We start from the raw sequence: 57,671 nt of genomic DNA, 5'->3' as shown, positions 1-57,671 counted from the left end.
TCGTCACTGACTTTCACAAAATCACTTACAGCGATCGCTTTTTTCGCAACACTTACAAACTCTGAGACTCTTCCCCTCCATAAATCTTCACGGTAGTTAGGGTCAAACGAAATAAACTGTCCATTGTCTTTCGCAATCGACATCAGCCGTAAATAGGCTGAGCAAAACGGATCCGATAACAGTGCCGTCGCAGAGCCGAAATGAAGGATTTTCGCTCCGTTTAGTTTTTCCTGGTCAATATCCTCCAGCGTAAACAAAGCGTCCGCGCCTCTATTAAAAACAAAGTCACGCTCTCCATTTTGTTTTAATGAAACAAAAGCAAGCGTTGTAGGCGCTTTCTCATCCATCACCAGCATAGAGGTATCGACATGTACAGCGTCCAATGTTTGCTTCAGAAAATACCCAAACGGATCCTTTCCTACTTTTCCGCTGAAAGCGGCGTCTCCGCCCAGCTTGGCAATCGCTGCTGACACATTCGCCGGTGCACCCCCGGCACTTTTCAGGAATTGGCGCCCTTCCATTAAATCAACGTCAACATCGGTACAAAAGAAATCAATCAACAATTCCCCAATACAAACTACAGAATGACTACGCATATTATCACACTCATTTATAAAGTCTAGATTACAGTCTCAGTATATTACTTTCTGCCATAAATACAACATTGAATATTAAAAATTTTACATATATTTATCTCGCAGACCTTTGCTCCAGCTCAGAGATGATGTGTTTATATCTTTTTTCCGTTAAAGGATAGAAGGCGATAAGAATAATAGAAAGCAAAATGAAAAATCCCGGAATCAAAGCATTCATATTTTTAATCGCATTCAATGACGCAACTGTCTGGTCTGTATTCGCCACATACCCGGCGATTCCTAAATAGATGGCCGAAAATGACCCGGCCAACGCCACACCCAGCTTATTGATAAAGCTCATGCTCGAAATCACCACACCATCCGCGCGAATTCCGGTTTTCCATTCCGCATAATCGACACAATCCGCAACCATTCCCCAAGCAAGCGTATTTAAAGGCGTTGTGAAAAATCCCGAAGCGAAAAGCCAAATGAAAATGAGTGGAATTGAAGAATACGGCGTAAAATGCAGGCCGGCATAAGAAATAAGCGATAGAGCTGCCGTGATGATCATGACTTGTTTTCTGCCCCACTTCTCAGAAAAGAAAGGAATAAACAAATTACTGATCAGCGCTGCCCCGAAAAATAAAACGGTGCCCATAAACACGAACTCTTTATGGTTGACGTTATACGTAAAATAATACACCATCGTGCTGAGCTTAATATTAAACCCGATCGCAAAAGCCAAAAATGATGAAATTAACATAAGCAAGGGTTTATTTCGGAATAAAACGGATAACGTCTTTTTGATCCCTTGTTTTTTTCTCTTTTTAGGCTGAATTCGCTCCCGTACAGTAAAGAAACTAAATAGATTCAAAACGATGCTGACAGCCGCATAGATGAGCGCCGTCATCTGAAATCCAAACGCCTGATCCTCTCCTCCGATAGCAGTTGCAAGCGGTGTCGCACAGGAAATGGATAAAAGAATGCCGATATACACCAAAATCATCCGGGTTGTGGTCAGAACCGTTCGTTCCTCCACCGAATTCGTCATCCGCCCCGTTAAGCTGTTCACCGGGATCGTTTGCATACTAAAGGACATCCCAAGCAGAATATAAGTGACATACGCATATACCATATTTCCGGTCTCACCGAAATGAGGCGTCGTGAAACATAAGAATGTGAATAGCGCAAAAGGAAATGCCACCCACAGCAAATAGGGCCTTGCTTTTCCCCACCTTGTATTCGTTTTATCTAAAATCAATCCCATGATCGGGTCAAAAATAGCATCCAGCACACGCACAACAAGAAACAAAGTTGCGATCACCGCAGGCTGAATGCCGCCGACGTCTGTATAATAGAATAATAAGTATGCGTTTACAAACTGAAAGATAATATTATACGACATATCGCCGAATCCATAGCCGATTCGTTCAAACCAGGACAGTCCGGTACTGGATTTTGACTGATGCTTCACTTTCATTGCCGTTACTTTTTCTGTTTCAATCATCATTTCCCACCCCAAGAATCCGTTTTCATTTCCAGTAAACAAGAGGGAGAATACGAAGATCCTCCCTGTTCACTCAGCGATTTGGATACACCATCACTTTTAAACATTCATTCTTAAATTGAAGCGCCCGCTCCATCGCATCTTGCGTCTGCTCCAGCGAATATTGGTCCGTTACTAGATGCTTCGTGTCCACAATGCCTGAAGCAAGAAATTCGATTCCCTTTGGATACGTATTGGCATAACGGAAGATCCCGTAAATATCAATCTCATTATCCGCAATAAACGGTACGTTGAGCGGAATCTCGTTCTGTGAAGGCAAACCGACAATCGCCAATTTTCCGCCCCGGCGCACAGAAGCCAGTGCGGATTGCAATGCCGCTGGATTCCCTGCTGTTTCCCAAGCAACATCAACGCCTCTATCATTCGTGATCGTTTTAATCTCTTCAAGTGCATCCTGTTCACGTATATTAATAATGTGAGTCGCTCCCATTTTTTTCGCAGCTTCTAACCGCAGCGGCTCTAAGTCGGTGACAATGATTGTGCCTGCCCCAAATGCTTTAGCTGCGGCAACAGCCATTAACCCAACAGGGCCCATCCCCATAATCGCAATCGTTGATCCGGGCTGTAGCTTCGTTCTGGCCGCCGCATGGATGCCGACAGAAAACGGCTCGATCAAAGCAGCATCTTCATAAGAAAGTGAGTCTGGGATTAAAAAAACAAAGTCCTGACGCATTTTAATATATTGGACAAACGCGCCGTCTACCGGCGGTGTAGCCAAAAACTGTACATCCGGGCAAAGATTATAGCGCCCTTCTTTGCACGCTTCACAGCGTCCGCACGTAACACCAGGTTCAACAGCGACGCGGTCACCGACTTTGAATTGATCGACAGCTGATCCGACAGCGGCAATTTCACCCGCGCATTCATGGCCAAGAATAAATGGTTTTTCCACAACGTAGTTGCCGATTCGGCCATTCGTATAGTAATGCAGATCAGATCCGCAAATTCCGACAGCCATCACCTTAATCAACACTTCATCATGATTGATATCAGGCACAGGCAATGTTTCAATTTTGATCTCTCTTGTGTTGTGCATAACAGCCGCTTTCATGTTTTGAGGTACTGTGTGAGTCATTTGGCAAGTTCCTTTCTTTAGAAAATAAAATGTAAGTGCATACATTTTTGTTTTCTCTGTTACTGCCCCCATTTTATCTGCTTTTCAACACGTTCAACAGCCTTTCCTGCTGTATAAAAGGACAGCGGCACTGTACTTTTATTTTTTCATATACAAAAAACGCTGGATTGATAAAATAGTACTAATAGGAGGTGCAGGCTTATGGCTGAACTTGAAAACCGAAAAAAATTTGCACAACTGCTGGCACCTGGCGTCAAAACGCTAAAACTTCATCCTGATTATAAAGTCAGAAGGAAAAAGAACGAAAAAACAGGACAGTCTTACATAGATAAAATCGCACTCCAGCTGGGAGTCTCCCCAAACACGATCAAAAGCTGGATCGGACAGATGGGGGCAAACTACATTCCCGGAAGAATCGACGACGGAAAACTGTTCGGAATGATCTGGATCATTCTCGAAAAGACCGACTTGGATATCGAGTGGTTGACCGACTTGCTGGAAGCCACCACTATCCCAGTCATCAAACCCGCATTGCCTGTATGGGCAGCATCCTGTTTGAAAAAAGCGAAAATACTGCGAAAAGACGGATTATTCGGGGCTCCGAGTGAAGGCGAAATTGAAAATGTAGTAAAACGGCTGTTTCATGACAGACCCGGCCATGAAACGAATGCGCTTACAGAACAGCCTATCACTCATAATTTACCCTCACGCTGGTCCGGACGCTTTATCGGACGCAGCTTTGATATGGAAGCGATACGGCAATGGATGCTTTCTCCGTCACCAGTCTGTTTAATCACCGGCTGGGCTGGTATGGGTAAAACCACAATCGCTCTTGAAGCCGCCTATTCCTGTGTCGACGATACTTCAGATTGGCCCGCATTCAACAGCATCATCTGGGTCAGCGCTGACTGGAAAGGATTGAGCTTTAGCGATTTTTTAAATACGATCGCCTATCAGCTCGGGCGCACAGAACAAATCGATAAATCAATCAATGAAAAACGGTTCGTCGTCCGCAATGCGTTAGCTAATTACACTAGAGAAAAACCGATCCTGCTGATCGTTGACAGCATTGATACTGCAGAACGTGACATTCATGAATTTATCACCAGCCTTCCGCAAGGCGTGAAAGTTCTCCTCACAGCGCGGGAAAACGTAAAGCAAACCTATCGGGAAAGCTTCGGAGAAATGACAGCTATTCAGCTGAGCGGCCTTGACCAAACAGATGCCTTGGATTTTTTTCAGCAAGAAGTGCACCGATGCTTACAAACATGCAACATTCAAAATAAACGGGAAAAGCTGGAGCAGCTGTTACATCTATCATCTGACCTGAAAAACGAATTCATTTCAGCGACTGCCGGAAACCCGAAAGCCATGGCACTCAGCATTGCCTATATGTCAGACGATGACATCCCCGCTCAGCAGCTGATTCATGAGCTTGGAAAAGCAGGCTACTCACTGCTGGAATTGTTTGAATTCCTCTTTGGCCGCACCTGGGATAGATGCAATGAAGATACGCGAAAGCTATGGCAGACGCTTTGCTTTTTCAGCAAGCCGCCTGATGAAAAAAGCCTGGCGGCAGCAGCCGGATTAGACGCCCGCCGTTTTCATTACGCTATGGAACAAATGCGGTCATATGCGCTGATTCAGCCGGAACGAAGCGAAGGAAGGACACAATACTTAGCGCACCAAACCGTTGTCGCTTACGGAGAACGGCACTTGTCCGAACAACACGAATATGAAAAAGAAGCCCGCAATCGCTGGGCTTACTATTATATTGATTATGCTGAAACCCATTTAAAGCGGGAACAGCCAAACTCTATCTATTGGAGCTACCTGCTGGGACGGAATTTAGATCAAATGAAACAAGATTGGCCAAACATCTTAAAGGTCATCCAATGGGCAAGCGACACCGATCAAAAAGAAATCCTAATCGAACTCATCACCCGAATTAGCCATTTTCTAAGCAGAATCAACCTTCCCCTGCGTATCGAATACGGATGCAAAGCCGCCGACGCCGCCCATCAATTAGGCAAACACACACGAGAAGCGTACTTCCGAATCGACACAGCAGGCTGGGCTCTGATGGAAGTCAATGATTTAGACAGGGCCTTACAGCAAATTGAAGCCGGGCTGAGGATTCTGGAACAATCAGACGCTCACGATGCCTATGATCTAAAGATTTGGGGACACGCACTCAAAGCAAGGCTTTTTTTAAAAGACGGGCAACAGGAAAATGCAGAGACCATTTTAAACGAAATCGAAAATCAACCGATTTCCCCTACCATTCAACACAGAGTTCTATTGGTTCGCGGTGACTTAAGCTTTGCGAAAGGTTATCATGTAGAAGCCATTCAATTATACGAAGCGGCAAATGAAATCAGCTCCACGTACGGCGGCGAAAAAACGATAGAAGCCTATTTCAATCTGGGTGTCGCTTACGTGAAATGTGGTCAATTTGAGAAAGCGGAAGAAGCTTTTGAGCAAATGCTCTATGACAAACATAACGCCAATCAGGTTGAACTGATCTACTATCACTACGGAATGGCGCAGCTGTTGTACCGTAAAGGAGAGAAAACGAAAGCGATGGAAGCTAATCAGAAGGCGCTTCGTTTGATTGATTCGTGGGAGCCTGCGATTGGGATTCGGGGAGAGGTGGAACTTTTGGCAAGGGTGACTAAAGAAAACGAGTAGTACGTAGTTCTGTCAGCACTCTCACTCAATAAATAGGAAAGGCCAACTGAAGTTGCAGTTGGCCTTTCGTTTCTTATTAAGGTCTACAAATGTACTGAACCAGGTTTTCCCGTATTTATCCTTTCTCTTATAAAGGAAAGCGTATCATTTGCCAGCTTTTTGCGACAAAGAACAATACCGGAATGACCACAATTGTAGACATATCTTGTGGGTTTCCCCCAGCTTTCCCATAAATAATCTGCATCTTTTAAGTCAATATACTGATCATGTTTAGCAGAAATCAGCAGAATGTTATCTTTATTAACTTTCGGCAAGGCTTGACTAGGATCTGTGATATTCCAATATTTTGTTAAATCTTCATAGGTCACACCATTTTGTTCTAATTCTTCTCTTATGAATCTACCTGGAATCGTGTTCCATATCGAATAAGAAAGGCGGTTGGCATAAAAGATGGAAACCACTACATCAATTTGAGATTCTAGTGTAGCAATTAGATTAGTAACCCATCCCCCTAAGCTTACTCCCACTATGATAACAGGGCCTTTTTTATTTGTTTTTATCCAATGAATTAATGCTCGTAAATCTACAATTGCCTGTCTTGTCGACTCAATTGTACGATCAATATTTGCACTAATCATCAATTCACCACTATACTGTGAATTTTCCGGTTCTCTTTCAAAATGGTACGGAAGAGAATAATAATACATATTCCACCCTAAATCCTTCATTATACGGTTATGAAAGATTTTTTTAATCCTATCGTACGAATCCATACGCCAGCCGTGTACAAAGATGACATTGGGTTGATCTATATCATTTTCATTTAAAAAGACCTCCCCTTTTAAAGTATCATTAACAGGATTCCCAGTTTGAATTAAGGATTCATAACGAAATGTTCCAACCCTATAATTTTTTTTAGATTCATTCAAGTCAATTGAAACATCAGCTATATTTGCACTGTAAAATTCCTCTCTATCATCGATATCGGCTACAATAGCAGCAGAAAAATGTTTATCTTTGCTTCTTTTTCTGTGTAAATCATATAAAGCCAAGCGATCTATCATTTCTGAAAAATGCACTATTAAGTCCTCCTTGGTAATCATAAAAAACTAATATTAGATTTAATAATTGGAATGTCGGTCTCCATAGAGTCGGGATGAATATTATCAAGATGTTGGTGGAAGAACCTAACTACACCGACAGTGAATTTTTGAGAATCAGATTATTCTGCCGTTCTATATCTTTAACATACATCGTCTTAGTAGCTAAAAAGCAGCACAAATAGACATTTTAATAGGATTTCTCTTTAGAAATGTTTTCCTTAGGGAAACGTCTAAGAGTGTTGGTGACACTATTTATTTAGATAACTGGGGCTTTTTTGTCTTATGAGAGGATACCATCTCCTGTCTGCAATAGGGAGAGAAGTAACAGAGGTTTGGACGAATAATTTTTAAATCCTTTTTATAATCATAACAGAAATGCAGTTTACTGAAGTTACAGTAAGCCGTTTGTCAAAGAAGACGTAAACAGGAATCTGAGCCGGTGGAATTTTTTATTTTGGTCAATTGAATAATTCATATCGGGATTATCAAAACTATTGAAAATCGATATAGAACAGTGCTGAAAAAATCAAACTACGAAAGACAGAAAAAAAGAAGCTTCTCACAAGTTCAGTGAACTCATGAGAAGCCTCGAAAATTTATAAATGGATCAATAGGGCATCAAAAATGACGTCCGTTGCCGACAACCCCTTGTAAATCAAGGGTTTTTTGTCGGTATTACATCATACCACCCATACCGCCCATGCCGCCCATATCAGGCATTCCGCCGCCAGTGTTTTCTTCTGGCTTGTCAGCGACAACGGCTTCAGTTGTTAAGAACATTGCAGCTACAGACGCAGCGTTTTGAAGAGCTGAGCGTGTAACTTTCGTTGGGTCAACGATACCTTTTTCGATCATGTTTACCCATTCGCCAGTTGCAGCGTTGAAGCCTACGCCGATTTCTTCGTTTTTGAGGCGCTCAACGATGACAGATCCTTCAAGACCAGCGTTATGTGCGATTTGACGGATTGGCTCTTCAAGCGCGCGAAGCACGATGTTGATACCTGTTTGAGCATCGCCTTCAGCTTCAACTGCAGCGACTTTGTTATATACGTTTACAAGCGCTGTACCACCACCGGATACGATGCCTTCTTCAACAGCTGCGCGAGTTGAGTTCAAGGCGTCTTCGATGCGAAGTTTACGCTCTTTCAGCTCAGTTTCAGTCGCAGCTCCGACTTTGATGACAGCTACGCCGCCAGCAAGTTTCGCAAGACGCTCTTGTAATTTTTCTCTGTCGAATTCAGAAGTTGTTTCTTCTACTTGAGCGCGGATTTGAGTCACGCGGGCAGAAATTTTGTCTGTTTCGCCAGCGCCTTCAACGATTGTTGTGTTTTCTTTAGTAACGACAACTTTAGAAGCGCGTCCCAATTGAGCGATTTGAGTAGATTTCAGGTCAAGGCCAAGATCTTCTGTGATGACTTCTCCGCCAGTAAGGACAGCGATGTCTTCAAGCATTGCTTTACGGCGGTCACCGAAACCAGGAGCTTTAACAGCAACTGCGTTGAATGTGCCGCGAAGTTTGTTCACAACAAGTGTTGCAAGTGCTTCGCCTTCAACATCCTCAGCGATCAGAAGCAATGGTTTGCCTTGCTGAACAACCTGCTCAAGCACAGGAAGGATTTCTTGAATGTTTGTGATTTTTTTGTCTGTGATTAAGATGTAAGGATTGTCAAGAACCGCTTCCATCTTATCAGAGTCAGTTACCATGTAAGGAGACGCATATCCGCGGTCGAATTGCATACCTTCAACAACTTCAAGCTCAGTTGTGAAGCCTTTAGACTCTTCGATTGTGATAACGCCGTCGTTTCCTACGCGCTCCATTGCTTCAGCGATAAGGCTTCCGACTTCCTCATCAGCAGCAGAGATCGCAGCAACCTGAGCGATAGACTCTTTGCCTTCGATTGGCTTAGAAATTTCTTTTAAGTTTTCGATCGCAACCGCTACAGCTTGTTCCATCCCTTTACGCACGCCTACAGGGTTAGCGCCTGCTGTTACGTTTTTAAGGCCTTCACGGATCATTGCTTGCGCAAGAACTGTTGCAGTTGTTGTACCGTCACCGGCAACGTCGTTTGTTTTGCTGGCTACTTCAGCAACAAGCTTAGCACCCATGTTTTCAAACGCGTCTTCTAGCTCGATTTCTTTAGCGATTGTTACACCGTCATTTGTGATTAACGGAGAACCGAATTTTTTCTCTAGAACCACGTTGCGTCCTTTTGGTCCTAAAGTTACTTTAACAGCATCAGCAAGTGCATCGACACCGCGAAGCATTGCGCGGCGAGCTTCTTCACTAAACTTAATTTCTTTTGCCATGTTTACAAGACCTCCTCAAATGTTTTAAATATTGTTTATTTAAGAATTAGCCGATAACAGCTAAAATGTCGCTTTCACGTAAGATTAAGTATTCAGTACCTTCGTATTTCACTTCAGTACCTGCGTATTTTGAGAAGATAATGCGGTCGCCCTCTTTTACTTCTAAAGCAACGCGCTCTCCGCTTTCTAACACGCGACCTGAACCAGCTGCCACGATTTTGCCTTCTTGCGGTTTTTCTTTTGCAGAATCCGGCAACACAATTCCGCTGGCAGTTTTTTCTTCAGATTCTACGAGTTCAATGACAACGCGATCACCTAATGGCTTTAACAATGTAATAACCTCCTCAATAGTATGAATATGTAATTTTAGCACTCAGCACTAAAGAGTGCTAACACAATTCTTATAATAAAGAATCTCCCTTCCAATTTCAAGTGATAAGATAAAAAATTTTTCACGCTTACATCATTCTTTTCCGCTCCCTTTTCCGTTAGCTTTTTCACCCCCGTACCGATTATGTTACAATAGCTGTAGATGAACGAAACCCACTTAACAAAGGAGTACATACCATTTGAGAAAACAGTATTGGTTTATTATTTTGACATATATCATCATGCAGTTTTCCGCATTAATCGCGATTCCCTTGTTATTTAAATTCGGTTATGCCGGAGGACAGCCTACAGATGAAAATATGCTGCATGCACAAGGATTATGGTCCGTTATCAGCTTTATCGCCTGTCTCGTTGTTGTTCTGCTCATTCTGAGAACCGTTCCGAAAGAAACGCTGCGAAACGGACAGAAGGACTCAATCGGACTTTCTATCCTTTGGGCGATAGCCGGTTTTTTCATTGCCCTTTTCTCTCAAGGAATAGCAGGCTCTATTGAATATTATGTATTTGGGATCGGAAGAGAATCAGAAAATACACAAGCGATTCTGGATGTCATTCAGGCAGTCCCGCTCATGATTATCGTTTCTTCCGTCATCGGGCCTATATTAGAAGAAATCATCTTCAGAAAAATCATTTTCGGCGCGCTGTACGAAAAAACGAATTTCTTTTTCGCAGGACTGATCAGCTCGGTTATCTTCGGTATTGTTCACGCTGATTTGAAGCATCTTCTTTTATATACAGCAATGGGCTTCACCTTTGCCTTTTTATATGCGAGAACAAAACGGATATGGGTGCCGATTTTCGCCCATTTAATGATGAATACATTCGTCGTCATCATGCAGCTTGAGCCTGTTCGGAATTACCTTGAACAGCAGAGCACACAAATGCAATTGATTATTGGAGGATTATTTTTATGAGAAACCCGGTAGTTTGGGGAATGATCTACTTTGCCGTAGGGTGCATCTTTACTTATCTTGCCGCAAGCTCGCCAGGCAGCATGTGGTCATTTTACTCCATCCTGCTGATGGTGTTCGCCGCTTACAACATCAGCATTTCTTTTAAGATGTTCGCCTTTTCATTTAAAATCAAAAAGAACCAGAAATAAAGAAAATCCATTTCTGAATGAGAAATGGATTCAAATTAAATCCTAAAACGGCTTTCGTTTTAGGATTTTGTCATTTTCAGCGTGATTGAAAACCCTTGAAGTCTAGGAAAGGCGAGCATTGGAGCGGAGCGAATGATTTCATTCGTGAGCACCAACGCACAGGCTTGACAACGAATGCGGGGGTTTGTCAACACGCTGAATCCATTTCTCTCATGAGAAATGGATTTTTTATTATTGCCCCGAAGACACGTCCTGATCGGCAGCACTGCTTTTCTGCGCTTTCCGATAAGCGGCCTTCGATATCAGAATACTGATTTCATATAAAATCAAAAGCGGGACTGTGACCATCATATGGGACAGAAGCTCAGGCGGTGTAATCAGGGCTGCGATCACCAGCAGCGTAAAATACGCATACTTTCTGATTTTCGCCAAGAACATCGGTGTCACAATTCCGAGCCTGGTCAAAAACATGAGGATGACCGGCATTTGGAACAGCAGTCCAAACGGAATCGTCAGCTGCAGAAGAAAATGAAAATATTCATTAATTCCGATCACCTGATTGACATTCAAGTCCTGAGAAATTCGCTTCATAAAATCAACAACAAAAGGAAATAAAATATAATATGAAAAAGATAAGCCCGCTAAAAACAGCAAAATAGAGATCGGAATGTAGCTGAGCGTTACTTTGCGCTCTTTCTCATAGAGACCCGGGCTCACAAAAGCCCAAAGCTGATAAAGAATAACCGGCGAGGTCAGGACTATGCCGATGATAAACGCAAACTGCATAAACACATAAAGCGGGTCTGTCAGGTTAAACGCGTTAAGCGTAAGCTGCTTCGCTTCATCTGTTTCTTGCAGATACACTATAATCGGCTTTGCTAAAAAAAATCCAGCAATAAAGAAAACGACAAACGCCAGAGCTACAATCAGCAACCGTTTTCGAAGCTCAGCAATATGCTCCAGCAGCGACATTTGATTCACTTTCATTCTTGTCATCCTAACTTACTGATCTTCTTTCTTTTTTTCCTCTTCATCACTCGTTAATCCTTTAGTAGCGTTTTTGAATTCACGAAGTGTGTCTCCCGCTGCTTTCCCCAATTCAGGCAGCTTTTTGGGACCGAAGATAATCAGAGCAACGATTGCGATAACAGCAAGGCTTCCAGGACCGATCGGCATATTTGGGCTCCTCCTTTCCCTCTATTCGATTTCCTCTAAAACTGAGTAATGTTTCAAAAAATAAACCAGTGACTGAAGCTCAACTGCTAAATCTATATGATGAATTCGAATGTGTTCCGGCACATTCAAACGGGCCGGCGTAAAATTAAGGATTCCCTTGATTCCTAATGCGACCAATCTGTCTGTAATGGATTGAGCGGCAACTGCTGGCACTGTAAGAATGGCAACTGATTCATCTTTTACGTGTTGTTCAAGGTCATCGAGGTTATAGACGGGCACGCCGCCTACCTCAGTTCCTATTTTACTCTCATTTATATCAAAAGCCATAGAAATTTTTGTGTTATTATTTTTTGTGAAATTATAGTGAAGAAATGCCGTTCCCAAGTTCCCGACACCAATCAAGATGACGTCTGTCATTTCATCCTGATCAAGCGTTTTTCGGAAAAAAGACAGCAAATAATCCACATTATATCCGTATCCTTTTTTGCCAAGAGCTCCAAAATAGGAAAAATCCCTCCGAATCGTGGCAGAATCAACCTTTACGGCATCACTGAGTTCAGCGGATGATACACGCTGTTTTCCTGACGCATGCAGATTCTTTAAAAAGCGATAGTAAAGCGGCAGCCGTTTCGCCGTCGCCTGCGGAATTTTTGATTGATCCTTATTCATTTTTGGTCCTCCAAATTATACTCGGATAGTTCTCTTTTAAAGTCACCGTTTTTCCCGCCTGTCTTCTCCAGCAAGAAAGTAGGGCCGATGACCATCCCCTTATCAAGGGCCTTGCACATATCGTAAACGGTAAGAGCGCACACCGATGCAGAAGTGAGCGCTTCCATTTCCACACCTGTACTCCCTTTCGTTTTGACCTGTGCTTTTATATGAAGTATAACTTCTGCTTCTTTTATTTTCCAGTCAAACGATATATCTACCCCGCTCAATGAAAGCGGATGGCACATCGGAATGATATTCGACGTTTGCTTTGCGGCCATAATGCCTGCCACCTGCGCGACAGCCAGTACATCTCCTTTGCCGATATCGTGACTTTGTATTTTCTCGTACACCTCATTCTTCATGTGTACGCTTGAAACAGCCGCCGCAGTACGGACAGTCGAAGATTTTTCGCTGATATCCACCATCTGGGCTCTGCCCTGTTCATTAAAATGAGAAAATCCATTCATATTAAAACGCTCCTTAAACAGATCATACACTATTTTCTTCTCTATGTCTTATATGGCCAATGTATTGTTTGCTGACTTCTGGTTCATAAGCTACACTTAACTTATTATAGCAGAGGTGAAATAATATGATGATCTTACAAGTTAATCAGCTGTCCAAATCGTTTGGTGCTGATACTATTTTAAACAATATAAAGCTGGAAGTCAGAAATCGTGATCGCATCGCCATTGTAGGAAGAAATGGCGCCGGAAAATCCACGCTCCTTAAAATTATCGCAGGCCAGCTTTCGTATGAAAAGGGCGAAATTATTAAACCGAAAGATATTACAATGGGATATCTCGCCCAGCATACTGGCTTGGATTCTAAGCTTACCATAAAAGAAGAGCTGCTGACTGTTTTTGACCACTTAAAAGCAATGGAAAAGGAAATGCGGGCTATGGAAGAAAAAATGGCGGCAGCTGACCCGGGTGAATTAGAAAGCATCATGAAAACCTACGACCGCCTTCAGCAGGAATTCAAAGATAAAGGCGGCTATCAATATGAAGCGGATGTAAGATCTGTGCTGCATGGTCTCGGCTTCAGCCATTTTGACGATTCTACACAGGTTCAAAGCCTCAGCGGAGGCCAGAAAACAAGACTGGCTTTAGGTAAGCTTCTGTTAACACAGCCTGATTTGCTCATTCTCGATGAGCCGACAAACCATCTGGATATTGATACGCTTACCTGGCTTGAGCATTATTTGCAAGGCTATTCAGGCGCCATTCTCATCGTTTCGCATGACCGCTACTTTTTGGACAAAGTAGTAAACCAGGTATACGAGGTATCAAGAGCAGAAAGCAAAAAGTATCACGGCAACTACAGCGCTTATCTCGACCAAAAAGCTGCGCAGTATGAAAAAGATCTGAAAATGTATGAAAAGCAGCAGGACGAAATTGCAAAGCTGCAGGACTTCGTAGACCGAAATCTGGCGAGAGCCTCTACCACCAAAAGGGCGCAAAGCCGCAGAAAGCAACTGGAGCGAATGGAAGTCATGTCAAAACCGCTTGGCGATGAAAAATCCGCAAACTTTCATTTTGATATTACAAAACAGAGCGGAAATGAAGTCCTCCGTGTTCAGGATCTCACAATCAGCTATGAAAACCAGCCGCCGCTTTTAACAGAAGTGTCATTCATGCTGACAAGAGGAGAAAGCGCCGCGCTTGTCGGCCCTAACGGAATTGGTAAATCAACATTGCTGAAAACATTGATAGACATCCTAAAACCAGATCAAGGAACGATCTCATACGGCTCAAATGTCAGTGTCGGCTATTATGATCAGGAACAGGCTGAGCTGACTTCCTCTAAACGTGTCCTTGATGAGCTGTGGGACGAGTACCCCGGGCTCCCAGAAAAAGAAATCAGAACGTGTCTCGGAAATTTCTTATTCTCCGGAGATGATGTGCTGAAACCAGTTCATTCACTGAGCGGAGGCGAAAAAGCAAGATTGGCTCTAGCTAAGCTGATGCTTCAAAAAGCCAACTTTCTCATCCTTGATGAACCGACTAACCATCTGGATTTAGACAGCAAAGAAGTTCTCGAAAACGCGCTGATTGATTATCCAGGCACACTGTTATTTGTCTCACATGACAGATATTTTATTAACAGAATCGCTACAAGAGTATTGGAGCTTTCTTCAAGCCATATAGAGGAGTATCTGGGAGATTACGATTATTATACAGAGAAAAAAACAGAGCAGCTTGAATTGGAGAAAATAAATCAACAAGAGGAAACTGAAAAAACGCCAGCTACAGTGAAGTCTGACTCCAAACGTTCCTACGAGGAAGAAAAAGAATGGAAAAAGAAAGAGCGCCAACGACTCCGTCGGATTGAAGAAATTGAAACCACTGTTCAAACCATTGAAGAAAACATCAGCCGCAATGATGAATTGCTATGTGACCCTGAAGTCTATCAGGATCATGAAAAAGTACAAGCTATCCATGCAGACAATGAGAAGCTCAATCAGGAGCTGGAATCTCTTTTGTCCGAATGGGAAGAACTATCCACAGAAGAAGATTAAAAAAGTCAAGCACCTCTTTTTAGAGGTGCTTTTTATCCACAGAACATACCCTAATAAGCAAAACAAAGTAAGCGCTTTATACACAATATTCACAAAACATTCTGAATTTATCCACTTTATTAACAGCGACTTCAGCCCTTTATCCATCTATATCTCTATAATTACTCACAGACATGTGGATAAATTGTGAATTATCTGTTAATAACAAACATATAAAAAGTCTCACGCTATTATCTCGTGAGACTTTGATAAGAAGTCAATTCAAGGCCGGGCTGGCCATTCATATCATATGCACCGCGAATTCCTTTTTCAAAAGCAATTGTACCAGCAGCAGCAATCATCGCAGCATTATCCGTGCATAAAGCTAATGGAGGAATGACAAGCGTAATCCCTTCATGCTGGGCAAATTCCTTTTCTAATGCAGCTCTGAGGCCTCTGTTTGCAGCTACTCCTCCGGCTAAAAGGACCTGTTTGACATCATATTCCTTTGCCGCGCGCGCCGTTTTGGTTACCAAGACATCGATCACACTATTTTGGAAACTGGCAGACAAATCTTCCGGAGCAATCTCTTGCCCTTTTTGGGATGCATTATGAAGCGTATTGATCACCGCAGACTTCAATCCGCTAAAGCTGAAGTTGTAAGAGCCTTCTTCAAGCCATGCGCGAGGAAGCGGAATATTGTCATTCCCTTTTTCAGCTAGCTTGTCAATTTGCGGTCCACCCGGATATGGCAATCCCATCGTCCGCGCCACTTTGTCGTAGGCTTCTCCTGCCGCATCATCAAGGGTTTCCCCAATGACTTCAAATGATCCATGTTCCTTCATATAAACCAGTTCTGTATGGCCTCCTGAAACGACCAATGCCAGTGCCGGGAACACGATGTCTTCTACAAGACGGTTCGCGTATATATGACCGGCTATATGCTGAACGCCTACTAACGGAATGTTATGTGCAAAGCTCAATGCTTTAGCGGCATTCACTCCGATAAGAAGCGCTCCCACCAGTCCCGGACCTTCTGTTACTGCAATCGCATCAATATCACTATACGTCATGCCAGCTTTGCGAAACGCCTCTTCTATAACCAAAGTGATTTGTTCAACATGATGTCTTGAAGCAATTTCCGGAACAACTCCTCCGAAGCGCTTATGGCTTTCAATTTGAGAGGCTACTACGTTTGAAATGATCTCTTTTCCGTTTTTCACAATAGCTGCAGCAGTCTCATCACAGCTTGTTTCAATTCCTAATACGTACATGTCTTTTTGCTCACTCATTTATCGTCACCCACATAATTAACGCATCTTCCCCGTTATCAGTATAATAGTTCTTTCTTATTCCGCCGGGCTGCATCCCGAATTTCTTATATAAGCCTTGAGCAGGATGATTCGAAACCCTCACTTCAAGCGAAAGCCGCCTTGCGTCTTTTTCTTTGCACAGTTCAACAGCTGAGCGAAAAAGCGTTTCTCCTAAAGACTGGCCGCGATACTCTGGTTTTATTGCTATATTTGTAATCTGGGCATCATCCATCACAATCCAAATCCCGCAATACCCAACAACATGGCCGTCCTTTTCAATCACGAGATAATGAGCATACGGATTTTCCAGCAGCTCATGATAAAACGAATCCTTCGTCCAAGGAGACGTAAAGGAGGATGCTTCGATTTCGTATACGTGATCTATATCTTCAAGCCGCATATTTCTGACCGCTGCTTTTGTTTTCATCCTATCACCCTACTTTTGACTTTCAATCCATTTCGCTTCAGCTTCTGCCAGCCGCAAGTAATCCGGGACAAGCCCATGAACATCAGCTGCTTCCTTTTCCTTCCCGAGAAAAGCCAATTCTGAAGGACGCGGGTTATGCTGGACGGCAGTTCCAATGAATCCTTTTGTTCTAAGAACATCCTCTATCATCTGCTTGTGAATAGAAGTGTCGTGACCTAAAAACAAAACAGGACGATCCTTTTCTTTTAACATCTCCAGCCAATCTGCCAGCATCACATTTTGATCTGGAACAACTTGCTCTAAAAGTCCATTTTTATATTGATACAGACCTGTGTACACCTGTCCCCGTCTAGCATCAAAGATTGGGCTGATCAGACCGTCAAAATGCCGGCCATTTGCCGCAAGCGTCTCAAGACTTGATACAGCACTTATTGGAATGTCTAAAGACCAGGCAAGTGTTTTGGCCAACGTCACACCTATTCTTACTCCTGTGTATGAACCAGGGCCTTTTGCAACGACAATTTTAGAAAGGTCCTGCGGTGCCATATCACAATCATTCAGCAATGAATGAACAGCAGGCATCGCTCTTACAGAGTGGTTCTTTTTCAAATATGTAATGTATTCTGCTATAACAGTGTCTTCTCGAAGCAGCGCAATGCCCAATGTATAATTTGATGTATCAATTGCTAATATTGTCATGTCTACTTAACTCCTCACAAAGCTTTTCATACCGATTCCCGACAGCAGTAAAGGTAATTTCCCGCTCATCATCACCAGCTCTTTTGATGACAATTTGCAGTCGCTCCTGCGGCAGCTGTTCTTCAATTAAATGAGCCCATTCAACGAGACAGACACCTTGTCCGTGAAAATATTCATCAAGTCCCAAATCTTCACTTTCATCTTCCATTCTATACACATCCATGTGATAAAGAGGAAGTACGCCATCGTTATATTCTTTTATAATTGTAAAAGTCGGACTGTTTACAACACGTGTAATTCCCAGCCCTTCTGCAAAACCTTTCGTAAAAGTCGTTTTTCCTGCACCTAAATCGCCCTCTAATGTCAGGACGTCTCCCGGTTTAGCAAACGCTGCCGCAAGCTTGGCAATTGCTTTTGTTTCTTCTGGATTTACAGTTCTCCATTTTAATTGCTTCACACGAGTCACCCGTCTTATTTAAAATGATTATATCCCTTTTTCTCTAAGATCATTGATGTTTGATCTGTTTTTAGGATCACTTTAGATTTTGTTTTTTCCCTGACATGGCCAATCTTTGTAATGGGAAGTTGACGTGCTGCGCACTGCTGCTTCAACACTTCCCACTCCTCTTTTGAAACCGTCCCTGTCAGCTCAAAATCCTCACCGCCAAACAAAGCCCATTCTTTCCAGTTAGGATGAAGCTTAGGTAAATCAGAATGAATTGGAAGCATGCTTTCATCAATTTCAATTGAAACACAGCTGGCTTCTGCAATCTCGTTCAGTTCATTAGCCAATCCGTCACTAACATCATTTAAAGCTGCCCGTTTAAAACTCGAGCATAATCTGCCGACGCTTACTCTTGGCTCAGGCCGTTTATGCCTATGGATAAAGTAATCCGTTTCCACAGATGAGTTTTGAGGATTAGTCTCTTCCAGCAATAAAGAAAGCCCTGCTGCAGAAGAACCGATTTCACCGGTTACAAACACAATATCATCCGGTTTTGCCAAGCTCCGCAAACAGGCCTGCCCCTTTTCAATTTCACCGATCACAGTGACTGTAACGACTAATTTGTCAGCGGTAGAAACTGTATCGCCGCCAATCAGATCCATCTGATATAGTTTCGCCAGTTCATTCATTCCTTCATACATCGCCTTGATTTCAGATTCAGTCCATTTTGAAGGTACCGCAAGTGATACCAGATAAAACTTAGGAATGCCTCCCATCGCGGCAATATCACTTACATTAACGGCTAACGCCTTGTACCCGATATCTTCAGGTGAGGAATAGTGTAATTTGAAGTGCACGTCTTCTACCATAGTATCAACACAAACAATTTCCTGAACGCCGTGTTTCGCAGTGTAGAGCGCTGCATCATCACCTATTCCTACATCAACGGAAGAATGGTGAATGGTCCGCGGAGTAATGCTATGTATCAAATCAAATTCATCCATGAACCAAAATCTCCTTTCAACCCTGATTATGCCTATATGTGCTCTTCCTAGTTTATCGAATTTTGCTGAAATATCCAAGATGTTCCCGATATAAAGAAAGCTTGGCTATGACACCAAGCAGAAGATACAGTAAAAGAAAACACAAAAAAAACGAAAACATGATCGTTTCGTTTACATTAATGGCGGTCCGGACGGGACTCGAACCCGCGACCTCCTGCGTGACAGGCAGGCATTCTAACCAACTGAACTACCGGACCATATTTGTATAGGATTATTTTGGTTGCACCCTTAGGGCACTCCTTATTTAACCATATATTTGGTTGCGGGGGCAGGATTTGAACCTGCGACCTTCGGGTTATGAGCCCGACGAGCTACCGAACTGCTCCACCCCGCGATGATAAAAGTAATGCTTGGCGGCGTCCTACTCTCACAGGGGGAAACCCCCGACTACCATCGGCGCTGAAGAGCTTAACTTCCGTGTTCGGATGGGAACGGGTGTGACCTCTTCGCTATCGACCAGTGACATTTAACAAACAAATTGAGAGTGTTCTCTCAAAACTAGATAACAGGTGTGACATCATTCAAAAATATGGTTAAGTCCTCGATCGATTAGTATCTGTCAGCTCCATGTGTCGCCACACTTCCACCTCAGACCTATCAACCTGATCATCTTTCAGGGATCTTACTTCCTTGCGGAATGGGAAATCTCATCTTGAGGGGGGCTTCATGCTTAGATGCTTTCAGCACTTATCCCGTCCGCACATAGCTACCCAGCGATGCCCTTGGCAGAACAACTGGTACACCAGCGGTGCGTCCATCCCGGTCCTCTCGTACTAAGGACAGCTCCTCTCAAATTTCCTGCGCCCGCGACGGATAGGGACCGAACTGTCTCACGACGTTCTGAACCCAGCTCGCGTACCGCTTTAATGGGCGAACAGCCCAACCCTTGGGACCGACTACAGCCCCAGGATGCGATGAGCCGACATCGAGGTGCCAAACCTCCCCGTCGATGTGGACTCTTGGGGGAGATAAGCCTGTTATCCCCGGGGTAGCTTTTATCCGTTGAGCGATGGCCCTTCCATGCGGAACCACCGGATCACTAAGCCCGACTTTCGTCCCTGCTCGACTTGTAAGTCTCGCAGTCAAGCTCCCTTGTGCCTTTACACTCTGCGAATGATTTCCAACCATTCTGAGGGAACCTTTGGGCGCCTCCGTTACCTTTTAGGAGGCGACCGCCCCAGTCAAACTGCCCACCTGACACTGTCTCCCCGCCCGATAAGGGCGGCGGGTTAGAAGGTCAATACAGCCAGGGTAGTATCCCACCGATGCCTCCACCGAAGCTGGCGCTCCGGTTTCCAAGGCTCCTACCTATCCTGTACAAGCTGTACCAACATTCAATATCAGGCTGCAGTAAAGCTCCACGGGGTCTTTCCGTCCTGTCGCGGGTAACCTGCATCTTCACAGGTACTATAATTTCACCGAGTCTCTCGTTGAGACAGTGCCCAGATCGTTGCGCCTTTCGTGCGGGTCGGAACTTACCCGACAAGGAATTTCGCTACCTTAGGACCGTTATAGTTACGGCCGCCGTTTACTGGGGCTTCAATTCGCACCTTCGCTTACGCTAAGCGCTCCTCTTAACCTTCCAGCACCGGGCAGGCGTCAGCCCCTATACTTCGCCTTACGGCTTCGCAGAGACCTGTGTTTTTGCTAAACAGTCGCCTGGGCCTATTCACTGCGGCTCTCTCGGGCTTGCACCCTAACAGAGCACCCCTTCTCCCGAAGTTACGGGGTCATTTTGCCGAGTTCCTTAACGAGAGTTCTCTCGATCACCTTAGGATTCTCTCCTCGCCTACCTGTGTCGGTTTGCGGTACGGGCACCTCTCACCTCGCTAGAGGCTTTTCTTGGCAGTGTGGAATCAGGAACTTCGCTACTATATTTCGCTCGCCATCACAGCTCAGCCTTATGGGAAACGGATTTGCCTATTTCCCAGCCTAACTGCTTGGACGCGGATATCCAATACCGCGCTTACCCTATCCTCCTGCGTCCCCCCATTGCTCAAATGGTGAGGAGGTGGTACAGGAATATCAACCTGTTGTCCATCGCCTACGCCTTTCGGCCTCGGCTTAGGTCCCGACTAACCCTGAGCGGACGAGCCTTCCTCAGGAAACCTTAGGCATTCGGTGGAGGGGATTCTCACCCCTCTTTCGCTACTCATACCGGCATTCTCACTTCTAAGCGCTCCACCAGTCCTTCCGGTCTGGCTTCACAGCCCTTAGAACGCTCTCCTACCACTGTTCGAAGAACAGTCCGCAGCTTCGGTGATACGTTTAGCCCCGGTACATTTTCGGCGCAGAGTCACTCGACCAGTGAGCTATTACGCACTCTTTAAATGGTGGTCGCTTCTAAGCCAACATCCTGGTTGTCTAAGCAACTCCACATCCTTTTCCACTTAACGTATACTTTGGGACCTTAGCTGGCGGTCTGGGCTGTTTCCCTTTCGACTACGGATCTTATCACTCGCAGTCTGACTCCCAAGGATAAGTCATTGGCATTCGGAGTTTGACTGAATTCGGTAACCCGGTAGGGGCCCCTAGTCCAATCAGTGCTCTACCTCCAAGACTCTTACCTTGAGGCTAGCCCTAAAGCTATTTCGGAGAGAACCAGCTATCTCCAGGTTCGATTGGCATTTCACCCCTACCCACACCTCATCCCCGCACTTTTCAACGTGCGTGGGTTCGGGCCTCCATTCAGTGTTACCTGAACTTCACCCTGGACATGGGTAGATCACCTGGTTTCGGGTCTACGACCACGTACTCATGCGCCCTATTCAGACTCGCTTTCGCCGCGGCTCCGCATCTTCTGCTTAACCTTGCACGGGATCGTAACTCGCCGGTTCATTCTACAAAAGGCACGCCATCACCCGTTAACGGGCTCTGACTACTTGTAGGCACACGGTTTCAGGATCTCTTTCACTCCCCTTCCGGGGTGCTTTTCACCTTTCCCTCACGGTACTGGTTCACTATCGGTCACTAGGGAGTATTTAGCCTTGGGAGATGGTCCTCCCGGATTCCGACGGAATTTCACGTGTTCCGCCGTACTCAGGATCCACTCAGGAGAGAACGAAGTTTTGACTACAGGGCTGTTACCTCCTATGGCGGGCCTTTCCAGACCTCTTCATCTACCTCGTTCTTTTGTAACTCCGTACAGAGTGTCCTACAACCCCAAGAGGCAAGCCTCTTGGTTTGGGCTAATCCCGTTTCGCTCGCCGCTACTCAGGGAATCGCATTTGCTTTCTCTTCCTCCGGGTACTTAGATGTTTCAGTTCCCCGGGTCTGCCTTCTCATATCCTATGAATTCAGATATGGATACCACTCCATTACGAGTGGTGGGTTTCCCCATTCGGAAATCTCCGGATCAAAGCTTGCTTACAGCTCCCCGAAGCATATCGGTGTTCGTCCCGTCCTTCATCGGCTCCTAGTGCCAAGGCATCCACCGTGCGCCCTTTCTAACTTAACCGTTAAAAAGAATCACTATGTGATATCTTGTGTTACTAATTGAATGTGATGTCTACTGTTATCTAGTTTTCAAAGAACACGTTTCGAAGGAATGATCCTTCAAAACTAAACAAGACAGGGAACGTTCTGTTTATAAGACCCAAGGTCTTATATTCCGTATAATATCCTTAGAAAGGAGGTGATCCAGCCGCACCTTCCGATACGGCTACCTTGTTACGACTTCACCCCAATCATCTGTCCCACCTTCGGCGGCTGGCTCCTAAAAGGTTACCTCACCGACTTCGGGTGTTACAAACTCTCGTGGTGTGACGGGCGGTGTGTACAAGGCCCGGGAACGTATTCACCGCGGCATGCTGATCCGCGATTACTAGCGATTCCAGCTTCACGCAGTCGAGTTGCAGACTGCGATCCGAACTGAGAACAGATTTGTGGGATTGGCTTAACCTCGCGGTTTCGCTGCCCTTTGTTCTGTCCATTGTAGCACGTGTGTAGCCCAGGTCATAAGGGGCATGATGATTTGACGTCATCCCCACCTTCCTCCGGTTTGTCACCGGCAGTCACCTTAGAGTGCCCAACTGAATGCTGGCAACTAAGATCAAGGGTTGCGCTCGTTGCGGGACTTAACCCAACATCTCACGACACGAGCTGACGACAACCATGCACCACCTGTCACTCTGCCCCCGAAGGGGACGTCCTATCTCTAGGATTGTCAGAGGATGTCAAGACCTGGTAAGGTTCTTCGCGTTGCTTCGAATTAAACCACATGCTCCACCGCTTGTGCGGGCCCCCGTCAATTCCTTTGAGTTTCAGTCTTGCGACCGTACTCCCCAGGCGGAGTGCTTAATGCGTTAGCTGCAGCACTAAGGGGCGGAAACCCCCTAACACTTAGCACTCATCGTTTACGGCGTGGACTACCAGGGTATCTAATCCTGTTCGCTCCCCACGCTTTCGCTCCTCAGCGTCAGTTACAGACCAGAGAGTCGCCTTCGCCACTGGTGTTCCTCCACATCTCTACGCATTTCACCGCTACACGTGGAATTCCACTCTCCTCTTCTGCACTCAAGTTCCCCAGTTTCCAATGACCCTCCCCGGTTGAGCCGGGGGCTTTCACATCAGACTTAAGAAACCGCCTGCGAGCCCTTTACGCCCAATAATTCCGGACAACGCTTGCCACCTACGTATTACCGCGGCTGCTGGCACGTAGTTAGCCGTGGCTTTCTGGTTAGGTACCGTCAAGGTACCGCCCTATTCGAACGGTACTTGTTCTTCCCTAACAACAGAGCTTTACGATCCGAAAACCTTCATCACTCACGCGGCGTTGCTCCGTCAGACTTTCGTCCATTGCGGAAGATTCCCTACTGCCGCCTCCCGTAGGAGTCTGGGCCGTGTCTCAGTCCCAGTGTGGCCGATCACCCTCTCAGGTCGGCTACGCATCGTTGCCTTGGTGAGCCATTACCTCACCAACTAGCTAATGCGCCGCGGGTCCATCTGTAAGTGGTAGCCGAAGCCACCTTTTATGTTTGAACCATGCGGTTCAAACAACCATCCGGTATTAGCCCCGGTTTCCCGGAGTTATCCCAGTCTTACAGGCAGGTTACCCACGTGTTACTCACCCGTCCGCCGCTAACATCAGGGAGCAAGCTCCCATCTGTCCGCTCGACTTGCATGTATTAGGCACGCCGCCAGCGTTCGTCCTGAGCCAGGATCAAACTCTCCGATAAATGGATCACAGGTTAAGTTCACCGCATCCTGCGGCGACACCTGTGTGACCTGCGTCGTGCAGGCCCTAGTTTGACTGACTACGCACATTGCTGCGCGATTTATAAAAATGAATTAACAGGTACGTTTTGTCTTGTTTAGTTTTCAAAGATCATTCAATAATGGAGCGGGTGATGAGAATCGAACTCACGACATCAGCTTGGAAGGCTGAGGTTTTACCACTAAACTACACCCGCGTGGTATCTTAAATGGCGCGCCCGAGAGGAGTCGAACCCCTAACCTTTTGATCCGTAGTCAAACGCTCTATCCAATTGAGCTACGGGCGCTTATCAAGCGACTTAACTATCATACTATCATTTGATGGTGAAGTCAAGAAGTTTTTTAAAATGTTTTTTCGAATCTTTTTCAATTCGACTTTTCTTATTATACACATTTTTAAAATCTTGTAAACACCTCAGAAAAACTTTTTTTGTTTTTCGTTTTGTTTCACGCTGTTCATCAGCGACGTTTAATAATATACCATGCCTGTTTTATTTGGTCAACACTTTTTCTGTATTTTTTTATTCTCTTCTTTCCCCCCTTCTCATGTATATATTTTATCTCATCTTACAAATAATATAAGAAAATCTCTTAAGAAGAAATGAGGCGTGTTATGTATTACTACAAAGAGGAACTGATTAATATCATTAAACCGGACAAACCAGACCCGGCAGCTGCTAAGGTCCTGCAGGAGATATTAGGCGGTCATTACGGAGAAATGCGTACAATGATGCAGTTTTTTTTCCAAAGCTCTAATTTCAGAGGAAAGCAGAAACAGTACCGCGATCTGCTTCGCGGCATTTTTTTAGAGGAGATTGCCCACGTTGAACTGGTTCAAAACACAATCAATGCTTTATTAGATGAATCAGGCGGTGAAGGTGTCGGCAGTCAAGGTGCAGATCAAGCACCACTTAATGAAGCCGTTAAACATGCTAATCCTCATCATTATATTATTGGTGCGCAAAGTTCCCTTCCCGTTGATGCAGGGGGCAATCCGTGGAACGGGTCGTGGGTGTATAACCACGGAAACTTAATTACTGACCTGCTGGATAACCTGCTTCTTGAGTCGACAGGTGTGCTGCAAAAAACAAGAATTTATGAAATGAGCTCTAATCAGACGTTCCGCGAAACACTTGCTTTTCTGATTGTACGCGACAATGCTCACCAGAATGCATTCGCGAAAGCGCTCGAGACATTGGGCGTTGAGTGGGCGAAGCTCCTCCCTGTACCGAATTATGACATTAATAAATATCCTGAGTGCAGAAAGTATGTCGAATTAGGCTACCATAATGCACAGTTTAACTTTAGGTTGGATGAAACGAGAATCGGTGAAATCTATCAAGGGAAATCTCCAAGCCGAAATGGCGGAGAGTTGCAAGTAATAGATCCTCCGGCAGGGTTTCCCGTACCAGTGCTTCCTGAAATACCAAATGAACACAGTCCTGGGTTAGGCGATATGAATGCTTAATCCAGTGGGAAGGTGCTCAAGAAACTTCTTGAGCACCTTCTTATTGTACATTACTGATTCATTCAACGATTGGCGTTAAAGAATCGCCGTTCCATATTTCTCCCTTATTGAGTGTCCAGCTGTCATGATATAAAGCCGAAGCACCCTTGTTTACAGCTGGGCTCCATTCATCATTCCATGCCAGAAAGTAAATGGTTTTAGGATATTTTTGTTTTATTGCATTGATGAACAGGCTGTAATCGAAGCTGCCGTTTGCTGTTTGCGGGCCGACTTCTGTAAAAGCAAATGGCTTATTAAGCGTTGTTAGCTGATCGTATCCATTGATCGAGTAGACATCTTGAAAATACGCATCTAATCCGACAATATCCACGTAAGACGCGCCCGGGTAAAAATCAGTTTTAAAATCTCGGTTGGCGTCGGGAGAGTAAACCCAAATCAAATGATCAAGTCCTCTTGTGTCGGTCATATAATGATAGATTTTCTTGTAGAGCTGTTTATATAGAGAGATTCTTTCATTATCCTTTTGGTTATATGATGTAAGTCCCCACCAAAACCATTCGCCGTTCATTTCATGCAGCGGCCTGAACAGAACAGGCACACCTTGGTTCTCCAGCTCTTGAAGTCCGTCAGCAATTTTGCTGAGCATGGCATTTAGCCGCTTTCCTTCTGCTGTTGAAGAATCTAGTATTTTTTTATACTGATCGTTTGTAATCGGTGTTTTAAAATGCCCTGACTGAAAAGCAGGGTTCGCCAGGTGCAAACTAATTTGCGGAATTCCGCCATTTTTCCAATACGAAATTAAATCACCGTTGCAGCTTACATCTATTGAATCTTCAATTTTAGCTGTTTCAAGCCACCCTCTGGCATAATCGCAGCCGTAAATAGCAGGCGATTGCCCGGTGGCGCTTCGGATTCTATCAGCCTCAGCCATAGAAAATGTGTCATGACTGTAACCTCCGAACGCTCCGGAAAGGACTCTGTTTTCCGTTCGGTTCGGCAGGTGCGCAAGCCAGTTCATCACTGCTTTTGTTGTCTGCTGGGCATTAGGATTCACAGGCGACACAGTATGCGCTTCAATTGGTTTTGCTAAAACAGCAGACGCAAGTAAAAATATAATGAGCAAAGAGATCGTATGTTTCTTAAACAAATGCAACTCCCCCATTCATTAAGGATGAGATATCATGAATTCACATGTTCCTTCTATTGAAAACTCGCCAAAATGCGCAGGCAAGACAAAGTGTGAGCCTGCATTGCATTCATACTGAATACCATTATTTATGATTCGTCCTGATCCGCTCAGAACACTCCCCAGCAAATAGGTTTGATGTGAAGGAAAAGCAGCTCGGCCGCTAATCTTCCATTTGTACACTGAGAAATAATCTGATTGCACATAAACAATGATCTCAGCGTTACCAACTTCTTTTACTACCGGTGTATGCACTTTATCGATATGCGGTATCGTTATGACTTCCATGGCTTTTTCTATATGAAGAGTTCTTTTTTGGCCCTGGTCATTACAGCGGTCATAATCGTATACGCGATACGTTGTATCAGAGTTTTGCTGGATTTCAAGGACAAGGGTTCCCTCACATAAAGCATGGAGTGTACCGCTTGGCACATAAAAGAAATCTCCGGGCTTGATTTTGATTCGCCTCAGCAGCCCGTTCCAATCACCGCTTTCTATTCGTTGTTTGAACTCTTCCTTTGTGCTTGCGTGATGTCCCAAAATTAGTTCGGCGTCATCTTTGCAATCAATGATATACCAGCACTCCGTTTTACCAAGGTCGCCATTTTCGTGCAGATTTGCATAATCATCATCAGGATGGACTTGCACGGAGAGATCCATATTGGCGTCCAGCAGCTTTACCAGCAGCGGAAACACCTTCCTATCTGGAAAACCGAAAATCTCTGGATGATCTTGCCATACTTGATCTAGTGTCTTTTCTGCCAGCGGGCCGTTCTTTACAGCCGACGGGCCATGGGCATGGGCAGAAACGGCCCAGCACTCACCTGTTTTTTGTGAGGGTATTGCGTAGCCAAAAGCGTCACGAAGCTTCGTCCCTCCCCATAGTCTTTCTTTAAAGACAGGCTCTAAAAATAAAGGATGCGTCATGATCGCACCTCCCCGGATGCTGCCTCTGCTTGTAAGGCCTGATGCGCTAAAACTAGCGTGCCGATGATTCCGGCGTTACTGCCTAAACGTGGAGGTACAATATAATCATTTATATCATCTGATAATTCAGAAAAATCTAAGTAGCTGTTCATGATTTTTGGTACATATTGATAGATATAAGAAAACACTTGTTTCTGTTGCATGACGCCGCCGCCAAGAATGATTTTTTTAGGTGCAAGGATCAAAATATACTGAGCCAGCGCTTGGGCAATATAGTACCCTTCCAGTTCCCAGACTTGGGCTATATCTGATAAATCCGCGGCTTTTTTTCCCCAGCGGGCTTCGATAGCGGGGCCTGAAGCTAAGCCTTCAAAGCAATCTCCATGATAAGGGCACTTCCCTTGGTATACGTCATCCGGGTGCCTCCGGATATAAATATGGCCCATCTCTGGGTGTGACAGCCCCTGAAGGAGCCTCCCCTCTACAATAGCCCCCGCTCCGATGCCAGTGCCAATCGTTATATACAGGCAGCTGTCAAGACCCTTCGCTTCACCGAAAAGGAATTCACCCAGCGCCGCAGCGTTGACATCTGTACTAAATCCGACTGGGATCTTCATTTCGTTCTTAACGGTTTGCAAAAAGGGGTAGTGTCTCCAGCCCGCTTTCGGCGTGGCCATAATGGTACCGTATGTTTGACTGGTTTTATCGTTATCAACAGGGCCAAAGGAACCGATGCCGATTGCCTGTAATGAAAATTGGCGAAAATATTGAATTACTTTCTCTATCGTTTCATCCGGCATCTTTGTGGGGAATTCTATTCGGTCAATGATTGTTCCATCTTCCTTACCGACAGCACAAACAATCTTTGTGCCGCCTGCTTCAATACCGCCAAGCATGCAGATGGCCTCCTTGTTGTCTCCGCAATCAGCGCCGTATGTTTACAGAAGTCACAACAAACTTGTCATGCCGATGACGTGAAAAGGAATATTCAAATGGAATGCCGTTATCTAAGAAGCCCACATGTTCAACTTCAAGAATTGGATCATCCTTTTTACAGCCCAGATGCTGCTGGTCAATATGATCAGATTTGCAGGCTCTGATTTTCCGATGTGAGCCGGCGATTTTGAGCTGCAGCACATTTGTAATATGATTGTAGATCGAATCATGAAGGACATCGTCATTAATGCCCGGTATTAAATGAGTCGGCATATATGTTTTTTCTAATACATAGGGTTCACCTTCTACAATTCGCAGCCGAACGACATAATAAACCGGTGTTTTCTGATCAATAGACAAATGGGCGGCCACTTCCTCAGTGGGAAATTGCACTTCAAACTGAATGACCTTGCTTTGGATTTTTTTATCTTTCAGCAAGTTGGTCAATCCGAGAATCTCATTGCTGACTACATGTACATGGTCATCCTGTATTGCAGATTGAATAATAAACGTGCCATGGCCTCGTTTTCTGAACAGCAGACCCTCGGCAACTAAATTATCCAAGGCTCTCTTCATCGTCATGCGGCTTGAGTTAAATTCTTTTGCAAGAGATACTTCATCAGGAATGGGCTGATCGATCGGATATACGTTATTTTTAATTCTATTTCTCATTTCATTTGCAATAATTTCGTATTTATTCATTGACATCCTCCGGCAGCTGTTAGAGTCTGATATCACATAAGCTTTTACGGATATCATAAGTTCTTTTCCCTATTTCATCAATGTTGCGGATTTTCGTCATCTCTATTCGTTATGATGATTGCCGGAAGATCTTGACCTTTAGGAAAACCTAGAAACCGCTATGCTCAGCAACCTTTTTGAACCATTTTCCGCTCTTTTTGACGGTTCTTTCTCCGTCTTTCTCAAGATTGACTGATACAAATCCGTATCGGTTTTTATAGGCATTTGTCCAAGACCAGTTGTCCATGAACGTCCATAAGTGATAGCCTTTTACGTTTGATCCTTCCTGTATGGCGCGGTGAATCCATTTGAGGTGCTCTTTTATAAATTCAATCCGGTAATCATCTTGAATGATGCCTTGTTCATCCCTGAATCGCTCTTCACCTTCAACCCCCATACCGTTTTCAGAGATAAAACACTCGATGTTGCCGTAGTTTTCTTTTAAATTAATCAAAATATCATAAACGCCTTTTTCATAGATCTCCCAGCCGCGATGCGGATTCATTTTGCGGCCCGGCATGACGTAGGGATCAAAATACCTGTCCGGCAAAAAAGGAGCGTCGGGATTCGGAAGATGTTCTTTCGCTTTCACACGTCTCGGCTGGTAATAATTCACTCCCAACAGGTCAACCGTGTTCTTTTTGATGATGTCAAGATCTTCAGCGTTGTAATCTGGCATAAAGCCTTCATGCTTCAAAATGTCAACCAGCTCTTTGGGAAATTCGCCTTTGACAGATGGGTCTAAAAAAGATCTGTTAAAAAACGCGTCTGCGATTTCCCCGGCTTTCACATCCGCCGGATGGCTGCTTCTCGGGTATGATGGAGTCAAATTTAAAATGATTCCGATTTTTCCGTCCTGCTCCATCTCCCTGTAAACCTGAATCGCACGGGCACTTGACAGCATCGTATGAAATCCAACCTGGACAGCCTCTTTAAAGTCGACCTTGTTTGGATAATGAAAATCATATAGGTATCCGCCTTCTACGGGAACAATTGGTTCATTATGCGTGAACCATTTTTTCACCCGTCCGCCATACAAACGGAAGCACGTTCTTGCATAGTTTTCATACGCGTCAACCGTCTCTCTGTTGACCCAGCCGCCGATTTTTTGAAGCGCCATCGGCATATCGAAATGAAACAAATTGACAAATGGTTCAATTCCGTTAGCGATCAGCTCATCAATGACATTGTTATAGAAATTTGCGGCTTTATCGTTGATCTCGCCCGTTCCGTTTGGTATTAAACGTGACCAGGAAATCGACATCCGGAACGAGTTGTGGCCAAGCTCCTTCATCAGCCTGATATCTTCTTTATAGTTGTCGTAAAATTGGGATGTTTCTGCGGGTCCGACATGGTCAAAAAAACGATGCGGTTCTTTTTCAAACCAATAATCCCATATATTCTGGCCTTTTCCGTCTCTGTCGGCGGCACCCTCCGTTTGTGTTGCTGAAGCGGATGATCCCCACCAAAAATCCTTTGGAAAACGATATTGTTCTGTTTGTGCCAAGTCTCTCTCCCCTTATGTCACATTTTTATGCTGTTATCATTTTGCTGAGCAGCTGTTTCCTGTACAGCCTGTTCTTTTTCTTTTGCCAGATTTAATTTATCCATTGCTTTTAGAAACGGAAACCAAATCACGAAGACAATCAGCAGATTGATAAGCTGCATCACGCCCCCCATGATCGAGTTCGTCGCCATGATGCCATTAATGAATAATGGAACCGTCCACGGCACCGTCACACCAGTCGGAGGCGGAACGAGCCCTGCTGACATAGCCAGATAGGTGACGAGCGTAACAACCATCGGCGCCAGCACCCAAGGCACAATAATGATCGGATTCATGACAATCGGAAGCCCGAAGATAATCGGTTCGTTTACGTTAAAAATACCGGGAGCGAGGCCAAGTTTTGATACTTGCTTCATCTGCCTACTTTTCATGAATATGAGAATGGTAAACACAATCGCAAGCGTCATCCCGGTTCCGCCCATCCCTACTGTATAAATCTCCATAAACGGTTTTGAAATAATATGAGGGATTTCTTTTCCCGCCGTGTAAGCAGAAAGGTTTTCTACCTGCAGTGTATTCCAAATCGGGTCCATCACGGAGTTGATAATGATCTGTCCATGCAGTCCGAAAAACCAAAGAATTTGAATGAAAAACACGGCAATCAGCGTTGGAATGATACCGCTTCCAAGTCCGACAAGCGGAGCCTGAATCGCGTGATAAATGACGTCGTGCATATTTGTTTTAAAAAACAGAGTCACCATTACGTTAATCAGCAAAAATACGGTCAATGTGATAAAAGCCGGAATAAGTGCGGCAAATGATTTTGCTACAGCAGGCGGAACGCCGGCTGGCATTTTGATTGTCAGGTTTTTTTGAACGATTCTTCTGTAAATTTCACCAGAAAGAAATGCCGTAATCATCCCAAGAAACATCCCTTTTGCACCGAGACGGTCGACCGGAATAACCCCTGTAATGGCATCTCCTGTTTCCGGCTGAACGATAAATGGCGTTAAGAGCAAAAAGGAAACCAAAGCGATCGCTCCGCCAAATACAGCTTCGACCTGATAGCTTTTTGACAGGTAATAGCCTATCCCGAACACAACAAAGACAGACATAATGCCCATAGTCGCCGTGGAGGCAATGCCGAAATGAGACTGAAACGATGTAAGCATTGAGGCATTCATGATTTTGTTTAGAAACGGCAAATTCGTTAACACGACAAAAATGGACCCGAATATCGTAAGCGGGAAAGCCAGCATAAATGCATCACGCAGCACTTGCAAATAACGGTTATTGTTTAACCTCCCTGCAATTGGAACAAGGAATTGGCTGATTTTCTCGAACACCCTATCCACCCCGATTATTTATAGATTCTTGGTTTTAAAGAGATCAAGCATCTCTTTCACTAATTCTTTCATGGATAATGTTGACATCAGGTGATCCTCCGCATGCATGAGCAGCAATGAGAAAGCTTGTGCTTCTCCGCCGGATTCCTTCTGTATCATTTGAAAGTGAATGTCATGGGCCGCGGATAAATCCTGCTCAGCCTTGGCAATGAGGGCATCCGCCTCATCCTTGTTTCCTTCTTTGTAGGCGCGCAGTGATTGTATGATGCAGCTGCGGGCATTGCCGCTGTGCAGGATAAGCTGAAAACTGATTTGTTCGTCTGTTAAATTCGTGATTTTCACCTGTTCCATTATAGATTCTCCATTAAGGACAATGCCTGCTCATACGCTTTTTTCCCATCAGCCATTCCGTAGGCCATCATGTCAATGACTTCAACCCGAATGTTGTATTGATCCGCTTCTTTTTGGAGTTCGCTTTTCAGAAAGCTCATTTGCGGACCGATCAAAACGGCATCCGCTTTTCTCATGTCTTCTTTTGCTTTATCCTGGCCAACAGCCCAAATCTCTGCTTCCTCACCGATAGACTGTGCGTATTCCTTCATTTTTGTCATCAATAAACTGGTAGACATTCCTGAACTGCACGCGAGTAATATTTTTTTCAACTGCTATCCCCCCTTGTGATTAAAACGCTTACACCGATTATTATAGTCATTTATTTTTAAATGTCTATACTTTTATAAAATAAATATAATCATATACTTGTCCGGTTCATCATTTTGTAAATTTTTCTATGGAAGATTCATTCATAATGTGGTACACTCATCAACGGAAACGAATCAATTAAATAGCTATTATCACTTGTATAACCTCAATAATATGGTTTGAGGGTGTCTACCAGGAACCGTAAAAATCCTGATTACAAAATTTGTTTATGACATTTTTTGTAATCAGGATTTTTTTTATTTATCAAAACATTTAAGTAAAGGAGTTTGTTATGAATTTCAAAGTTTTCCTGCTTGCAGCTTCTACGATTGCAGTCGGATTGGTTGAGTTAATTGTGGGGGGAATTCTTCCTCAGATCGCAAATGATTTAGACATTTCCATTGTTTCAGCCGGACAGCTGATCAGTGTGTTTGCGCTGGGATATGCAGTATCTGGGCCGCTGCTTTTGGCATTGACTGCGAAGATTGAGCGGAAGCGCTTATATCTAATTGCTTTATTTGTTTTCTTCCTTAGCAATCTTGTCGCCTATTTCAGCCCTAATTTCGCAACACTGATGGTATCTAGGGTATTGGCAGCAATGAGTACAGGGCTGATTGTTGTGCTTTCTTTAACAATTGCCCCGAAAATTGTAGCGCCTGAATACAGAGCCCGCGCAATCGGAATTATTTTTATGGGATTCAGCTCTGCTATCGCATTAGGCGTGCCGGTCGGAATCTTAATCAGTGATTCCTTCGGGTGGCGGATTTTGTTCCTTGGCATCGGCCTGTTGGCGCTGATCTCCATGCTGATTATTTCAATCTTCTTTGAAAGAATACCGGCGGAGAAAATGATTCCTTTCCGGGAACAACTCAAGACGATCGGTAATCTGAAAATCGCGAGTTCACACCTCGTCACGATGTTTACATTAGCTGGCCACTACACGCTTTACGCTTACTTTGCGCCGTTTTTAGAAGAGACTCTTCACCTGAGCTCTTTCTGGGTCAGCATTTGTTATTTCCTTTTCGGGATATCTGCTGTATGCGGAGGCCCTTTCGGAGGAGCGCTATCTGACCGGCTTGGTTCCTTTAAGAGCATTTTGCTGGTGACCGGTTCCTTTGCCATCATTATGTTCTTACTGCCGCTGTCTACATCGTCTATGATTTTCTTTTTGCCTGTCATGGTGATTTGGGGTCTTCTGAGCTGGAGCCTCGCCCCGGCTCAGCAAAGCTATTTAATTGAAATTGCACCTGATTCGTCTGACATTCAGCAAAGCTTTAACACATCGGCCCTCCAAGTCGGAATTGCCCTTGGCTCAGCCATTGGCGGTGTTGTTTTGGATCAGACGGGTACTGTGGTGTCAACGGCATGGTGCGGCGGATCGATTGTGATCATCGCTGTCCTGTTTGCTTTCATTTCTTTAACAAGACCTGTTCAAACAGCAAAAAAATCCTCCTTGTAAAAGGAGGATTTTTTATTATTTAGCTGATAGCTCATCTTCGGTGACCCATTTGTGGTTTTTCACTTTTTCGCCGCTTGTTGTCGATGTATAGTCAACCATGTATACAGTTGTTTTTTCCGCGGAATCGATCTCGGCTGTTGCTCCTTTCATGCCTTTCATATGAGAAGCCTCTAAAATCACCTGATCTCCGGGTTGTAACGTTTTATCTCCGGCATCTCTGATTTCTTCTTGGATCACCCATTTATGATGATCCACACGCTGTCCCCCATTAGTCGGAGTATAAGAAACCACATACGCCGTTGTATCATAGGCGCCTGTTACCGTAGCTTCGGCACCTTTCATGCCTTTCATATGAGAAGTATTGATGATTACTTGGCTGCCTACTTTGTATTTCGGATTTTTAGATTCCTGTAATCCCTCTGGAACGTCAGCTGATCCGGAATGGTCCATCTCTTCATGTGATGAGGAGTCTGAATGATTGTCATGTGTGCTTTCTTTCGTACTGTTGTTATTGCCGCATGCTGATAAAACAAAAACAAGAGATAACATCAGAATTCCCAGTGCATTTTTAGAGATTTTCATGTTCATTCTCCTTTGCTTCATTTTTTTCCTGTAACTTTTGCCCGCAGACAATGAAAACATGCCCTCTCGATAATACTATACCCCCGAACGGTATGTAAATACGCTGATATTCTCATAAAGCGTTCCCGCAGTTTGTCCTATTCCCCTTTGTTTGCAAAGCCAAACATAAAAAAAGCCGCTGTCAGGCGGCAATTACTGATTTAAGATTTTAATATACACACCTTTTTTTGCTTTTTGATAAGCGGCCTCACCCATTTTCCTTACCTTTTCAGAAACATCTGAGGATTTGATCCATTTGTCATCAAGAAAAATGGATGGATCGATTAGGCGCATTTTCTTCTTTTGATGGAAATCGTACTGGATGTCATCTTCTATTACTTGTATGCCGGGATGAATGGATGTAAGCAAGCTCAGGACTTCTTCATTTTTTGATGCACGCAGGATGTTCAGTACCTCTTGGTCCGTTTTCAGCAGATCCTCTGCGGATATGACATCATGCCGCAGCGCTGCCTTCAATGCTCGCGCTAAATATTCATATCCATATACATTCACGGGATTCAAAAAGAAATCAATCACTTCCTTGTAGTACACACTGACAAACCATTCGGCGGCTTCAATACTATCAGGAAACATCCTTCCGTTTCTCACAATAAGATGATCCAAAAAGGTTTGCGCTTCGTGCAGGTTAATGTGTCCATATCGGTACATATCACGCAGCGTATAGTCTGTCCGATCAGCACACAGCTCCGGTGCGGGCTGTTCGAGCAATGTCCACCTTGAATCGTCAGATAAAAGTTCTTCAGTATGATAGCCGTGTTTTTGTAAAATGTCCGGGATTTCAGAGTGAACAATGACTTGTTGAAAGATGTTTTCATGATAGTCTTCTGCTTGATTTTCAAAGACAACGTCGACCACATGAGAAAAAGCTGTGTGTGATACGTCGTGGAGCAGACCCGCAATCTGTTCTTCTATCGTTCCTCCGAGCTTTTTGATGAGGAGCATTACGCCGATGGAGTGCTCATACCTGGTCACATTCCACCTTCGATTGACTAAAAAGCTTGCTCCGCCTTGATAGATCCCTTTTAATCTTTGCACAGGAGCGCTTTTGATAAGCTCTTCCAGTACTCCATCTATATGGTGGTACCCGTAAATAACATCGCTGATTTCCATGCCGTCACCTCAATATCTATTTTTTTTGTTATATATTGTTTATATTGATAGTACATATGCAATCTTTCAATAGAGGAGTGTTATGATGATCATCATCCCAAACAATGAGATAGCGAAACATATGTTGACCGATTTTTTTGCCAAGCAATGGGGTACACCCGAGATGGCGATTTCCAGCGGCATTTTTCGGTGTGATGAATTAGATGGATTTGCCGCAGTAAATGAAAGCGGCGAAATCATTGGCTGTATTACATACTTGATAGATGGGAAAGATTGTGAAATTATTTCATTAGATAGTATGATTGAAAATAAAGGAATCGGCACAGCTTTACTTCAGCAGGTTGAAGAGACGGCTAAATATGCACATTGTCAACGAATAAAGCTTATCACAACGAATGATAATGTACATGCGATGGCGTTTTATCAAAAGAGAGGCTATCAATTCGCCGAAGTGTTTCCGAACGCAGTTGATAAAGCGCGCCGACTCAAGCCGGAGATTCCCGAGGTGGCTGAAAACGGCATTTTGATTCGGGATGAAATTCTATTTTCGAAGGTAATTGATTAAACGAATAGGAGTCTTTTTATGTCCAGTCATTATAAATACCCTCTCATTTTCACGGCATTCCTATTAATCGCTTTCTGCTTGATCTTTTTTTCCTATCACCTGATTCATCATGTTCGTTTGGAGTATCCGAATTGGCAGGGAGAAAGCAAAGACCAGAATTGGGAAGCTGTTTTCAAAAAAAATGAAGATGCACCGAATGAATACAGCGGCAAACTTTATTGGATCGGTGATACAATTGAAATAGACAACACTTATTTGGAATCCCTGATTGTAAAAAAGGATGATGAAATTCTGCTGAGTTCTGACACGGAAATCCCGATGCATGATTATGCTGGAGGCACTTTTTCTGATGGAAGCGCAAAAGAAAAGTCCGTTTCTTTTTTAGAGCGGTTAGATGAACATGAGCTTGAAGGCCATGATATTACGATTGAAGTGAAATGGAAACAAGGTAATCATTATTCTGCGAGCCAGCTTACGCTCAATGAAAAGACCTTGTTTGAAGAAAAGCAGCAATAGATGATCAAAACGAAAAATAGACAAATGAAAAGGTGTAACATATTTTATACAGGTCATATGTTATGCCTTTTTCCTTCATTTTCGCCAAAAAGTGGAGCAGTCTGCCTTATCCCGAATATTAAACTCAATCATTTTCTCAAGTAGCGTGTAATCAACTGGATCGTTCCAAGGGATACGTATCAGCTGCTCGGTGTAGTCATATCCTGCCTTCACAATATCATCCTCTACGTGCGCTATCGTTACTTTTTCAGGAGCGACAGCTAAATGCTTTTTAGAAACACTAAAGCCAATAATAAATGTACCGTGATCCGTAAACATCGGTTGGTTCCATTTTATTTCTGTATGTAAATTTGGATATTTATTTTTTATCCAAGTTAACACCTCTTCCGTTCTTTCTCGGTGGAACGGGTCATCAATCCCCGCTAAATACTCAGAAAAAACGTCCATGTTGTTCCCTCCTAAAATAAAATGATGCCACTCCATATGAACTGCTCAGACATGTACTTACACAATACCTCTTCCAACATAATACTTAAAATTGTTCAAGATGTAAGCGGGTTGCTTCTATGCGACTATAGCAGATTTCAGTCCGCCTATCCACGGCCAGTATCTATTCCTCCAATTTATTTCTATAGTACTATCACTCTTTCCTTTCTCTTGATAGCAGTTCATTATTCTTGTAAATCCAATCTTTAAAATCGATTAATACTAGCTTAACAGTTTAAAAATATAATTGGGTTGTCATTGAGATTTATCTATTTTTAGGAGGTTATCCAGTTGAAAAAATTCCCGAAGAAATTACTGCCTATTGCGGTTTTATCATCAATTGCGTTCAGCAGCTTAGCCAGCGGCAGTGTGCCTGAAGCCAGCGCCCAGGAAAAGAAAAAGGGGAACCACGACGAAATTAAGAATGTTATTGTTCTGATTGGTGATGGTATGGGTGTGTCTTATACGTCCGCTTATCGATACTTAAAGGATAATAAAAAGACAAAAGTTGTGGAACCTACGGCTTTTGATCAGTATCTTGTCGGCCAGCAAACAACTTACCCCGATGATCCTGAACAAAATGTAACGGATTCTGCAGCGGCGGCAACGGCTATGTCTGCGGGAATTAAAACATACAATAATGCCATAGCCGTGGATAACGACGGGTCAGAAGCCAAAACGGTGCTTGAAGCTGCGAAAGAAAAAGGAAAAGCAACAGGACTTGTGGCCACTTCAGAAATTACACACGCCACTCCGGCCTCTTTCGGTTCCCACGACCACAGCCGAAAAAATATGAACTCAATTGCGGATGATTATTTTGATGAGAAGGTCAACGGCAAGCACAAAATTGATGTCCTTTTAGGCGGGGGAAAGAGCAATTTTGACCGTAAGGACCGTAATTTGATTAAGGAATTCAAAAAAGCGGGGTACAGTTATGTGGATAACCGCAAGGACATGCTGAAAAACAAAGACAGCCAAGTTCTCGGCCTATTCGCTGACGGCGGCCTGCCTAAAAAGATTGACCGGACGAAGGATGTTCCATCACTTAAAGACATGACAAACACAGCCATAAAAAAATTAAACAAGGATAAAGACGGATTCTTCCTCATGGTGGAAGGCAGCCAAATTGACTGGGCGGGCCATGACAATGATATCGTCGGCGCCATGAGCGAGATGGAAGACTTCGAACAAGCTTATAAGGCGGCTATTGATTTCGCTAAAAAAGACAAGCACACATTGGTTGTCGCAACGGCTGACCACTCAACCGGCGGATATTCCATCGGTGCGGACGGCATCTACAATTGGTTCAGTGAACCCATTAAAGCCGCAAAGCGCACACCAGACTTTATGGCAGAAAAAATCGCTGACGGCGCGGATGTTGAAAAAACGTTGAAAACATATATCGATCAAAAAAAATTGGCTTTAACAAAAGCCGAAATTCAATCTGTTGAAGAAGCGGCAAAATCGAAGGAAGTACTGGATATCGATAACGCAATCGAGAACATCTTTAACAAACGCTCTCACACTGGATGGACCACAGGCGGACATACCGGTGAAGATGTGCCCGTCTATGCATACGGTCCGTCTAGTGAGACATTTGCCGGCCAAATCGACAATACAGAAATCGCCAAAAATGTCTTCAAGGCTTTACAATACAACATTAAGATTAACGATAAGTAAAAGAATACAAGGTGTCCCGTTGCTTGTATGAAGTAACGGGATCTCTTTTTAATGGAGGAATCATCATGAGAAGAATTCTTTCAATTTTCGTTTTTGCTATCATGCTTGCGGGCTGCTCATCAAACGCCAGTACTGAAAAACAGCATGCAGGCGGGGAGAAAACAGTAAAAGCTGAGCCGCAAAGCACTTCATCCCAGAAGGACAGCACAGATGATTATCAGCCTAATTCCCAGGTAACTGATGACCGGTCATTGCTTAAGGTCGGCCAAACGTTTTCAGATGATAAAGGAAAAGCTGTCTTAAAAGATATCAAACAAGTGAACAAAACCTATAAGATTGGCGACGTGGAGTTAACAGTAAAAGAAATGAAGCTGATCCACTTGCGCCCGGACTACAGCATGATTGATTACTTTCATGAGTTAACACATGATGAAGAGTTTGATTTCGTTAAGGTTTTCGTTGATATCAAGAACACCTCTACAAAAAAAGTAAATGTTGCGCCGATTGCATTGATGAAAACAAATACGGGTGAAACCTTTGATTGGAACAAAGATATTTATCTTGAAGAGTTAAACGGCGAATTGGAAGGCGGCGCCGAAAAGTCCGGAAATCTCGGCTTTATTGTGAACGCATCAAGCGGCCATGCTCATGATAAGGCCGCGGATGCCGAGAAGAAAACAAAAAAGATCAAGTGGATCGAAATCACGACAAGTGACGTCTTTGACCATAACCATAAGAAAATCAGCGATGCTCAAAAAATCAAAATCAAGTTTTAAATGAAGAACTCCCGTACAAGGTACGGGAGTTCTTTTTCTTATTTGTTTTTTTGGCGAATCAACTCATCAATCCGCTCCATCACTTCTTCCATGTCCATACATTCTTTGAAGCTTTGATTGATTTTTTTAATGCCTGCCGTATACTGATCGTTGCGCAAAACCTCATCTACGGCTTGTTTTAATATTTGGGCATTGACTTCATCTTTAGAGATGACATAGCCTGCATGGAGTTCAGAGAGACGCTGCGCCACCATCGGCTGATCCTTGTCATGAGGCATGACAACCAGTGGCACGCTGAAATGAATGCCTTCGTTTACGCTGTTCATTCCGCCGTGTGTAATGAAAACATCCGATTGCTCCAGCACTTCCAGCTGAGGGACATACGGAGCAATGATAAAGTTTTCCGGCGCCTGCTTTAATTTGGTCAGGTCCGCTTTTTCTCCGGCAGCGATGACGACTTTTCCGTTAAAGCCTGAAAATGCATCAATACAAAGGTTGAAGAAATCCTCTGTATGATCCAGTACAGTCCCCATTGAAATATAAATGACCTTCTCATCTTTTAGCTGTTCAATCGGGAAATCTGTTTTTTCCGCTCTCTTTGGAAAGCTCGGCCCGATAAATAGACATTCATCCCCAAAACGATCACTTTCTGGCTGAAAATAACGGCTTGTATACACTACGTTCAATTCCCCTTTATTGTTCATGAATTGAACCAGGTTTTTCGGGGCAACACCGTACGTTTCTTTCATTTTTGCCAAAAGGTCTTCGCACTCTTGATCCAATTCAAGCGGCGCTCCAGACTCCGGATGCAGCGGCAGGATTTTCAGGTGCTCCTCGCCAAACAAGAAAGACGCCGATGAAGAGACTCCTGGAATATCTAAGTAATCCCTTACCAATTCCCCCGCGCCGAATTTATCATAATAAACAAAATCAAATTGAATGCTCTTAGATAAGTCTTTGACAATCTGTAAAATGTCCAATGACGTTTTGATATGGATTTTCACGAAATCAAGAATGCCATTGGGCGAACCGACATGAATAGGTGTCGTTCGCAGCAGATCCCGGTGAAGATGGACCGTTGCTCCCGCTGCTTCTAATCGTTTTTTATATTTTTCAGTGGATATATAATGGACATCATATCCCTTATCGGAAAACGCTTTTGTAATGCCTAAGGTAGGATTCACATGGCCTTCCGCAGGAAAATTCAAAATCAATACTGTCTTCATGTAGACAACTCCCTCTCAAATCGTATTCTGACTCTTTGTTTAATCAGACTACTACTAATCGTAAAATGGGAACACAACCCATGCAAGGTACAAATGAATGAACTATTCTGCTGCTCTGGACTTAATCAAAAAAAAAGACACCCCAGCTGTGGTGTCTTTTTTTACACTTTTCTGATCGTAAAAAATTTCCGCAGAAGCCATGGGCCCGGCGTAAAGCCCAGCGTTAACTGCCAAGCGCCAATAGCCTGCAATCTGTATTCACGGACGATCTGCATCTTCCGGCTCATGCTTCTGACATCCTCAAACCATACCTCATGCGTCCGTCCCTGCTGATCACTGTACCGGAAAAACGGTGATTGATATTCGGCTGAATATTGTATCGGAGCTTGGTACCTCATCGCTCTTTCGATTGCGTTTTGATTTGAAATCGCTGAAGCAACTGTGCCCGGCTGGTACGGGGTGATCCAGTCGTACCCGTAGAGCGGGACTCCGATAATGATTTTTCTGCTCGGCACCTGCGCAATCGTAAACTCAATGGTTCTCCTTATTTCAGTAATCGGCGCTACAGGACCCGGCTCACTTCCGGCATGATGCCAATCATAAGCCATGATAAACATATAATTGACAACCGCTCCTATCCCCCCGTAATCATAGCCCCTCAGCCATGGAATATTATCACTTGTTTTTGCAGGAACAGCTATCGTCAGCACATACCCTCCCGCCTGAAGTCGATCTCTCAGCTGGCGTAAAAATCCAGTGAAAAGATCGCGATCCGCGGCGCTCACCTGCTCAAAATCGATTGTGACACCGCCATATCCCCTTGTGGAAACTAAGTCATAAATGTTGTTGACCAGATTGGTTCTCGCTGTCGGATTGTTTAGCACATGGTGAACAATCTCCGTACTGAAGCCTCCTGATGTAAGGTTCGTTATTGTTGCCAGCGGCGTGACTCGCCTTTGCCAAGTTGTCTCAATAGCGGTCGCATCATTCAATTGGTTTGCAATGTCGCCGTTCGGTGCAATATGGTATTCGAAAATTGAAATCGAAGACGAGTATGGCGCATAATCATTGATTAATTCTCGATCGAGGTCTGGGTTTCGGAGCACATAAAAACTTAACGTTCCCGCAATGTAATTTGAGATCGAAGGAATCGTTATTTTTGCTCCCGCTTGTAAAGCATTTGGGCTGATACCCGGATTGGCGGCTCGCAGTCGCTCTAATGGCACAAACGCTTTGGCTGCAATGGCGGTAAGCGTATCTCCAGGCTGGACTGTATATACATAAAGAGGGATAAGCAGAGCCTGCCCCGGCACGATATTCGTTTCATCTAAACCATTCACACCCCGTATTTGATCAACAGAAGCACCGTATCTTCTGCCTATCGAAAACAAAGAATCACCAGGCCCGACGATATGGATAAACATGTTTAACCCCCATTATTCGTTAGTCAAACCATCATAAAATCTTATTAACGGGGCCTCTTAGATATGTGGTGAATACATAAAAAAATACCAAGGGTTCTGCTCCCCCTTGGTACCGGATCATAGAAATCAATTCTCTTTACCTTCTTCAAGCACATGCTTCAAATGCTCACAGTCATGATTGAAATGAGCCAGCACATGTTGTTTGGCTGCTTCTTTGTTTTTCTTTTTCACTTCTTCAAATATCCTGCGGTGCTCACTCAGTATCGTTTCTGCACGGTGGTCGCCGGTATAATTAAGGATTCTGCAAAAATGAATCAGATCATTTACATGCTCAAGCAAATTTTTCAAATGTCTGTTATGGCTGAAATCAACCAGCAGCTCATGAAATTTTTGGTTTAAACGAATGATTTCCGTATCTTCCGTGCCGTTGTGAATCGCTTTCTCTGTTTCTTCAAGCTGTTTTTGGAGTATGGTCAGCTCTTCTTCGTCCGCTTCGTCTATGACTAATTCGACTGCCAGCTGCTCCAGCGGAATTCTGATTTTATAAATCTCATCTACATCTTTTGCCGTTAATGACGTGATCGAAAACCCATTTCGGTCATCTGCTTTTAACAAACCATCTTTCTCAAGCAATCGCATGGCTTCCCTTATCGGAGAGCGGCTGACGCCAAAGCTTTTCGCCAGCTGTGTTTCGTTTATCCGTTCCCCAGGCTTAAAAGTCCCGTTAAAGATCATTTTTTTTAGCTGGTTATAAAATTGCAGGTAGTAGGGAGTCGGCTTATCTAATTTAAAATCGTCCATATATAATACCTCTTTTGAATATATTCAAGGGCTTTTCTTCATCAAAATCATATAACAGATGGTAATGGGAAGCAACAAACTGCCTTGTCAGATCCCTGAATTTGAGGTACGATATGTTTGCTGAACGACGGTCGACGGACTACTGGTAACTGAAAAAACGGCGTGTTTTTCTTCGTCAATAGGACACCATACCTCCGCCAGAATAGCGCACGATTACATTTTTACATCTTTTCAATGGAGGAAAAAATATGCTCATTATTCTTGTTATGTTTCTTCTAGGAATTATTTTAGGCTTTATTGGCGCCGGTGGAGCCGGCTTTGTCATTGCCCTTTTAACGCTTCTTTTCCATATCCCGATTCATACGGCTTTAGGCACTTCACTTGCCGGCATGGCTTTTACAAGCTTATCAGGGGCATACAGCCACTATCGCGAGGGCAACATTCAAATGAAAATCGGCTTAATAGTTGGAGGCTTTGCTGCGGTTGGCTCATTTTTCGGCGCCAAGCTGACATCTTTTATTCCGGCTGATTTGCTTCATTATTTGACGGCTGGAATGTTATTTTTATCAGCAATTCTCATTTTAATCAGATTATTTATTTTAAAAGAGAAGGCTCAAGTGAATCAAAGCACTCTTTCAACGTATACGAGAGCGGTCATCTTAGGAATTGTATCCGGCGTTCTTTCCGGCACATTCGGCATCGGGTCGGCACCTTTTATTCAAATCGGTTTAATGATTATGCTGAATCTGTCCATTCGCCATTCTGTCGGAACGACGATGCTTGTGATCATCCCTCTGGCTGTAGGTGGAGGCATCGGATATATTACAGAAGGTTTTGTTGATTACGTTTTGCTTGTCAAAGTTCTAGTCGGGACAATGTGCGGTGCCTATGTAGGCGCGAAATTCACCAACCTCATGCCAAAGGTGGTGTTGAAATCAGCCATCTTTTTGACTCCGGCGATTGCAGGCCTGCTGTTGTTATTCTAAATAAAACAAAAAACCTGACGTCATGTCAGGTTTTTTTTATGAATTCTGCCCTACTCGTTCTTTCGTTAATCCAAAAAAAGCCAGTGAGCCGATGACAGCTGTTACAAACATGATGGCTCCCATCGGAACGGCTGTTGTCTCATTAATGCCTACAAGCGGTGACACGATTGAACCGAGGAGCAGCGGGAGCATCCCAAGCAGCGCACTTGCACTTCCGGCGCGGTGCCCCTGCTTTTCCATGGCCAAGGTAAACGTGCTGGTCAGAACCATGCCGATCGTAATCATGTAAATGAAAATGGATATGACTAATGTAGCAAGAGGACCGTGAATCATGGTCATGGTTAATAGCACAGCCGTCGCAATCACAGCCGTAATGACCGCTATACGAAGCAGGCTTTTTTCATGAATGATTCCGCCAAAGCGCCCGATGATAAAGCTGCCCGATATAATCGCCAGCCCGTTAATGCCAAAAAGAATACTAAATACCTGCGGAGACACCCCGTAGATATCCTGGTATACAAAAGGCGTACCAGACACATATGCAAAGCTTCCCCCGTGAATAAATCCGACAGTTAACGCGTACCCCATAAAGGATCGATCCTTCAGCAGGCTGCCCATCGTTTTGACGGATGTTCCGATTGAGCTTGGAATCCGTTTTTCCGGCGGAAGCGTTTCTTTTAACCTCAATGCAATCAGAAGAACTAGTAAAAATCCGATGATCATGAGAACGTGAAAAATTGTATGCCACGTTGCGAACGGCAAAAGCAAAATGGCACCGCCTGTCATAGGCGCAACCATTGGCGCCACCGCGGTAATAACCATTAGCAGCGAGAAAAATTTAGAAAGCTCTCTTCCGGTAAACACATCGCGGACGATTGCGCGAGACAGCACAAGCCCTGCAGAAGCAGTGAAGCCCTGTAAAAAACGCGCAGCCACTAAAGTTGTTATATTGGGCGACAGTGCACAAAACAGAGAAGATAACGCAAATAAAAAAATACAGATTAATAGCGGTTTTCGTCTTCCCTGCGCATCGCTGACCGGCCCGACAATCAGCTGGCCGATCGTAAGTCCGACCAGACAGGCTGTTAAACTTAACTGAACAAGTGAAGCACTTGCTGATAAATCTTCCGCGATTTCAGGAAAACTTGGCAAATACATATCTATATTAAGCGGGCCCAATATAGCAAGCATGCCGAGCAGAAACGCTAGTGCCAAGCGTTCTTTTCCAGTTGGATTGTGCAGCATGTTATCAAACCTTCCCTTCAACCTAGTCCCTTATATAATGGATGTCAGCTCCAACTATGGATTGAAGCTGTTAAACATTTGTATATTGTATCATAACTTTCAGCCTGTGAAAGCCGCTTGAGCATGGGCTCGGCAAAGTGATATTCCGAACACCTATAAATGGGAATGATGCAGGGAATCATCGTGACCAGCATCATCTGAAGAAGCGGCCAGCTTTTTATCTAAGTTCTAGCCTAGCGAATTTTATGCGCTGGGAGGTTTTTCTAGAGTGCAAATGGCTTGCAAGATGAAATCAATCGTTGTATATTAATTGACGTGTCAATCATTGATATATCAATTAATAGTTTTGACAGGAAAGAAGGGATGGGTTTTGGCGTCATTTTGTTCAGAGGAAGCCGAGATTTTATATCAGCTGCAAGGCGTGAACAAGGTGATTGGCGTGAAGTTCGAGGCATGCACGGGCATCAGCCAATCTCGTTTGGAATTGCTGACATTGCTTTATCATGCAGATGAGATCAGTCAAAGCGACCTTCAAAAGAAAGTAAATATCGATAGCGCAGCCGTTACCAGACACCTGAAACAGCTGGAAGCCAAAGGCATGGTATCAAGGCGGCGCAAGCCTGAGGACAACCGCATCACCCTTGTTCGGTTAACAGACCAAGGAAGAGAGCGAATTGAGTCTTCTAAGAAGGAAAAGGAGCGTTTCATGAAGGAAATGCTCGCAAATGTAAGCGTAGAAGAACGCCGCCTGCTCATTGATGTGCTGGCGCGCATGCGAAACAATATAGATAATATCGAAGCTTAAGAGGAGTGTATCAACATGATCAAAACAAACGATTTTATGGAAATTATGAAAGGCCGCCGTTCTATTCGCAACTATGATCCGGCAGTAAAAATCAGCAAAGAAGAAATGACAGAGATCTTAGAGGAAGCAACAACTGCCCCATCTTCTGTTAACGCGCAGCCATGGCGTTTTCTTGTCATTGACAGCCCGGAAGGAAAAGAAAAGCTCGCACCGCTTGCCAGCTTTAACCAAACACAGGTCACAACATCATCTGCTGTCATCGCTGTATTTGCAGACATGAACAATGCAGACTACTTAGAAGAAATCTATTCAAAAGCCGTGGAACTTGGTTACATGCCGCAGGAGGTCAAAGACAGACAAATCGCTGCGCTGACCGCACATTTTGAAAAGCTTCCGGCACAGGTCAACCGTGAAACGATCCTGATTGACGGAGGTCTCGTTTCCATGCAGCTGATGCTGACTGCACGCGCGCATGGCTACGATACAAACCCGATCGGCGGATACGATAAAGAAAACATCGCGGAAACCTTCGGATTAGATAAAGAACGTTATGTACCGGTTATGCTACTTTCTATCGGAAAAGCAGCAGACGAAGGCTATGCTTCCTACCGTCTGCCGATTGATACAATTGCAGAATGGAAATAAAAAAAAGAGCCCGTGAGTGTTTTCCGGGCTCTTTTTTTTTAAGTACAGCCGCCGTTTGCGTCTGACCTTTTTTGGGTAACACGTCTGAAGTTAGTCGTTTAGATCATGAAAAGAGTGATGACCATTCATCACTCTTCTCTCGAATATTCTTTTCCTTTCTTCCTGCCGAACGGCCACCAGTTTCCTTCTCCAAAGGTTGCAATGATTGCCGGGATGAAGAGCGGAAGTATGACAAGGCCGTAAAGCAAGAGCCCGATGATGATAACACTTGCCACCTGCATCAGTGTATTGACACCTGAAGGCATCATCGCCGCGAACGTACCGGCCAATATAATGGCAGCTGTAATAATGACAGATCCCATTTTGCTCATTGACCTGACGACACCTTGCTCAATGCCAAGGTGCACCTCTTCCTTAAATCGATCCAGCAAGAAGATCGAATAATCTACCCCTAACGCGATCAAGATGACAAAGCTGAAGAATGGCACTGCCCAGCTGACACCCGCGTTTCCTAAGCCGTTTACAAAAATTAATTCTGTTATGGATATCGACGTATAGTACGTCAGCAGCAATGACGCGATCATATAAATCGGCATGATCATTGAGCGGAACAAAATGGTTAACACGATAAACAGGCCTATAATCATAATCACCATTGTTCTGGAGAAGTCCGTTGTGGACAGCTCCTTTAAGTCCGCATTCATACTCGTGACCCCGCCGTATACGATCTGTGCATCCTCCAAAGGAGTGCCGTCAACTTCGTTTGCGACAGCTTTTTTGATTTGGTTTATTGTCGCAATAGCTTGTTCTGAGTACGGATTTGAATCCAGAACGACACTTAATTGAACACCTTTGCCATCTGCAAAGGAATACTGGTCAATTGACTTCTTAAAGTCTTTGTCCTTCATTACTTGATCAGGAATGAATATGCCTGTATCTCTTACAGTTGGACTTTTGCTCATGTCCTCTAACATATCACTGGAAGCTGTAATACCGTCAGAGACTTTCGTCAGGCCCTGATTTGCGCTCCTCACGCCTTCGGACAGCTTCTTTAGGCTTTCTGTCAGCGTTCCGGCTTGTGCCTGCTGGCCTGAGAGCTGCTGGTTCGCTTGTTCAAGACCGGTTTGAATCTGGCCAAGCTGTCCGCTGATTGCCGTAAGCTGCTGCACGGTCTGTGCGGTATTGCCGGTTTGGGAAATCTGTTTGCTCACGAGCTGCAGCTGCTGATTGATTTTGCCCAAGCCATCTGCCGCATCGCCCAGTGAACCGCCAGACCCTCCATTTGAGGCCGAGCCGGTTTGCCCTGCCATTTGATTCAGTCCGTTTTCTATATCCGTTAATCCGCTTTGGACATCGGCAATCCCTTTTACCGTCTTATCCAGCCCGTCTGAAACCGATCCTAGCTGGTTATCAATATATAAATCTTTGATTTTTTCACCAGTCGGCTGCGTAATGGTCATCACAGAGTCAACATGATCAACTTTCTCGATCGCTTTGCTGATATTTCCTAGATAGGGAATTGTATCAGCTGTTGTAAGATCTTTGTCTCCTTTTACGACAACATTGATCGGGAACGCTTTTCCTTCCCCGAATCCATCCTTAATGGCCTCGAGAGCTTTTATAGATTTATAATCGCTGCTGATTTCCGCAGTTGAGTCGAATGAAATCTGGTCATCATAGGTCAAGATGAACGGAAGCGTAATCACCACCGTGATGACAATGAACAGAAACGGACGCGCAACGGAGTGTCTGCCGAGAAACGCCCATAGTTTGTTATCACTGTGTGACAGCACTTTCTTAGAAGGCCAGAATAATTTTTCACCCAGCGTCACCATAAATAATGGCAGCAGTGTGTAGAGGATGATCATTAAAATTCCCACACCGACTGCTACCCCTACTGCGGATTGGAAAATCGCAAACTTCGCAAATCCTAAGGCGGAAAATCCGATTAATACCGCGAATCCGCTGATAAATAAGGTTTTTCCCCCTGTGCGGTAAGCGATAAGCGCCGCTTCTTTTTTATCATGCCCGTTTGCCAATTCTTCACGGAATCGTGTAAGAAGCAGTATGCAGTAATCTGTTCCAATGCCGAACAGGATCGCGACTAAGAAGGTTTGCGTAAACGTCGAGATTGGAAAATCAACATTGTATACAAGGATGCCCAGTATGGATTGACTGATCAGATAAGAAAAACCGACAACCACAATCGGGATAAAAGGCGTCACAACAGATCGGAACACGATCAACAGTAAACCGATGATCAGGCAGACTGTGATCACTTCCGTTTTCTTAAGCCCTTCCTCTGAGCTGTGAGCGAAATCCTGGTTGATAAGGGAAGCTCCCGTAATATATGCCGTCAAATCATCAGGAACGATTTGATAAATCTCGTCCGCAATTTTTTCCGCCTTTTTATCAGAACCTGTAATCGTGACAGGCATGAGAACGGTTTTCTTGTCTTTCGACATCAACTGGTCTTTGACTTCTTTTTCCGCTGACAGAGGAGATGTTACCTCTTCTACACCGTCGATCTTTTTGATTTTATCGATCATTATCCGGAGCTGATTCTCTGTTTCTTTCTTTAAAGCGTTGTCTAATGTAAAGACAACACTGATCGAATTATTGTCTTCTCCCGCTTGTTTTAAAATGGCGTTTGCCCTTTCTGAAACAGCATCAGCGGGAAGCTGGGCCTGCCCCTTTTGATTGGCCAGCTCCGTTAAGTTCGGAGAAAACAAACTCAAAACGACGGTAAGTGCTAATACTATGGCTGCAATTGCCCACTTGAATTTGATGATTGCTCTCATTCGGCAGAATCTCCTCCTTTAAATTTGCTTTTTAAAATGGTGAATATCTCGATGATGGAATGTAAGTGTTCCTCATCTATATCATCGATCAGCGGTTTGAGCGCGTTAAAGATGGCAGAATCTAATTCTTCTAGTATGTGTTCACCACTGGGTGTAATGTTAATAAGCTTAGAGCGCCTATCACTTTTTTCCGGACAGTCGCCCCATTGAACCAATCCCTTTTCGAGCAGCTTTTTCAGTCTGTTAGAGATCGCGCTCTTATGTACATTTTGGTACATGGCCAGGCTGCCGGGAGATGTTGGGCCCTTGACTTTTAAAATTTTCAACAGGTCTGCCTGTTCCCTTGAGATATGCTTGAAGACATCCTGATTGATTTCACGATGCACAAATTCTGTCCCTTCAAGCAGGACTTCCACAAACAGGTTTATCGCCTGACATAGCTTTTGTTCATTCAATATCTTCCCCTCCTCATTATAGTTTACCCCGCTAAACTTTATGTTCAATGTCAATTAGTTTATTCCCCTAAACTATATATGTCAACAAATTTTATTCACGAGCACTCTACATAAGAACGCACGTTCGTGTATAATAGAAGCTATACACACGAAAGGGGGAATTTTAACATGTCAGATTTTGCATTCAAATTGTATGAATATAACGTCTGGGCCAATCAACAAATATTCAACCGATTAAAAGAGCTTCCAAAAGAGGTATACCATCAAGAAATTCAAAGCGTGTTTCCGTCAATATCCCATGTATTGTCTCATGTTTATCTTTCTGATCTCGGCTGGATTGAAGTGTTTTCCGGCAAAAACTTGAGCGATGCTTTGGCTTTAGCTGAACAGCTTAAAGAACAGACAGAGGCTAAAGAAATAGAGGAAATGGAAGACCTTTTTCTGAGGTTATCCGAGCGCTATATACTATTTTTACAGCAAAAAGAACAGCTCAATAAGCCACTCCAGATTCAAAATCCCTCAAGCGGAATCATGGAAACAACTGTTTCCGAACTGCTTCCCCACGTTGTCAACCACGGGACATACCACCGCGGCAATATCACAGCAATGCTGCGGCAGGCAGGCTACGCATCCGCACCGACAGATTACGGGCTCTACCTGTTTATGAAAAAAACTGAAAAAGCATAAAAAAGCGGCTCCCTAAATGGAGCCGCTTTTTTCGGGAAATAGTCCAAATCACATTAAAATTCTTTTCATCAATCCTTTTTTAGTAAAAAAGATAGAAATTTTAGTGTTATAATAATCATTAAAAATAGATTGCTGACTCAATAAACAATTTTCAATGGAGGAACACATAAAGTGACAGACGACATGACGAAAGACAATATAAATCAGCAAACGTTGCAGAGAGGCTTGAAAAACAGGCATATCCAGCTCATCGCCATCGGCGGAGCCATTGGGACAGGCTTATTTCTCGGCTCGGGCAAATCGATTCATTTTGCCGGACCTTCGATTTTATTTGCTTATATGATCACAGGGATCATTTGCTTTTTAATTATGAGATCGCTGGGTGAACTGCTGTTATCAAACTTGAACTATCACTCTTTTGTGGATTTTGTACAAGACTACCTAGGCGATATGGCAGCATTTATCACCGGCTGGACATATTGGTTCTGCTGGATTTCCATTGCGATGGCTGATCTGACAGCAGTCGGGCTCTACACTCAATATTGGCTCCCGGGTGTGCCGCAATGGGTGCCCGGCTTGATCGCTCTTATTATTTTACTGATTATGAACCTAGCGACAGTCAAGCTTTTTGGAGAATTAGAATTTTGGTTTGCTTTGATTAAAGTCATTGCCATTTTGGCGTTAATCGTCATTGGCCTTGTGATGATTTTCAAAGGCTTTTCCACTAGCTCAGGAGTGTCCAGCTTCACAAACCTCTGGAGCCACGGAGGCCTGTTCCCGAATGGCATGCACGGGTTTATCCTCTCGTTCCAGATGGTTGTGTTTGCTTTTGTCGGCATTGAGCTTGTCGGGCTTACGGCCGGTGAAACAGAAAACCCTGAAAAAGTAATCCCTAAGGCGATCAACAATATTCCTGTCCGTGTGCTGCTTTTTTATATCGGGGCTCTTCTCGTGATTATGAGCATCTATCCTTGGGATGTCATCAATCCCAGCGAAAGCCCATTCGTACAAGTATTTGTCGCTGTTGGCATCGTCGGGGCTGCAAGTATTATCAACTTTGTTGTGTTGACATCCGCTGCTTCAGCATGCAACAGCGCTGTATTCAGTACAAGCCGTATGGTCTATTCCCTGGCGAAAGATCACAATGCACCTGAGTCAATGGCGAAACTGACTCAGCGTAAAGTGCCTAGAAATGCTTTATTCTTTTCGGCTATCGTGATTTTAATAGGTGTTACGTTAAACTACATCATGCCAGAAGGCGTATTCACCCTGATCACAAGCATTTCAACCGTATGCTTTATCTACATTTGGGGGATTACGGTCATCTGCCATATGAAATACCGCAAAACAAGACCTGAATTAGCGAAAACAAACAAGTTTAAGCTTCCGCTTTATCCGTTTACAAATTACCTGATTCTTGCGTTCCTGGCGTTTGTTCTGGTTGTGCTGGCACTGGCACAGGACACTCGTGTTTCCTTATTTGTCACACCGGTTTGGTTTATTTTGCTGATTGTGATTTATAAAGTGAGAAAAGCGAAGCATCAATAACACTCGAAACTCCTGCCTCAAAAATGAGAGCAGGGGTTTTTTTGATGAAAATGACCTTTGCTTTTGAATTTGAAGATATGCTATAGTGTTTGTAATCAAAACAAGAAGGGATGATGGGTGGACAATGATTAACTAATCTTATTTTTACCGTTTGAAATCAATATTTCAAATCAAAAAATAGGATTAGTCTGCCCATTTTCTATATATACGACACTGCTATTTATAAAAAATAGCTTATTTGATCATGCACAGGCACGGCTAATCCTTCCAACACATTTGGGAGGATTTTTTTATTCTCCCTTTAAAGCGAGGGATATGGATGAAAGAGATCGTAACATTAACAAACGTTAGCTATGAAGTAAAGGATCAAACTGTTTTTAAACATGTAAACGCCAGTGTTCAGCAAGGAGATATCATTGGGATTATCGGAAAAAACGGCGCTGGGAAATCTACGCTGCTGCACCTCATTCACAATGACTTAGCCCCTGCACAGGGTCAAATCCTTCGGAAGGATATAAAACTGGCTTTGGTTGAACAGGAAACCGCGGCGTATTCCTTTGCGGACCAGACACCTGCCGAAAAGAAGTTACTGGAGAAATGGCATGTGCCTCTTCGTGATTTTCATCAGTTAAGCGGCGGTGAAAAACTGAAAGCGCGGCTGGCGAAAGGACTATCAGAGGATGCAGATCTGCTGCTGTTAGATGAACCGACAAACCACCTTGATGAAAAAAGCTTGCAATTTCTCATCCAACAGCTGAAACATTATAACGGCACTGTGATTCTCGTTTCTCACGATCGATATTTTTTAGACGAAGCCGCAACAAAAATATGGTCGCTTGAGGATCAGACGCTGATTGAATTCAAAGGGAATTACTCCGGGTATATGAAGTTCCGGGAGAAGAAAAGACTCACCCAGCAGCGTGAATATGAAAAGCAGCAAAAAATGGTCGAACGGATTGAAGCACAAATGAATGAGCTCGCTTCTTGGTCGGAAAAAGCCCATGCTCAATCGACGAAAAAGGAAGGGTTTAAAGAATATCATCGGGTAAAAGCGAAGCGTACGGATGCCCAGATAAAATCCAAGCAGAAGCGGCTTGAAAAAGAGCTGGAAAAAGCAAAGGCGGAACCCGTTACCCCAGAATATACAGTCCGCTTTTCAATCGATACAACCCACAAAACAGGAAAACGTTTTTTAGAAGTTCAGAATGTAACAAAAGCGTTTGGAGAAAGGACCCTCTTTAAAAACGCAAACTTTACGATTCAGCACGGCGAAAAGGTTGCGATCATAGGCCCCAATGGCAGCGGAAAAACGACATTGCTGAATATCATTCTTGGACAGGAAACAGCAGAAGGAAGCGTATGGGTGTCGCCGTCCGCAAACATCGGCTATTTAACGCAGGAGGTGTTTGATTTGCCTTTAGAACAAACACCGGAAGAGTTATTTGAGAATGAAACATTCAAAGCAAGGGGGCACGTTCAAAATCTGATGAGGCACTTAGGTTTTACAGCCGCCCAATGGACTGAACCGATCAAGCATATGAGTATGGGTGAGCGTGTAAAGATCAAGCTGATGGCCTATATTCTGGAGGAAAAAGACGTGCTGATTTTAGATGAGCCGACAAACCATCTCGACCTGCCGTCACGCGAACAGCTGGAAGAAACACTGTCACAATACAGCGGCACATTGCTGGCGGTTTCACATGACCGATACTTTCTCGAAAAAACAACAAACAGTAAACTCGTCATCTCAAACAACGGCATCGAAAAGCAGTTAAATGACGCCGCTCCTTCAGAAAGAAATGAGCGGGAAGAGCTTCGCTTAAAGCTTGAGACAGAAAGACAAGAAGTGCTGGGAAAACTCAGTTTTATGACGCCAAATGATAAAGGGTATAAGGAGCTTGATCAGGCTTTCAATGAGCTTACGAAACGAATAAAAGAGCTGGATCATCAAGACAAAAAAGACTGAGGGAGAAAGTTCAAGCGGCATTGAAAAGGACAACAGCTGTTGTCCTTTTTCTTTATATGTTCAAGCCTTCCAATGACATTAATGTTTCTAATGATGACTTATAGTACCCTGCCACTGCTTCCAGATAGGCATGTTGTGTTTGGGTAACGTAAGCAACTTTTCAGCACAGCTGTTTCCGCATACGAATATTGGTCATGGCATAGCCCATCTTCTGATAAAGATAGACGGCTGTCTCGTTGTGTGCAAACACATGAAGGGCCAGCCTTTCCGCACCAAGCTCTCTTGCTTTTTCATCAAGCTTTTGAAGCGCCAATTGAGCCAGCCCTTTTCCGCGAAAGGCTTCATACAATCCAAAGGAATAGATAAACGCTTCCTTTTGCGGATGAAACGGATCAGCATACAGCCAGAGCCAGCCCATTCTTTCTCCTTGGTCATTTGTGATGTTCCAAAAATAATGATTGCTGCTGTCTCGCCCATTCGGAATCATGTTCTCATATGCCTGCTCCGATTTCTCAAACGCCTCTTTTTCCGTCCAAGTTCCTGACGCTATGTTTTGTTTCGCATAATTTTGCACGGACATCACTCGAAAGGCTTCGAACTCTTCCTCAGTCATGTCTTCCAAAGTGAATGCCATCCTGTATTCCTCCTTTATAAAAAAGCCCAGCTGATGCCGGACGAATAACGCAGAAATGGAGCTCTATTTTACTGCTTCAGTTAATTCCTGGACTTTCTATTATTCGATAAGAACAGGAGATTTCCTGCAAATGGGCTTGTTCTTAAACATTAGTGAAAAGCTTACGTGTAACTCCCCATGATGATCATGATAGAAACAATCAAACAAATCATCGCTGGTATCGCCATGATGACCGATTGTCTTGCTCGGAACATATGCGCATGAATGGCTCCCGCCATGAGAACGACAAACAGAACACCTGCTCCAATCGCTGCATACCGATTCCAAATTCCCGCTGTCATAGCAAGTGCCCCGGCTATTTCAAGAATGCCGGTAACAGTCAGAAACCATAATGGATATTGATAATGCCGCCAATGCTCAACTTGAAAGGGAACACGGCTTACCTTTATGATGCCTCCCGCAAACATAAAAACCGCCAAACTGACTTTCATCATAATAGATATCATCTTACGTCATTCCCTTTCGGAAGCATCCCGTATATTAAAAGATTCACAACCTCTGCTGCGAGGCTTGCCGGATCTTTGATTCCGGTTAACAAAAATGAATCGGTTAAATGTTCAATCATGCCGACCAAACACTCAGCGACAGTTTCCATATCCAGTTCAGAGTGAAAATAGCCAAGCCGCTGTTCTGCTTCTAAGTTTTCTTTCAAAACCATCGCCAAGTCTTTTTTCATTTGTTTTGCTTCCGGGTTGAGAAAAAAGCCGATCTTGGTTAAATCCTTGTCCTCAGCCAAAAATTGAAAAACAGTCTCTACAGCTAGCAGTACCCGTTTTGACACATCCTCCGTGTTTAATCCGTTTTCCAGAAGAAGTGACTCTGTCAGCTTTCTGACTCGAGAGTGAAAATCGGTGATTAACTCGGCAAAGATGGCTTCTTTGCTTTGAAAGTACAGGTAAAATGAAGGCTGTGTGAACCCAGCTTTTTTCACAATTTCACTTACCTTCGCGTCATGGAATCCCCGAATCGAAAATTCATTAGCGGCAGCTTTGAGTAACCGTTTCCGGCTTTCTTCTCCTTTACGTCCTTTTTTGCTTTTCAACGAGGACCACCCCCAAAAATAATACTCGCAAGTAATGTTACTCACGAGTATTATTTCATGGCATTAGCTTCATTGTCAATGATTTCAAACTGATCCTCTTTGCCAGCTTCCTTTATTAAAGGGTCTCATGTATTTCGAATAACTGAATCAATTCATTGATTACTATATTCAATGGCTTTTCATTCAACTGATAAGTATTTGCCAAATAGATTGACATTCAGGCTGTGACAAACTTTATTCTTTTTTCTAACGAGCATCACTCCAGGGCCAGATAGAGTTTTGCCCGCAAATGCAAGGAACAATTGGGTGCAGCGGCGCATAATGTACTGTACAGAATGATGGAAGGGTGTGATGGGATGCCGTCTACAATAATCAACCTATATTATTTAAAGATCAACAGTATTTCGGGCAATGGTTCAATTACAATAGGTGAAGCCGCGCATAACAGCCATACCGCAAATAATAAATCTCAAGGGATCAACTCCTCTTTCGGTGATACATCACCTGCAGAATCAATCATGGAAAACTTCTTAAATGATCCTGATGTCAACGATCAGACAGAACTCGGAAACTCTGATAATACCACTATGAATGCTCCTCAGCTTCCAGTACCGCCAATTTTAGATTAAAAGGAGTTTCGCTATGCCATACCAAATTAACATCGCAAATATTAAGGTGAACGGCGTCACACAAAACGGAAATATTGATGTCGGTCCAACCGTACACAACAGCCATACAGCGAACAGCAAATACTTTGGGGCAAACTTTTCTCTAGGGGATTTTTCGCCTTCTTCTTCTCTTTTAAATACTGGGAACCTCGATACTGATATCAGTGATCAAGACCAAATTGGAAACCCTTCTGCACCGATTTCAAACCAAATTTAAGGAGGATCCTAGATGGATCTCGAAAAAATGAGAAAGTGGCTTGAGATTACAAATG

Annotated in this window: 54 protein-coding genes, 4 tRNA genes, 3 rRNA genes, 1 pseudogene and 1 riboswitch (2 of these 63 cut by a window edge); of the genes and pseudogenes, 19 read left to right on the top strand and 43 right to left on the bottom strand. The window is 43.9% G+C overall.

The features are described from left to right. The 3 genes from MHH82_RS40065 to gutB all read right to left on the bottom strand — a co-directional run. Positions 1 to 596 carry the 5' portion of a carbohydrate kinase family protein gene (locus MHH82_RS40065; protein WP_069703746.1) on the bottom strand. It extends 367 nt beyond the left edge of the window, so the window shows 596 of its 963 coding nt (coding positions 1-596); its start codon is at positions 594 to 596; its stop codon lies off the left edge, out of view. A gap of 94 nt (positions 597 to 690) precedes the next feature. Continuing rightward, complete coding sequence (locus MHH82_RS40060; RefSeq protein ID WP_029726587.1) at positions 691 to 2,082, bottom strand: MFS transporter; 1,392 nt, start codon at positions 2,080 to 2,082, stop codon at positions 691 to 693. Between the two features lie 73 nt (positions 2,083 to 2,155). Further along, positions 2,156 to 3,217, bottom strand: a complete 1,062-nt coding sequence (gene gutB, locus MHH82_RS40055; RefSeq protein WP_032726758.1) for a sorbitol dehydrogenase — start codon at positions 3,215 to 3,217, stop codon at positions 2,156 to 2,158. Positions 3,218 to 3,418: 201 nt separating this feature from the next. Between gutB and gutR the strand changes: the two genes are divergently transcribed. After that, complete coding sequence (gene gutR / locus MHH82_RS40050; protein ID WP_072175436.1) at positions 3,419 to 5,908, top strand: glucitol operon transcriptional regulator GutR; 2,490 nt, start codon at positions 3,419 to 3,421, stop codon at positions 5,906 to 5,908. Between the two features lie 83 nt (positions 5,909 to 5,991). On the opposite strand, the gene MHH82_RS41730 is transcribed toward gutR, so the two are convergent. From MHH82_RS41730 to groES, 4 genes and pseudogenes are all read right to left on the bottom strand, one after another. Continuing rightward, positions 5,992 to 6,615, bottom strand: coding sequence for an alpha/beta hydrolase (locus MHH82_RS41730; protein ID WP_373432899.1), 624 nt, complete (start codon positions 6,613 to 6,615; stop codon positions 5,992 to 5,994). Between the two features lie 210 nt (positions 6,616 to 6,825). After that, positions 6,826 to 7,130: pseudogene (locus MHH82_RS41725) on the bottom strand (abhydrolase domain-containing 18); the annotation flags it as partial. 556 nt (positions 7,131 to 7,686) lie between these two features. Beyond that, the gene (gene groL / locus MHH82_RS40040; protein WP_024572999.1) at positions 7,687 to 9,318 is read right to left on the bottom strand and encodes a chaperonin GroEL; all 1,632 of its coding nucleotides are present in this window, start codon (positions 9,316 to 9,318) and stop codon (positions 7,687 to 7,689) included. Between the two features lie 46 nt (positions 9,319 to 9,364). Continuing rightward, complete coding sequence (gene groES / locus MHH82_RS40035) at positions 9,365 to 9,649, bottom strand: co-chaperone GroES (protein WP_003155970.1); 285 nt, start codon at positions 9,647 to 9,649, stop codon at positions 9,365 to 9,367. Positions 9,650 to 9,887: 238 nt separating this feature from the next. On the opposite strand from groES, the gene MHH82_RS40030 reads away from it, so the two are divergent. Together MHH82_RS40030 and MHH82_RS40025 are read left to right on the top strand one after the other, a co-directional pair. After that, on the top strand, positions 9,888 to 10,622 hold the full coding sequence (locus MHH82_RS40030; RefSeq protein ID WP_029317386.1) for a CPBP family intramembrane glutamic endopeptidase: 735 nt from the start codon (positions 9,888 to 9,890) through the stop codon (positions 10,620 to 10,622). After that, a complete protein-coding gene (locus MHH82_RS40025) occupies positions 10,619 to 10,810 on the top strand; it encodes a YdiK family protein (RefSeq protein WP_003225680.1) in 192 nt (63 codons plus the stop codon). The genes MHH82_RS40030 and MHH82_RS40025 overlap by 4 nt, the downstream gene beginning before the upstream one ends. Before the next feature lie 231 nt (positions 10,811 to 11,041). Here the strand turns inward: MHH82_RS40025 and tatC are convergent, their stop codons facing one another. From tatC to moaC, 4 genes are read right to left on the bottom strand one after another with little or no spacing between them, the layout of a single operon-like run. Next, the gene (tatC, locus tag MHH82_RS40020; RefSeq protein ID WP_015252680.1) at positions 11,042 to 11,806 is read right to left on the bottom strand and encodes a twin-arginine translocase subunit TatC; all 765 of its coding nucleotides are present in this window, start codon (positions 11,804 to 11,806) and stop codon (positions 11,042 to 11,044) included. A 6-nt stretch (positions 11,807 to 11,812) separates the two neighbouring features. Continuing rightward, a complete protein-coding gene (gene tatAY / locus MHH82_RS40015; protein WP_003234072.1) occupies positions 11,813 to 11,986 on the bottom strand; it encodes a sec-independent protein translocase protein TatAY in 174 nt (57 codons plus the stop codon). A 21-nt stretch (positions 11,987 to 12,007) separates the two neighbouring features. Continuing rightward, a complete protein-coding gene (locus tag MHH82_RS40010; protein WP_003234073.1) occupies positions 12,008 to 12,655 on the bottom strand; it encodes a redox-sensing transcriptional repressor Rex in 648 nt (215 codons plus the stop codon). Continuing rightward, complete coding sequence (moaC, locus tag MHH82_RS40005; protein ID WP_003243499.1) at positions 12,652 to 13,164, bottom strand: cyclic pyranopterin monophosphate synthase MoaC; 513 nt, start codon at positions 13,162 to 13,164, stop codon at positions 12,652 to 12,654. Before moaC ends, MHH82_RS40010 begins: the two co-directional genes overlap by 4 nt. Before the next feature lie 125 nt (positions 13,165 to 13,289). Between moaC and MHH82_RS40000 the strand changes: the two genes are divergently transcribed. After that, on the top strand, positions 13,290 to 15,218 hold the full coding sequence (locus MHH82_RS40000; RefSeq protein ID WP_072175434.1) for an ABC-F family ATP-binding cassette domain-containing protein: 1,929 nt from the start codon (positions 13,290 to 13,292) through the stop codon (positions 15,216 to 15,218). 230 nt (positions 15,219 to 15,448) lie between these two features. Here MHH82_RS40000 and tsaD read toward each other — a convergent pair whose 3' ends face one another. From tsaD to MHH82_RS39940, 12 genes are all read right to left on the bottom strand, one after another. Next, entirely contained in the window at positions 15,449 to 16,489 is a 1,041-nt protein-coding gene (gene tsaD / locus MHH82_RS39995) for a tRNA (adenosine(37)-N6)-threonylcarbamoyltransferase complex transferase subunit TsaD (RefSeq protein ID WP_072175433.1), read from the bottom strand. Next, complete coding sequence (gene rimI, locus MHH82_RS39990) at positions 16,482 to 16,937, bottom strand: ribosomal protein S18-alanine N-acetyltransferase (protein WP_015252683.1); 456 nt, start codon at positions 16,935 to 16,937, stop codon at positions 16,482 to 16,484. Before rimI ends, tsaD begins: the two co-directional genes overlap by 8 nt. Positions 16,938 to 16,946: 9 nt before the next feature. Next, positions 16,947 to 17,636 (bottom strand): tRNA (adenosine(37)-N6)-threonylcarbamoyltransferase complex dimerization subunit type 1 TsaB, encoded by a 690-nt coding sequence (gene tsaB, locus MHH82_RS39985; protein ID WP_015252684.1) that lies wholly within the window; start codon positions 17,634 to 17,636, stop codon positions 16,947 to 16,949. Then, a complete protein-coding gene (gene tsaE, locus MHH82_RS39980) occupies positions 17,617 to 18,093 on the bottom strand; it encodes a tRNA (adenosine(37)-N6)-threonylcarbamoyltransferase complex ATPase subunit type 1 TsaE (protein ID WP_015252685.1) in 477 nt (158 codons plus the stop codon). The genes tsaB and tsaE overlap by 20 nt, the downstream gene beginning before the upstream one ends. 14 nt (positions 18,094 to 18,107) lie before the next feature. Continuing rightward, a complete protein-coding gene (gene thiL / locus MHH82_RS39975) occupies positions 18,108 to 19,085 on the bottom strand; it encodes a thiamine-phosphate kinase (RefSeq protein ID WP_072175432.1) in 978 nt (325 codons plus the stop codon). Between the two features lie 180 nt (positions 19,086 to 19,265). Beyond that, positions 19,266 to 19,342, bottom strand: a tRNA-Asp gene (locus MHH82_RS39970). A gap of 60 nt (positions 19,343 to 19,402) precedes the next feature. Then, positions 19,403 to 19,479, bottom strand: a tRNA-Met gene (locus MHH82_RS39965). Positions 19,480 to 19,493: 14 nt separating this feature from the next. Continuing rightward, positions 19,494 to 19,606 (bottom strand): 5S ribosomal RNA (gene rrf, locus MHH82_RS39960). 68 nt (positions 19,607 to 19,674) lie between these two features. Beyond that, a 23S ribosomal RNA gene (locus MHH82_RS39955) occupies positions 19,675 to 22,602 on the bottom strand. 170 nt (positions 22,603 to 22,772) lie between these two features. Then, positions 22,773 to 24,322: ribosomal RNA gene (locus MHH82_RS39950) — 16S ribosomal RNA — on the bottom strand. The 16S, 23S and 5S rRNA genes sit together here with 4 tRNA genes alongside, the layout of an rRNA operon. A gap of 160 nt (positions 24,323 to 24,482) precedes the next feature. Then, positions 24,483 to 24,556 (bottom strand) — tRNA-Gly (locus MHH82_RS39945). A gap of 13 nt (positions 24,557 to 24,569) precedes the next feature. Continuing rightward, positions 24,570 to 24,646: transfer RNA gene (locus MHH82_RS39940), tRNA-Arg, on the bottom strand. A gap of 326 nt (positions 24,647 to 24,972) precedes the next feature. On the opposite strand from MHH82_RS39940, the gene MHH82_RS39935 reads away from it, so the two are divergent. Next, entirely contained in the window at positions 24,973 to 25,827 is an 855-nt protein-coding gene (locus tag MHH82_RS39935; RefSeq protein ID WP_021481617.1) for a manganese catalase family protein, read from the top strand. Between the two features lie 58 nt (positions 25,828 to 25,885). Here MHH82_RS39935 and gmuG read toward each other — a convergent pair whose 3' ends face one another. From gmuG to MHH82_RS39895, 8 genes are all read right to left on the bottom strand, one after another. After that, positions 25,886 to 26,974: a mannan endo-1,4-beta-mannosidase gene (gene gmuG, locus MHH82_RS39930; protein ID WP_072175218.1), complete on the bottom strand. Its 1,089-nt coding sequence runs from the start codon at positions 26,972 to 26,974 to the stop codon at positions 25,886 to 25,888. Positions 26,975 to 26,992: 18 nt separating this feature from the next. After that, positions 26,993 to 27,940: a mannose-6-phosphate isomerase, class I gene (manA, locus tag MHH82_RS39925; RefSeq protein WP_072175217.1), complete on the bottom strand. Its 948-nt coding sequence runs from the start codon at positions 27,938 to 27,940 to the stop codon at positions 26,993 to 26,995. Continuing rightward, the gene (gmuE, locus tag MHH82_RS39920) at positions 27,937 to 28,836 is read right to left on the bottom strand and encodes a fructokinase GmuE (RefSeq protein ID WP_072173541.1); all 900 of its coding nucleotides are present in this window, start codon (positions 28,834 to 28,836) and stop codon (positions 27,937 to 27,939) included. The genes manA and gmuE overlap by 4 nt, the downstream gene beginning before the upstream one ends. A gap of 28 nt (positions 28,837 to 28,864) precedes the next feature. Beyond that, the gene (gene gmuR, locus MHH82_RS39915) at positions 28,865 to 29,578 is read right to left on the bottom strand and encodes a transcriptional regulator GmuR (protein ID WP_032727116.1); all 714 of its coding nucleotides are present in this window, start codon (positions 29,576 to 29,578) and stop codon (positions 28,865 to 28,867) included. A gap of 148 nt (positions 29,579 to 29,726) precedes the next feature. Continuing rightward, positions 29,727 to 31,124, bottom strand: a complete 1,398-nt coding sequence (gmuD, locus tag MHH82_RS39910; protein WP_072175216.1) for a 6-phospho-beta-glucosidase GmuD — start codon at positions 31,122 to 31,124, stop codon at positions 29,727 to 29,729. A gap of 17 nt (positions 31,125 to 31,141) precedes the next feature. Continuing rightward, on the bottom strand, positions 31,142 to 32,470 hold the full coding sequence (gene celB / locus MHH82_RS39905) for a PTS cellobiose transporter subunit IIC (protein ID WP_015715334.1): 1,329 nt from the start codon (positions 32,468 to 32,470) through the stop codon (positions 31,142 to 31,144). An 18-nt stretch (positions 32,471 to 32,488) separates the two neighbouring features. Then, complete coding sequence (locus MHH82_RS39900; RefSeq protein WP_021481624.1) at positions 32,489 to 32,821, bottom strand: PTS lactose/cellobiose transporter subunit IIA; 333 nt, start codon at positions 32,819 to 32,821, stop codon at positions 32,489 to 32,491. Next, positions 32,821 to 33,132 (bottom strand): PTS sugar transporter subunit IIB, encoded by a 312-nt coding sequence (locus MHH82_RS39895; RefSeq protein WP_072175215.1) that lies wholly within the window; start codon positions 33,130 to 33,132, stop codon positions 32,821 to 32,823. Before MHH82_RS39895 ends, MHH82_RS39900 begins: the two co-directional genes overlap by 1 nt. A gap of 176 nt (positions 33,133 to 33,308) precedes the next feature. Continuing rightward, positions 33,309 to 33,409, top strand: a riboswitch (purine riboswitch). Positions 33,410 to 33,464: 55 nt separating this feature from the next. On the opposite strand from MHH82_RS39895, the gene pbuE reads away from it, so the two are divergent. Then, positions 33,465 to 34,631 (top strand): purine transporter PbuE, encoded by a 1,167-nt coding sequence (gene pbuE, locus MHH82_RS39890; protein WP_072175214.1) that lies wholly within the window; start codon positions 33,465 to 33,467, stop codon positions 34,629 to 34,631. Positions 34,632 to 34,646: 15 nt separating this feature from the next. Here the strand turns inward: pbuE and MHH82_RS39885 are convergent, their stop codons facing one another. Both MHH82_RS39885 and MHH82_RS39880 read right to left on the bottom strand, forming a co-directional pair. After that, positions 34,647 to 35,264: a YdhK family protein gene (locus tag MHH82_RS39885; protein ID WP_128442069.1), complete on the bottom strand. Its 618-nt coding sequence runs from the start codon at positions 35,262 to 35,264 to the stop codon at positions 34,647 to 34,649. 141 nt (positions 35,265 to 35,405) lie between these two features. Beyond that, positions 35,406 to 36,383 carry an HD domain-containing protein gene (locus tag MHH82_RS39880; RefSeq protein ID WP_072175212.1) on the bottom strand — a complete coding sequence of 326 codons (978 nt, stop codon included), beginning with the start codon at positions 36,381 to 36,383 and terminating at the stop codon, positions 35,406 to 35,408. 82 nt (positions 36,384 to 36,465) lie between these two features. Between MHH82_RS39880 and MHH82_RS39875 the strand changes: the two genes are divergently transcribed. Both MHH82_RS39875 and MHH82_RS39870 read left to right on the top strand, forming a co-directional pair. Next, positions 36,466 to 36,948, top strand: coding sequence for a GNAT family N-acetyltransferase (locus MHH82_RS39875; RefSeq protein ID WP_072175211.1), 483 nt, complete (start codon positions 36,466 to 36,468; stop codon positions 36,946 to 36,948). Positions 36,949 to 36,966: 18 nt separating this feature from the next. Beyond that, positions 36,967 to 37,464: a YdhH/YoaO family protein gene (locus MHH82_RS39870; RefSeq protein ID WP_021481629.1), complete on the top strand. Its 498-nt coding sequence runs from the start codon at positions 36,967 to 36,969 to the stop codon at positions 37,462 to 37,464. A gap of 75 nt (positions 37,465 to 37,539) precedes the next feature. Here the strand turns inward: MHH82_RS39870 and fra are convergent, their stop codons facing one another. Then, positions 37,540 to 37,911: an iron chaperone frataxin gene (gene fra, locus MHH82_RS39865; protein WP_072173543.1), complete on the bottom strand. Its 372-nt coding sequence runs from the start codon at positions 37,909 to 37,911 to the stop codon at positions 37,540 to 37,542. Between the two features lie 330 nt (positions 37,912 to 38,241). On the opposite strand from fra, the gene phoB reads away from it, so the two are divergent. Then, positions 38,242 to 39,630, top strand: coding sequence for an alkaline phosphatase PhoB (gene phoB / locus MHH82_RS39860; protein WP_072175210.1), 1,389 nt, complete (start codon positions 38,242 to 38,244; stop codon positions 39,628 to 39,630). Between the two features lie 65 nt (positions 39,631 to 39,695). Continuing rightward, complete coding sequence (locus MHH82_RS39855; protein ID WP_072175209.1) at positions 39,696 to 40,406, top strand: membrane lipoprotein lipid attachment site-containing protein; 711 nt, start codon at positions 39,696 to 39,698, stop codon at positions 40,404 to 40,406. Between the two features lie 38 nt (positions 40,407 to 40,444). Here MHH82_RS39855 and MHH82_RS39850 read toward each other — a convergent pair whose 3' ends face one another. The 3 genes from MHH82_RS39850 to MHH82_RS39840 form a co-directional block, all read right to left on the bottom strand. After that, complete coding sequence (locus tag MHH82_RS39850) at positions 40,445 to 41,632, bottom strand: macrolide family glycosyltransferase (RefSeq protein ID WP_003234124.1); 1,188 nt, start codon at positions 41,630 to 41,632, stop codon at positions 40,445 to 40,447. A 161-nt stretch (positions 41,633 to 41,793) separates the two neighbouring features. Beyond that, entirely contained in the window at positions 41,794 to 43,056 is a 1,263-nt protein-coding gene (locus tag MHH82_RS39845; protein ID WP_072175208.1) for a glycoside hydrolase family 18 protein, read from the bottom strand. Between the two features lie 126 nt (positions 43,057 to 43,182). After that, positions 43,183 to 43,857: a GntR family transcriptional regulator gene (locus tag MHH82_RS39840; RefSeq protein ID WP_038828168.1), complete on the bottom strand. Its 675-nt coding sequence runs from the start codon at positions 43,855 to 43,857 to the stop codon at positions 43,183 to 43,185. 248 nt (positions 43,858 to 44,105) lie between these two features. Here MHH82_RS39840 and MHH82_RS39835 point away from each other — a divergent pair, with 248 nt between their 5' ends. After that, a complete protein-coding gene (locus tag MHH82_RS39835; RefSeq protein ID WP_072175207.1) occupies positions 44,106 to 44,843 on the top strand; it encodes a sulfite exporter TauE/SafE family protein in 738 nt (245 codons plus the stop codon). Between the two features lie 36 nt (positions 44,844 to 44,879). Here the strand turns inward: MHH82_RS39835 and MHH82_RS39830 are convergent, their stop codons facing one another. Further along, positions 44,880 to 46,088 (bottom strand): Bcr/CflA family efflux MFS transporter, encoded by a 1,209-nt coding sequence (locus MHH82_RS39830; protein ID WP_015382899.1) that lies wholly within the window; start codon positions 46,086 to 46,088, stop codon positions 44,880 to 44,882. Between the two features lie 310 nt (positions 46,089 to 46,398). Between MHH82_RS39830 and MHH82_RS39825 the strand changes: the two genes are divergently transcribed. Together MHH82_RS39825 and MHH82_RS39820 are read left to right on the top strand one after the other, a co-directional pair. Then, positions 46,399 to 46,893, top strand: a complete 495-nt coding sequence (locus MHH82_RS39825) for a MarR family transcriptional regulator (protein ID WP_072175206.1) — start codon at positions 46,399 to 46,401, stop codon at positions 46,891 to 46,893. Between the two features lie 15 nt (positions 46,894 to 46,908). Continuing rightward, a complete protein-coding gene (locus tag MHH82_RS39820; RefSeq protein WP_003234135.1) occupies positions 46,909 to 47,538 on the top strand; it encodes a nitroreductase family protein in 630 nt (209 codons plus the stop codon). A gap of 128 nt (positions 47,539 to 47,666) precedes the next feature. Here the strand turns inward: MHH82_RS39820 and MHH82_RS39815 are convergent, their stop codons facing one another. Together MHH82_RS39815 and MHH82_RS39810 are read right to left on the bottom strand one after the other, a co-directional pair. Next, the gene (locus MHH82_RS39815) at positions 47,667 to 50,339 is read right to left on the bottom strand and encodes an MMPL family transporter (RefSeq protein ID WP_021481636.1); all 2,673 of its coding nucleotides are present in this window, start codon (positions 50,337 to 50,339) and stop codon (positions 47,667 to 47,669) included. Then, positions 50,336 to 50,794 (bottom strand): MarR family transcriptional regulator, encoded by a 459-nt coding sequence (locus MHH82_RS39810; protein ID WP_021481637.1) that lies wholly within the window; start codon positions 50,792 to 50,794, stop codon positions 50,336 to 50,338. The genes MHH82_RS39815 and MHH82_RS39810 overlap by 4 nt, the downstream gene beginning before the upstream one ends. A gap of 168 nt (positions 50,795 to 50,962) precedes the next feature. Between MHH82_RS39810 and dinB the strand changes: the two genes are divergently transcribed. The 3 genes from dinB to vmlR all read left to right on the top strand — a co-directional run bounded on the left by dinB (position 50,963) and on the right by vmlR (position 54,995). After that, entirely contained in the window at positions 50,963 to 51,481 is a 519-nt protein-coding gene (gene dinB / locus MHH82_RS39805; RefSeq protein ID WP_038828173.1) for a damage-inducible protein DinB, read from the top strand. 171 nt (positions 51,482 to 51,652) lie between these two features. Continuing rightward, on the top strand, positions 51,653 to 53,029 hold the full coding sequence (locus tag MHH82_RS39800) for an amino acid permease (RefSeq protein WP_014475969.1): 1,377 nt from the start codon (positions 51,653 to 51,655) through the stop codon (positions 53,027 to 53,029). Positions 53,030 to 53,348: 319 nt separating this feature from the next. Next, a complete protein-coding gene (gene vmlR, locus MHH82_RS39795) occupies positions 53,349 to 54,995 on the top strand; it encodes an ABC-F type ribosomal protection protein VmlR (protein ID WP_049140469.1) in 1,647 nt (548 codons plus the stop codon). Positions 54,996 to 55,155: 160 nt separating this feature from the next. On the opposite strand, the gene MHH82_RS39790 is transcribed toward vmlR, so the two are convergent. The 3 genes from MHH82_RS39790 to MHH82_RS39780 all read right to left on the bottom strand — a co-directional run bounded on the left by MHH82_RS39790 (position 55,156) and on the right by MHH82_RS39780 (position 56,731). Then, entirely contained in the window at positions 55,156 to 55,629 is a 474-nt protein-coding gene (locus MHH82_RS39790) for a GNAT family N-acetyltransferase (RefSeq protein WP_049140468.1), read from the bottom strand. A 161-nt stretch (positions 55,630 to 55,790) separates the two neighbouring features. Continuing rightward, positions 55,791 to 56,135 (bottom strand): DoxX family protein, encoded by a 345-nt coding sequence (locus MHH82_RS39785; RefSeq protein ID WP_049140467.1) that lies wholly within the window; start codon positions 56,133 to 56,135, stop codon positions 55,791 to 55,793. Beyond that, complete coding sequence (locus MHH82_RS39780; RefSeq protein WP_015382890.1) at positions 56,132 to 56,731, bottom strand: TetR/AcrR family transcriptional regulator; 600 nt, start codon at positions 56,729 to 56,731, stop codon at positions 56,132 to 56,134. The genes MHH82_RS39785 and MHH82_RS39780 overlap by 4 nt, the downstream gene beginning before the upstream one ends. Positions 56,732 to 57,087: 356 nt before the next feature. On the opposite strand from MHH82_RS39780, the gene MHH82_RS39775 reads away from it, so the two are divergent. The 3 genes in view from MHH82_RS39775 to cotP are tightly spaced (at most 13 nt apart) and all read left to right on the top strand, a layout consistent with a single transcriptional unit that may run on beyond the window. After that, entirely contained in the window at positions 57,088 to 57,360 is a 273-nt protein-coding gene (locus MHH82_RS39775; protein ID WP_038827544.1) for a spore germination protein, read from the top strand. A 13-nt stretch (positions 57,361 to 57,373) separates the two neighbouring features. Next, the gene (locus tag MHH82_RS39770; protein ID WP_014475957.1) at positions 57,374 to 57,616 is read left to right on the top strand and encodes a spore germination protein; all 243 of its coding nucleotides are present in this window, start codon (positions 57,374 to 57,376) and stop codon (positions 57,614 to 57,616) included. A gap of 12 nt (positions 57,617 to 57,628) precedes the next feature. After that, positions 57,629 to 57,671, top strand: partial view of a spore coat protein CotP gene (gene cotP / locus MHH82_RS39765; RefSeq protein ID WP_021481645.1) — the start only. The gene runs 389 nt beyond the window's last position; 43 of the gene's 432 nt are visible here — the first part of the coding sequence; it begins with the start codon at positions 57,629 to 57,631; its stop codon lies off the right edge, out of view.

Source organism: Bacillus sp. FSL K6-6540 (assembly GCF_038007545.1).
Note: the sequence above shows the minus strand (reverse complement) of the source record. Positions and strands in the feature narration are given on the sequence as shown.

What these genes read in the sequence shown, in the direction of transcription:
- MHH82_RS39775 (WP_038827544.1), top strand. Translation starts at nt 57,088, where the DNA reads ATGCCGTCTACAATAATCAACCTATATTATTTAAAGATCAACAGTATT.
- MHH82_RS40060 (WP_029726587.1), bottom strand. Translation starts at nt 2,082, where the DNA reads ATGATTGAAACAGAAAAAGTAACGGCAATGAAAGTGAAGCATCAGTCA.
- MHH82_RS39935 (WP_021481617.1), top strand. Translation starts at nt 24,973, where the DNA reads ATGTATTACTACAAAGAGGAACTGATTAATATCATTAAACCGGACAAA.
- MHH82_RS40000 (WP_072175434.1), top strand. Translation starts at nt 13,290, where the DNA reads ATGATGATCTTACAAGTTAATCAGCTGTCCAAATCGTTTGGTGCTGAT.
- thiL (WP_072175432.1), bottom strand. Translation starts at nt 19,085, where the DNA reads ATGGATGAATTTGATTTGATACATAGCATTACTCCGCGGACCATTCAC.
- MHH82_RS39855 (WP_072175209.1), top strand. Translation starts at nt 39,696, where the DNA reads ATGAGAAGAATTCTTTCAATTTTCGTTTTTGCTATCATGCTTGCGGGC.
- MHH82_RS39870 (WP_021481629.1), top strand. Translation starts at nt 36,967, where the DNA reads ATGTCCAGTCATTATAAATACCCTCTCATTTTCACGGCATTCCTATTA.
- vmlR (WP_049140469.1), top strand. Translation starts at nt 53,349, where the DNA reads ATGAAAGAGATCGTAACATTAACAAACGTTAGCTATGAAGTAAAGGAT.
- fra (WP_072173543.1), bottom strand. Translation starts at nt 37,911, where the DNA reads ATGGACGTTTTTTCTGAGTATTTAGCGGGGATTGATGACCCGTTCCAC.
- dinB (WP_038828173.1), top strand. Translation starts at nt 50,963, where the DNA reads ATGTCAGATTTTGCATTCAAATTGTATGAATATAACGTCTGGGCCAAT.
- manA (WP_072175217.1), bottom strand. Translation starts at nt 27,940, where the DNA reads ATGACGCATCCTTTATTTTTAGAGCCTGTCTTTAAAGAAAGACTATGG.
- MHH82_RS39850 (WP_003234124.1), bottom strand. Translation starts at nt 41,632, where the DNA reads ATGAAGACAGTATTGATTTTGAATTTTCCTGCGGAAGGCCATGTGAAT.
- MHH82_RS39820 (WP_003234135.1), top strand. Translation starts at nt 46,909, where the DNA reads ATGATCAAAACAAACGATTTTATGGAAATTATGAAAGGCCGCCGTTCT.
- MHH82_RS39845 (WP_072175208.1), bottom strand. Translation starts at nt 43,056, where the DNA reads ATGTTTATCCATATCGTCGGGCCTGGTGATTCTTTGTTTTCGATAGGC.
- gmuR (WP_032727116.1), bottom strand. Translation starts at nt 29,578, where the DNA reads ATGAATAAATACGAAATTATTGCAAATGAAATGAGAAATAGAATTAAA.
- MHH82_RS39900 (WP_021481624.1), bottom strand. Translation starts at nt 32,821, where the DNA reads ATGGAACAGGTGAAAATCACGAATTTAACAGACGAACAAATCAGTTTT.
- gutR (WP_072175436.1), top strand. Translation starts at nt 3,419, where the DNA reads ATGGCTGAACTTGAAAACCGAAAAAAATTTGCACAACTGCTGGCACCT.
- tsaD (WP_072175433.1), bottom strand. Translation starts at nt 16,489, where the DNA reads ATGAGTGAGCAAAAAGACATGTACGTATTAGGAATTGAAACAAGCTGT.
- MHH82_RS39815 (WP_021481636.1), bottom strand. Translation starts at nt 50,339, where the DNA reads ATGAGAGCAATCATCAAATTCAAGTGGGCAATTGCAGCCATAGTATTA.
- rimI (WP_015252683.1), bottom strand. Translation starts at nt 16,937, where the DNA reads ATGAAAACAAAAGCAGCGGTCAGAAATATGCGGCTTGAAGATATAGAT.
- MHH82_RS39880 (WP_072175212.1), bottom strand. Translation starts at nt 36,383, where the DNA reads ATGGAAATCAGCGATGTTATTTACGGGTACCACCATATAGATGGAGTA.
- groL (WP_024572999.1), bottom strand. Translation starts at nt 9,318, where the DNA reads ATGGCAAAAGAAATTAAGTTTAGTGAAGAAGCTCGCCGCGCAATGCTT.
- MHH82_RS39770 (WP_014475957.1), top strand. Translation starts at nt 57,374, where the DNA reads ATGCCATACCAAATTAACATCGCAAATATTAAGGTGAACGGCGTCACA.
- MHH82_RS39835 (WP_072175207.1), top strand. Translation starts at nt 44,106, where the DNA reads ATGCTCATTATTCTTGTTATGTTTCTTCTAGGAATTATTTTAGGCTTT.
- MHH82_RS39790 (WP_049140468.1), bottom strand. Translation starts at nt 55,629, where the DNA reads ATGGCATTCACTTTGGAAGACATGACTGAGGAAGAGTTCGAAGCCTTT.
- pbuE (WP_072175214.1), top strand. Translation starts at nt 33,465, where the DNA reads ATGAATTTCAAAGTTTTCCTGCTTGCAGCTTCTACGATTGCAGTCGGA.
- MHH82_RS40010 (WP_003234073.1), bottom strand. Translation starts at nt 12,655, where the DNA reads ATGAATAAGGATCAATCAAAAATTCCGCAGGCGACGGCGAAACGGCTG.
- MHH82_RS40025 (WP_003225680.1), top strand. Translation starts at nt 10,619, where the DNA reads ATGAGAAACCCGGTAGTTTGGGGAATGATCTACTTTGCCGTAGGGTGC.
- tsaB (WP_015252684.1), bottom strand. Translation starts at nt 17,636, where the DNA reads ATGACAATATTAGCAATTGATACATCAAATTATACATTGGGCATTGCG.
- gmuE (WP_072173541.1), bottom strand. Translation starts at nt 28,836, where the DNA reads ATGCTTGGCGGTATTGAAGCAGGCGGCACAAAGATTGTTTGTGCTGTC.
- MHH82_RS41730 (WP_373432899.1), bottom strand. Translation starts at nt 6,615, where the DNA reads ATGTATTATTATTCTCTTCCGTACCATTTTGAAAGAGAACCGGAAAAT.
- MHH82_RS39785 (WP_049140467.1), bottom strand. Translation starts at nt 56,135, where the DNA reads ATGATATCTATTATGATGAAAGTCAGTTTGGCGGTTTTTATGTTTGCG.
- MHH82_RS39830 (WP_015382899.1), bottom strand. Translation starts at nt 46,088, where the DNA reads ATGCTGCACAATCCAACTGGAAAAGAACGCTTGGCACTAGCGTTTCTG.
- moaC (WP_003243499.1), bottom strand. Translation starts at nt 13,164, where the DNA reads ATGAATGGATTTTCTCATTTTAATGAACAGGGCAGAGCCCAGATGGTG.
- tatAY (WP_003234072.1), bottom strand. Translation starts at nt 11,986, where the DNA reads ATGCCGATCGGTCCTGGAAGCCTTGCTGTTATCGCAATCGTTGCTCTG.
- MHH82_RS39875 (WP_072175211.1), top strand. Translation starts at nt 36,466, where the DNA reads ATGATGATCATCATCCCAAACAATGAGATAGCGAAACATATGTTGACC.
- tatC (WP_015252680.1), bottom strand. Translation starts at nt 11,806, where the DNA reads ATGACAAGAATGAAAGTGAATCAAATGTCGCTGCTGGAGCATATTGCT.
- MHH82_RS39840 (WP_038828168.1), bottom strand. Translation starts at nt 43,857, where the DNA reads ATGGACGATTTTAAATTAGATAAGCCGACTCCCTACTACCTGCAATTT.
- gutB (WP_032726758.1), bottom strand. Translation starts at nt 3,217, where the DNA reads ATGACTCACACAGTACCTCAAAACATGAAAGCGGCTGTTATGCACAAC.